Source organism: Nocardia barduliensis, from assembly GCF_013315795.1.
In the GTDB taxonomy this organism is placed as follows: Bacteria; Actinomycetota; Actinomycetes; order Mycobacteriales; family Mycobacteriaceae; genus Nocardia; species Nocardia barduliensis.
This window is the reverse complement of the sequence record NZ_JABLTE010000067.1, coordinates 1-44,936: the sequence shown is the minus strand read 5'-3', so window position 1 is coordinate 44,936 and position 44,936 is coordinate 1. Positions and strand designations below refer to the sequence as shown.

The window sequence follows — 44,936 nt, the reverse complement described above, 5'->3', positions numbered from 1 at the left end:
CCTACACCCAGATCATCGCCGAGGGCGGAGTCCCCGACAATTACCGCCCCACCCGCGGCCCGGCCATCTGCTTTTTCGTCGACCCGCCGGCCAGCTGCATGGCCCCGGTAGCGGACCGATAGCAGCCGCTTCGCCGCAGTGGGCCCGACCTGCACATCGCAGCGCGCGTCCTGGGATTTCCCGCGCGCTCATCGACCGTCTTTCCCACCGGCGCGCTGCCGGAACGACGAGAGATCGCCGCGTCCTAAGGTGTGCGCCATTTCTCGTCGGACAGCAGGGTGCTCGCCTGTGGGCCCATGAGGAGCATGCCGCCGTCCACGACATATGACGCCCCGGTGATATAACTCGCCGCCGGTGTAGCGAGGAACGCCACCACGGCGGCAACCTCCTTGGCGTGGCCGGTTCGTCCCAGTGGTACGCCGGGGCGGTGTTGCTCCCGCGGATCGGCGTCTTCCTGTCCGGTCATCGGCGTCGAGATCTCGCCAGGCGCCACGGAATTGACGGTGATGTCGTGCTCGGCGAGTTCCAGCGCCAGCACTTTGGTCAGCGCCCCGAGACCCGCCTTGGCGGCGCAGTACGGCGCGGCGCCGACTCGAGGGGCGTGTTCGTGCACGCTGGTGATGTTGACGATCCGGCCGCCCTCCCCCGCGGCGATCATGTGTTCGGCGGCGCGCTGCGCACAGACGAACGCGCCGTCGAGATCCACCGACAGCACCTGCCGCCAGGTGTCGAAGTCCATGTCCATGACCTTCTGCGCCGACCCGGTGCCCGCGCAGTTCACCAGGACGTCGAGGCCGCCCAGTTCGTCGGCCAGTTCATCGATGACCGCGGCGGCGGACGGCGGATCCGCCAAGTCGAGGCGGCGCACGGCGGCGGTTCTGCCCTGCTCGCGCACTTCTGCCGCGGTGTCGCGCGCGCCCTGCTCGTCACTGCGGAACGTCAGCCCGACATCGGTCCCGCCCGCGGCCAGTGCGACCGCGATCGCCGCACCGATGCCGGAGTCTCCCCCGGTCACCACGGCTCGCCGCGGAGCGCCTGCCCGATCTTCCGGAAGTGGAGCTGTAGTAGCCATGTTCCGCGACTACCCGGACGGGCACAGACCACACCCCGCGCAGGCCGCGGGCCACGGCGGGCGCGATGGACTCGAAACATCCGCCGACGATACGACCCGCGATTTCGGGTACCCGCCCCTGGAACGAGCCGAGAGGAGGGCGGAACATGACCGCGGATACTCCCTGGTGGTGCGACGCCGGAATCGATGCCGCGGCTCCACCGCGGGGCGTCGTGCCTGCGCCGGGACCACCTCATGTCGGGGTAAAGCGCTTGATCCTGGCTGCCGAGCGCTCCGGGAGTCCTCGCACTCCGTCGGTCTCCAGGCATTGCGTACGTAGCGGACATCTCGGGCACGCTCGCCGAACACGCTCCGATGCTCTGCCGAGCGCGCCGACGGACGGGTTGCCCGCAGACAGCGCGGTGCGGCTCGGCGTCGAGAACTACCAGGGGGCGTGATCATGCCCTCCAGCGCACCCCGGCCCGTGCGGCGTGGCACATGAAGGTGGTCGTCACGGGCGCCAGTGGCAACGTCGGGACGGCGTTGCTGCGCACGCTGCGTGACGACGGTGACGAGATCGTGGGAATCTCCCGCCGCGCACCGGATCTCGCTCACGAACCCTATTCGGTCGCCCGCTGGATCGCCCGCGACCTCGGTACCGACGATGCGGTCGAGCCGCTGCGCGCCGCCTGTGCGGGCGCCGACGTCCTGGTCCATCTGGCGTGGGCGATCCATCCGCGGCGCGGTGACCCGCCGATGCGCAGGACCAACCTGGTCGGCACGGAAAACGTGCTGCGCGCCGTCGCGGAGACGGCGGTGCCCCACCTCGTCGTCGCTTCCTCGTGTGCCGCCTACACCCCCGCCGAGCGGTGGCGCCGGGTATCCGAGGGATGGCAGACGTCCGGCGTGCCCGGCAGCGCCTACAGCATCGCCAAGGCGGAGTTGGAGACGCGACTGGACCGCTTCGAGGCCGACCACCCCGAGATCCGCACGGCGCGGATCCGGCCCTGCGGCATAGCCGGGATCGAGGCCGCCGCCGAACTGGGGGACTGGATCCTGCCGCCGTGGTTACCCCGGCGGCTGCTGGGCGAGCGCGTGCTGCCTGTACCGCTGTGGCGGGAGTTCCGGTTGCAATTGGTGCACAGCCGCGATGTCGCCGCGGCGATCCGGCAGATCGTGCGCCGTCGTGCGCAGGGAGCGTTCAACCTTTCCGCCGAACCGTGCCTGCGCGCGGACGCGCTCGCGACGATGTTCGGGGGCTTCCGCCTACCGGCCACACGGTGGATGGTGGATGCCGTCGCCTGGCCGGGATGGTGGAGCGGCCTGCAACCCTTGCATCCCGGGTGGCTCGCGCTCGCCGACCGCGTGTCCCTGATCGACTCCGCCAAGGCGCGGCGCGAACTCGGCTGGGTTCCCCGCGTCGGCGCGGGCGAGGTGTGCGCGGAACTGGTATCCGCGCTGCGCGCCGGGCAGAGCGGCCACAGCCCGCCCTTGGCGCCAGCCCGGCGGATCGAGGTCGGCCGCCCGTCGCACCAGAGCCAACGGCCCCACGGGAAGCATCGGCGCGATCGCCCCTGACCGAAACGGGGGAACTGTCCCCTTGCGGCACTTCGTGTCGTTGCGAACGACCGGCTGCCCGAGCCCGTATCGTCGCCACCGAATCAAGTAACGCATCTCTTTCTCGTCCTGCGCTGAGTAAGGCACGAAAGCCGCGCTGGGGCGCGGCGATGGCAGTCCGCACCGCAACCGCCATCGCCAGGCCGACCAGCGCTGTTCGGACGTCGTCGGCTCGGATGCCGAATCGCCGGTTGGGCAAGGCATTCGAACGGCCGACCATACTGGTAAGGAGAGCGATGTTCACACATAACAAGGATCTCCAGTTCGAAGTTCGCGTGGACCGTCCCGATCCGCGTTTCGCGACCCTGCTGCAAGAACAATTCGGCGGTGCCAACGGCGAATTGAAGGCCGCCATGCAGTATTTCAACCAGGCGTTTCTGCTGCGCGGCAAGCATCCGAAAACCTATGACCTGTTCATGGACATCGCCACCGAGGAATTGAGTCACCTCGAAATCGTCGGGGCCATGATCACCATGTTGCTCGACGGGCTCAACGACGATCTGAAGCAAGCCAACGAGCGGTGTGACTGGATGCCGCTCGTCGGGACATCCGAGGGACGTGACCAGGTGATCCATCAGGTCGCGGTGAATCCGCTGTACTTCGCGCTCAGCGGCGGCGGGCCCGTCGTGAAGAACGCCGCTGGCGTGCCGTGGTCGGGGTCCTACGTCGACGCCAACGGGGAGCCTTCGGTCGACCTGCGCAGTAACCTGGCAGCCGAGTCACGCGCCAAGATCGTCTACGAGTATCTCAAGCAGTTCACCGACGATCCCGGTGTGCAGGACACGCTCTCGTTCTTGATGACCCGTGAGATCGCGCATTTCCAGCAGTTCACCGCGGCGTTGAACGAATTGCCGGTCAACTTCCCGCCGGGCGCACTGCCCGGAGACGATAGGTTCCAGAACGTCGCGTTCAATATGTCCAACGGCGCGGCGAGCGCCCGCGGTCCCTGGAACGAAGGGCAGGGCCCATGGCCCGCGGGGACGGAATGGCGCTACATCGACGATCCGGTCACCGAATGGCTCGAGTCCGACGACCGCGTGAACCACGGTGCCGAGACCAATCCCGAAGGCGAGCCCGCGGTCCACGGCAGCAAACCGTTCACCCACGAATCGCACATACCGGACTGACCACGACGGCCTGAGGACAGGCCGAGCGGGCGATGCGCGGCGCGCGGCAGTTCCAGTCGCGCGCCGCGAGCATCGATGGCCTTCGCGGCGGGCCTGCGACACCGCGCCGCTGCGCTACCGCCAGTGATCGCACCGACCGCGCGACCGGCCCGTCAATTCCGGCCGGTGTCCGCGATGGGTGCGGGATATATCGAGGTCGGCACACTGTGGCGCCACGGACGATGGATTTCCTTACCCGGCAGGGAGGCCAGTTCCGGTATCCAGCGGCGTACGTAGTTCCCCTCGGGGTCGTAGCGTTCGGCCCGGCCCGCGGCTCGCGGATCGAGCCGCCCCACCTGCTGCCAGGTGAAACGGTCGCTCGCGGCGTCGGCGTCGAGCAGCCAGCGGCGGAAATGGTCGGCGCCGACGCGCCAATCCACCCGCAGCGTCGTGGTGAGGAAACTGGCGGCGATCACCCGGGCGCGTTCGGGCATCCATCCCTGTGCGGCCAGTTGCCGCATGCCCGCGTCGACGATCGGGTATCCGGTGCGGCCGTCGCGCCAGGCACGGACCACGATCGGATCGTGCGCCCGCCGCCCGCGGTGGCGATCGTCGGACCGCGCGAGGTCGGCGCGGGCGGCGAGGAACTGGAGATGGAAATCGCGCCGGGCGAGCAGGCGGACGAAGGCGCGTCCGTCCGCCGTCGCCATGTCGGCGCGGTACACCATTTCGGCCGCGGAAAGGCAGCCGAAATGCAGATACGGCGACAGCCGGGAGAATCCCTCCCGGGTGAGGTCGCCGCGGGCTCGGCCGAGAGCTTGTTTCTGGCCCGCGGTGCAGCCCCGCCACAGGGCGCGACCGGTGATCTCGCCGCCGACGGCCAGCTGCGGTGACACCGCGGCATCGCCGAGTTCGTCGAACCTCGGCACGGCATCGCTGTCGATGCGCGGGACGATCAACTCCTCGGGCTTGTCGAGCGGGAGCCGCTTGGGAGCCTCCAGCCACCGGCGGAAGTATGTCGCGAAGTCCGGAACCCGGTCGTCGCGGCCGGGCCGGGCGCAATTGGCGGCGTCCACGGCCGTGACGGTGGCGGGATGGGTGTGCACCAGGCAGCTGCGCCGGGCCAGCCGTTCGCGCAGTGCCCGCACCCGGCATCGGCCGTACCAGGTGGCGTCTTCGGCGATATGGACACTGTCGGCGTGCACCTGCGCCGCCACCTTGTCCACCGCGTCGACATAGTCTCCGTGCCGGATCACCAATTGCCCTCCCGCGCAGCGGAGTTCGGCATCGAGTTCGGCCAGCGCGGCGGACAGGAATCGGAGTTGGTTGCCGGCGGGACGGGCGCTGCCGACGATGCGGTCGTCGACCACGAAGAGCGGAACCACCGCGGCGCCCTCGCGCACGGCGGCCAACAGGACCGGATTGTCATTGACGCGCAGGTCACGGGTGAAGAGTGCGATTGTTACGGCCATTCGATGGTCATTTTCGACGACTGGCATCCGTCGAGCGGATCGCGACGGCGGTTATCGGACATTCGGACGTGGTGACCACGCTGCGGTCACCACGCCCGTGGGTATCGGAGTAATGAACTTTACGCCAATGCTGATGGACGGCAGCTGTCGTGTCAAGCGGGCGATGCGGCCGCGGACCGGGTCAGCGCTCGCGGAACAGATCGGTGAGCCACGGTTCCAGGTCGGCGCTCAGCGCGGTCAGATCCGGCTCCTCCGACTCGTCGAGCGCATCGGCGGTGAGTTGGCGCACCGCGTACACCACGCCCACGTAAGCCGTGACCGACAGCGCCGGTAGCCGGTTCCCGCTCGCGCCGCGCACCAGTTCGCGGATGTATTCGGCGAACAGCCGCAACGACTTCCGCCTGCGCCTGCGGACCGCAGGCCCCAGCGCGTCGATCTCCACCTGATAGGCGCGGGCGACCACCAAGTCGTTCTGCAACGTGCCCAGGTACTGGCCGAGCGCGTCACGGACGATGGACCCGCGGTCTCGGCCCGCCATCCGCGCCGCGGTCAGTTGGGTCAGCAGCACCTGGATGAAGCGGTCGTAGCCCGCGAAGACACACTCGTCCTTGTTCGCGAACGCGTCGTAGAAAGCCGCCAGCGAGACCCCGGCCCGCTTCGCGATGTCGGCGGGGCCGAACCCGGCGTATCCGCGAGCGGCCAGCAGTTCGGTCACGGCGGCGAGCAGTCGCTCCCGCTGCGCGGCCATCACCTGCTCCCGGGCCAGATTGTGCCTGCCACGGGGCAATGCCTCCGGAAGGGTGAAGAACACGCCGTTTCGCACCGGCACAATCGGTGCGCCGGCGTCGGCGGGCGCGGCGGACACCCTTGCAGACTACCGAGCGGCCGCGCCGCACCCTCGCGGCGAGGCCCGGATGAGTGGCCGACCGCTATGCGATGACCGAGCCGCCCGGCCTATCGCGATGTTCTGGTGGTGACCTTCGCGCCGGGCTGAGACCTGGAGTTCGAGCAGCCGTGTTCGAGCCGTGGACCGTGACGTGGCCCGGCCTCGTCGCCGGGTCCGGGCCACGCGCGGTGCTCAGCCGAGCGGCAACTCCAGACAGCAGGGCGCGCCCTGCGGCGAACTGATGGTGATTGTCGCGCCGACCGTGTTGGCGCTGGAATACAAGGGATCCATGCCGTCGATGACCAGCATCACTCGGTGGCCGTCCGGCACGTCGTAGGCAGCGGCCTGCAACTCCCAGGCCACGGTGGCGGGCATGCTCGACTCGACGGTCTTCGGCTCGTGGGTGATGATTCGCGCCGAGCCGTCCTCGTCGACGTCGAGCAGGTAGGCCACCACCGTCGCGCACTCGTCGGTGCTGTCGACGGTCAGCTGCAACCTCGGGATACCGCGGATCTGCCGGGCTACGCCACCGCGTACCGCGAGCAGCGGCCCCGTCGACCAGACCAGGGCATGGCCGCGGTCGATCTCGTTCGTCCGGTAGATCTTGGGATTACCGGCCCATTCCTCCTGGCCGGTCGTCATGAGCTTGTCCATGGCGACGACCTCGGGCAGCTCCCCCACCGTGAATTCCCGCTCCCAGCCGGAAGTGCCGTCGGCGATCAGCGCACCGTCGCCACCCTCGCGCGTATCGGTCAGAATCAACGACTCGGTGTCGGTGGTGACGTCTCCCCACGACGCCTTCTCCTCACGCCGCGCGGGTTCGATGATCACGTTCTGGCCGTCCCCGGACGCGGGCGTGGTCACGTAGGTGAACATCACTTGATTGCTGATCTCCGGCCACGCGTCGACGCCGTTGTCCTCGCCTTTCAGGTAGTGATCGAGCCAGGCGTACGCTTCCAGCAGCGGCACGTTCGGTCCGGCTCCCGGCGCGGGTGGCGCGATCAGGCCGGGCCCTTCCGGGGCCGCGTGGTCGCCGATCCACATGTTCAGCCGTTTGGGCCGGGGTAGCTTCTCGAAGGTCTCCAGCACCTCGTTCACCGGGAACAGCCCTTCGTGCCAGGTGTTGGAGAAGAAGGTCGGAACCCTGCGGGTGCCGATGTAACTTTCCGGCGAGCGCTCGGTGCCCCAGTCGACGACCGGACCCATGTCCGTGCCCTCGGCGAACTTCGCGAGGATTTCCTGCGCCGTCTGATCGAACTTGTCCTCCAGCTCACCGCCGGTCAGGCCGATCAGCGCCTGGACGGCCCGCAGATGGCGGGTGCCGTTGTCGTACAGGCTGCTCGCGAGGTTGCCCCAGGTGCTGAGCGCGACGACGACGTCGACGTCCTCGTCGTGCGCGGCCACCAGCTGGCTGATGCCCGAACCGTACGACTCCCCCATGAAGGCGACGCCGCTGGGGGCGAGCGCGTCTATCGCGTATTCGAGGACGGTCGAGCCGTCCTCCCGGTCCTTCGGACCGGCGACGTCGACGGTGCCTTCGGACGTGCCGAACCACGGCAGGTTCGTCCCCGGCAGCGCGGACCAGCCGATTCCGCGTGGCGTATAGGCCAGCACGTGATAGCCCCGCACCGCGAGGGTGAGGTAGGCGTACTCGAACAACGGCCAGCCCACAGGCGTCCACCCGGCGGGAAAGACCACCAGCGGGCACGGCTCGTCGGTGGTCTGCCGCAGCATGTGCGCCGACAGCCCGATCCCGTCGGATGCCTCGATGCGCGGAAACGTCGGGACGGCCACTTTCAGCGCTCGACTCACCAGGTCCGACACCTCGGTGGGCACCAGCCCCTCGCCACCGCGCTCGCGCACCGCGGTCACCAAGTTCGACGCGAACTGCACTGCTTCCGGGCGGACCTGCCCCTGCGCGTCCCAGGCCCCCTCGGCGGAAATCCGGGCGAGCTGTGCGGACGTGGTCCCGACGATCGAATCTCCTCGCGACATCGGCGTCATCGATCCTTCCTGCCAGTTACTCCGGAACTGCGGACGGGGGGCAGCTTGACACGACATGCAACAGCCTGTCCCCGGATCACCCGATGTGTTCTCCATTCGCAACAGGGCGATGACCAGCGCAAACGCTGCAGGATTCGACTATCCGGTCGCAGGCGTCGCGGCTTCACGGACCCCCCGCCGCACGCCGCGCCACTCCCCTTCCCGGCGAGAGGCGGGCGGTCCGGCGCATGGGTGGCGCGCGATAGCCGTCCCGGGGCGGGCGGATGTTCTCGCGCGCTGCTAGCTTCCCGGCCGTGGATCACTTCTCACGCTCTTGGGCAGCGCTGCGCTCGGCGGTGGCCGACCTTTCCGACGACGATTTCGCACAGCCGTCGGGCTGTACCGGCTGGCTCGTGCGAGACCTGGTGTGCCATCTGATCATCGATGCCCAGGACATCCTGATCACCCTCGTGACCCCCACCGAGGCCGCGCCGACGCGCGACGCGGTGACCTACTGGGAGGTCGCCGATACCGCGCCGACCGGCGACGAGCCGCTCGACGCGCTGATCGTGCGGCTCGCCGCCGCGTACCAGGAGCCACGGCTGCTGAAGATCCATTTCGACGATGTCGGCTCGGCCGCGGGGCGCGCGGCCCGCCTCGCCGACCCCGGCCGTCGCGTCGGCACCCGCGACGAGGTTCTCACCGTGGGCGAATACCTGCGCGCGTACGTCCTGGAGAGCACCCTGCACCATCTCGACCTGGTCGCGTATCTCCCGGTCGTGGACGAGCCCCCTGCGGAGGGACTCGCCCGGTCCCGCGAACTGCTGGAGAAGATCGCCGGGGCCGCCTTCCCCGCGTCGTTCTCCGACACCGACGCGCTGCTGGTCGGCACCGGACGACGCCGGCCGACCGGCACGGAGCAGGCCGAACTGGACGAGCTGGCCGCGCGGCTCCCGTTCGTCCTCGGCTGATCGAACCTACTGCTTGTCGCCACCCAGCTTGACCGGCACCGACAGCGGGCCGATAGTGAAGAACGACGGCGAGTACGGGATGCTCTCCGGGTCGATGGCGACTTCGAGATCCGGCAGCCGCCGATACAGGGAGGCCAGGGCGAGCCGCCCCTCCAGACGGGCCAGCCCGGCGCCGATGCAGTAGCGCGGGCCGTGGCCGAACCCGAGATGTCCGCCCTGGTGCTCGCGGGTGATGTCGAACTCGTTCGCGGTCTCGCCGTACTCCGCCGGGTCGATTCCGCACGCCTGGTAGGCCACGCCGACCGCGCTGCCCTCGGGCACGGTCACACCCGCCACGGTCACCTCGGTCAGCGTGAACCGCCAACTGGTCATCATCACCGAATGACGGTATCGGACAGTCTCTTCGACGACGTCTGCCCAGCGGTCCTCGGCCTTGGCCAGCGCGAGCTGTTCCGGATGCCGCGACAGCGCCAGAACGGCGTTTCCGAGCATGTGCACCGTGGTCTCGTGACCGGCGACCAGCATGATCCACAAAACGGCGACCAGTTCGTCGGCCGTGAGCTTGTCGCCTTCGTCGCGGGCCTGCACCAGGCCCGAGGTCAGATCGTCGCCCGGCTCGCGCTGCTTGCGGTCCGCCAGCTCGTACAGGTACTGCATCAGCGCGTTCTGCGTCGCGAATGCCTCTTCCGGCGGGGTGGTGTGCGCCAGCAGCGTCGCGGTCCACCGCCGCAGCCGATCCCGTTCCGGTCCGGGCACGCCGAACAATTCGCAGATCACCGCCATCGGCAACGCCTCGGTGAAGGTGGGCACCAGGTTCACACCGTCGCCCGCGGCCACGACCTCGTCCAGCAGCCCGTCGATGATCTCTTGGATGCGCGGCTCCAGCGCCTGTACCCGGCCCGGGGTGAACGCCTTGCCGATCAGGCCACGAAGCCGCCGATGGTCGGCGCCGTCCTTGGTGGACAGATGATCGCCCTGCACGATGGCGCGCAGGGGCCAATCCTCGGGAATGGAGCCGTCGTACAGGGCCGGCCAGTGCTTGGGGTCTCGGGCGAAGGTCTTGTTGTCCCCGGCGAGGATCTCGCGCACCGCCTCGTGCGTCAGCGCCAGGTAGGCGGGCACGCCGCCGGGAAACTCCACCTCGACCACCGGCGCGATCTCCCGGAGCCGGATGCAGGTATCCAGCAGATCCTCGTTCGGGGCGGGGAATGCGGGCAGGCTGGTTGTCATGGGAATTCCCTTCTGCGCGTGAGCCTTCCAGCCGTCGTGACGACGGTCGTGCTCGAGTATCGCGGCGCGATCGGCCGAGGGGCCGAGCAACGGACAGATCCTGCCTCCAAACCGAACTCGACTGTCGCAAAACAGAAATTCCGGACCCGTCGACCTGCGCTGCCCAGGGCGGGACCGCCGGAACGGGCCGATCGCCACCGTGACGGTTAGGGTGGCGGTGTTCGGATGTGCGCGTGATGGCCGGGAGGAAGTCGTGGAACTGAAGACTGCGCTGGGGCGCACCGTGCGGGCGGTCAACAGCGGGGTCGTCGCCCTGCTCGACGTGCCGCTGCTCGGGCGGCTGCTGGGCAAGGGATTCGTGGTGATCACATATGTGGGACGGCGGTCCGGGCGGACGTTCAGCACGCCGGTCAACTACTGGCGCAAGGGCGAGGAGTTCGTCATCGGCGTCGCCATGCCGGACAGGAAGACCTGGTGGCGCAACTTCCTGGACGAGGGCGGCCCGATCACGCTGCACCTCGGCGGCACCGATCGGCGCGGGCATGCGGTAGCGCGGCGCGACGAACGCGGCCGCGTCTTCGTGACGGTACGGCTCGACGACGTGAACTGATCGCCGCGGCTCCCCCGCTCGTATCTCGAGCGCCTGCCACCGAGCCGCCCACGGCCGAGTTGTCAACCCCTTCCTTCCGCCGGTGTTGCCCGTACGAGCGCGGCAATACGCTGTAGCGCGATGTCGATCGAGCTGAAGGACATACAGTGACTTACGATTTCGCCGCTTGGGAGGGCGAGCCGCCGGCCGACGACGCAGCGGCGTCCGAAGAATGCGGTCGTCTGTATCGGCACTACATCGAAGGTGACGACCTACCACCCGCAGAGCGGATGCGGTCGTTCGTGGCCGACCTCAACGCGCGGTGGCCCGACCTGGACGACCTCGACGAAGATTCCGTCGACGACAGCCCCTGGGGGGATTCGCCGCTGATCGAAAATGCCAGCGGCCCATACATCTATTTCACCACGATGTACAGCAAGGCAGCCGAGGTGGCCGCGTACGCCGCCGAGCGTGCCAAGGCGCACGGTCTGGTGTTCTTCGATGTCAACCAGGACCGGCTACTGACTTGATGGCGGCTGCGGTGATCCGCGCCGTGACGAGTCGCTAGACGCTCGCGGACGGCTTCAACTGGGCGATGATCGCGGCGCCCATCCAGCGCCGCAGATACCGCCGCAGGTCATCCTCACCGCGGGGTGGATTCCCCGGGGAGATGAAGAACGACTGCATCGTGCGCAGCACGTATTCGACCAGCTCGTGCAACGACTCGTCGTCGTACCCGTACCGCTCCCAATCGACGTCGAATCGTTTGATCATCGTCATTCCGAAGGCTTGCGCCTCTTCGGAGGTGAGGCTTTCGGGGTGGACGTTCGAGTAGGTGCTCGACAGCAGGATGCCCAGATGGGGTGTCCGGCGAACCTCGGCCAGGGTGTACACCACTCCCTCGGTCATCGCATCCACCGCGTCTTCGATACCGCTGACGTGCCGGGTCAGCCGATCGAGGAATCCGTCGACCGACGCCATGGCCGCGGCCGTCATCAGCGCGTCGGCGCTGGGGAAGTATCGGTAGACCGTCTGGCGGATGACGCCCAGCGACTCGGCGACGTCGGCGATGCTGATCTCCGAACCGGTCCGGCCGATCAGCTCGACGGCGGCGGCGACTATGCGACGAGACGCTTCCTCGTCGTCTTTCGGCGGACTACCGCCCCACCCGCGCCTTCCTGCCACTGCCCGCTTCCTCGACTCGAAGCCTGCCGCTTGCGAACCCCCTGATGGAAAGCCTGCCGACCATCTGGATCAAGGGCTCGACGGTATCACAGGGCGGCATCGTCGCCCGTTGCGCGGATCCGGCCTCGATTCTGATCATACACACAGACCATCATGTGTATGATCACGTCCAACGCGGCTCGGTGGCATCGGCGATGCCGGCGGACCGGTTCGATTCCGAAAGACGAGGTACAGCCCAGTGACCGAGCTTCAAGTCCGGAAGATGCGCTTCGCATTCGCCGACTACGACGTGCCCTTCTTGTGGAACGAGGAGAATCCGGCCTTCTCGTCCATGGCCAACGCGGTGTCCTTCCTGGCGATCGGCTTCGAGAAGATGATCGTCAACATGATCCGCGAGGCCATGCCCCTGATCACCGACCCGGCGGTCGCGGAGGAAGCCGACGCGTTCGTGCGGCAGGAAGGGCAGCACTCCACCGCCCATCGCCAACATGCCAACGGCCTGATCAGGCGATACCCGGGGTTGCAGGAGACGCTCAACGAAGTGATCGCGGAATTCGACCGCCTCACGGTGCAGACTCCGGTCGAATACCGGCTGGCCTACACCGCCGACCTGGAGGCGACCTTCACTCCGGTGTTCAAACTGATGCTCGACAACGACTCGACCCTGTTCCGGCCGGGAGACGACCGGGTCGCTTCGCTGTTCATCTGGCATTTCGTCGAAGAAGTGGAGCATCGGAGCTCCGCGCTCATCATCTTCGATTCCGTCGTGGGCAGCGACGTGTACCGGATGCGCATGGCCCCCTCGATCTTCCGGCACGTGATGAAGGTGATCAGGCTGGCCTGCGCGGGCTTCAACAAGCATGTCCCGCTGGAGGAGCGGCAGGTCGACGCGTTGTCGATGTTCGCGTCCTATCGGCGTATGCAGAAGCTACGCCGGCGGTTGCCGTTCCTGCACGCGCAGGACAACGGCCCGATGCCGCGCGCCTTCGACCATCTCCCCCTCCGTGAGCAGCTCGTCGCCCTGGTGGGCATCGTTCGCAGCCAGTTGCCGAAGCACAACCCGGACCACGAGAAGCTGCCCGCGCTCGCCGACGTGTGGTTCCAGCGCTACGACGCCGGGTACGACGTCTCGCACTGGTACACCGCCGGCACGGTCACACCCTAGGAGCCGGACCGATGGCAGATCATTGCGCACCGACTTTCGATCAGCTCGCGACAGAGCTCGGCTTCACGTGCGAGGAGGCAGGCGGACTCGTCGAGCTGCGCAACCCCTTCGCGTTGGAGAACTGGACGCTGCCTGTGCTCGAGGTCACGATCGTCCTGGGCGCGATACTCGCGCTGAGCTACGCGATCGTGCGGTTGCGCCGCCACGGAGACCCCACCAACCTGGTGCTCTGGTTCGGCGCGACCGCCTACCTGTTCATCATCGAACCACCGCTGTATTTTCCCGCGGCCTTCGGCATCGACGCACACGTCGACACGATGTTCGCCCACAACCTGTTCACCGTCGAATTCCTCTGGGGCCGGTTACCGCTCTACATCATCGCGATCTACCCGTTCATGGCCACGCTGGCCTTCGAGACGGTCAGAATTCTCGGCGTCTTCCGGCGGTACGGGGTGCTCGTCGGATCGGCTTGCGTGGGTTTCGTCCACCATGCCTTCTACGAGATCTTCGACCACCTCGGCCCGCAGTTGCGATGGTGGGAATGGTCGATCGACAATCCGATCAACCAACCGATGTTCGATTCGGTACCGCTTCCGAGCGTGGTGGTATTCGCCGCCCTGTGGCCGATGTCGCTCGCGTTCTGTGTCCAATGGTTCGTCGGCCGCCACGTCGACCAGGGGCAGACGTTCTCCGGTGCGCAATTGGCCTGGCGCACCATCGTGATCGGCGTGCTCGCATCGCTGGGTACCGCCGTGTTGCCGATCCCCGCAACGGTGTTCGGCATGGGTAGCACCACCGTGCGCGGCGTCCTCTACGCCGCCGAGCTGGTCGTCGTGACCGTTGTCGCCGTCCTGGTCCTCACCCGCCAATGGCTGCGGCTGCGGCGGGGCGACTCGGACACTGCGCCCTACACCAACGACTTCGTCCGCGTCTACAGCATGGTGTACCTGTGCGTGATGGCTTTCCTCTGGGTCACCGCGTTGCCCGATTTCCTCGGCGCCGTCGACGGCAGGACGAGCGAGGGGGACCCGGTCGGCAATCTCTGGTACACCCTCGCCTGCTTCGTCGTCGCGATCCTGTGCGTGATCGCCGTATCCACCGTGCCGCGGCGGAAGGCAGCAGAAGGCGCTGTTCCCGATGGCCAGGAAGCCGCCGCGAGTCCCACGACGTAGCTGGTGGCGAGTAGTCGCGCCGCCGGTGACGCAGTGGCGCGGCTACCGTGGGGCGCGGTCGGCCGGAGCGGACTGTGACGCCCGGCTCGGCCGGGATTTTCCGAGCCGTCGCACGGGTTGTACGTGGGGCCGATATGAGGAGGTCATGTGGCACGGGAGTACAACCGGAATCCCGCGGCGGTCGCCGCGCTGTCGCCTGAGCAGTACCACGTCACTCAGGAGAACGGCACCGAGCGGGCGTTCACGGGCGAGTACTGGGACAACCACGAGCCGGGTATCTACGTGGACGTGGTGTCGGGCGAGCCGTTGTTCGCCTCGGTCGACAAGTTCGACAGTGGCACGGGATGGCCGAGTTTCACCAAACCGATCGACGCCGCGCACGTGGTCGAGAAGCGGGACTTCAGCCATCTGATGGTCCGCACCGAGGTGCGTTCGGCGCACGGGGACAGCCATCTCGGGCATGTGTTCACCGACGGCCCTCGCGAGGCGGGCGGCCTGCGGTACTGCATCAATTCGAAAGCCCTGCGATTCATCCACCTCGACGACCTCGAGGCGGAAGGATACGGGCAGTACCGGACTCTCTTCGCGAAGGAGGAGGCGTGACCGACACGCGGAAGGCCGTTCTGGCCGGTGGGTGCTTCTGGGGCGTGCAGGACTTGATCCGCAAGCAGCCAGGGGTGGTGTCGACACGCGTCGGCTACACCGGTGGCCGCAACGACCACCCCACCTATCGCAATCACCCCGGGCATGCCGAGGCCGTGGAGATCGTCTACGACCCGGCCCGGACGGACTACCGGCAGCTGCTGGAATTCTTCTTCCAGATCCACGATCCCACGACGAAGGACCGGCAGGGCAACGACATCGGGACCAGCTATCGTTCGGCGATCTTCTACCTCGATGACGACCAGAAGCGTATCGCCCTGGACACCATCGCGGACGTCGATGCCTCGGGCCTGTGGCCGGGCAAGGTGGTCACCGAGGTGACCCCGGCGAGCGAGTTCTGGGAGGCCGAGCCCGAGCATCAGGACTACCTGCTGCGCTACCCGGACGGCTACACCTGCCACTTCCCCCGCCCGGGATGGAAGCTGCCGAAGCGGCAGGCCACCGCGCAGTAGGACACGGCGACCTCGGTGGGCATGTGCCCGCACCCCGCCGAGCCGTCCGAGCGACTGCGCCACCTTGCAAGGTGGCGCAGTCATCGCGTTCTGCCACCCTTCCGCGAAGCTCGAGCGCCGAGAGGCCGATGAGTTTCCGGCGCGGCAGCCGTCGACAGTGGTATGACGACTCACCTGCTCGAGACACCCGGCGTCGATATCGCCTACGACGTGCACGGACCGCGACCCACCGCCGTGGGACGCCCACCACTGCTGCTGGTCGGCCAGCCGATGGACGCCGGCGGCTTCCGTGCGCTGGCCGCGCACTTCCCCGATCGCACTGTGGTCACCTACGACCCGCGCGGCCTCGGCCGCAGCACTCGCAAAGACGGCCGCGTCGACCATCGTCCCGAGGTACAGGCGCAAGACGTGCACGCGGTGATCCAGGCACTCGGCGCCGGGCCGGTGGAGATGTTCGCCAGCAGTGGCGGCGCGGTCACCGCGCTCGCGCTCGTGGCCGCCCACCCGGGCGATCTCGTCACACTGGTGGCACACGAGCCGCCGCTCATCCCGGTGCTTCCCGACGCCGCGGCGGCCGAGCGCGCCCGCGCCGACGTTCGCGACGCGTACGAGGCCAAGGGCTTCGGTGCGGGCATGGCGGCCTTCGTCGCCATGACGTCGTGGCAAGGCGAATTCACCGACGACTATTTCGCCCAGCCCGCCGCGGACCCCGCGCTGTTCGGGATGCCGACCGAGGACGACGGTTCCCGCGACGACCCGCTGCTGTCCGACCGGTCCTGGGCGGTCAGCGGCTATCGGCCCGATGTGGCCGCGCTGACCGCTGCGCCGACTCGCGTGGTGATCGCCGTGGGCGAGGAGTCCGCGGGCACGTTCACCGGACGCACGGCCGTCGCGACCGCCGCCCTGCTCGGTCAGCGGGCGACCGTGTTCCCCAGCCACCACGGCGGCTTCCTCGACGGAGAGTTCGGGTACGCCGGCCGGCCGGAAGCTTTCGCGCACAAACTGCGCGAGGTGCTCGACGGAAACATCTGAAGCACGGACGCCTGGCGGCACCCAGGGCGCACGCTGGGCACGGAGTTCGCCTCCGGCCCCGTAACCCCTTTGCCATGGCGAACTTCTCGTTCGACCTCGGATCGGATTCAGCTCCCCGCTGCGGGGAGGAGACCTGATCGGTCACCTATATGATCGTCGGCGCCTGGATGTCCGGACATCCATGTCAGTCGACCCGAGGTAGGCAGATGATGCGCAGCGGCACAAAGGTTCTCGACGTGGTGGGTAGCCGGCGGATGGCGGTTGCGACGCTGGCCGCCATCACCGGCTTCTACTATCTGTTCGTCGCGTTCACCAACTGCGTGGACACCGACACCAACCGCAACGGTGTGGCCGCCGTGCTGTCGATGAAGGCGACGATTCACCATCCGGGCACCGACTGGCGCGCGATCACCAGTGACGATGTCGCGCTCGTCGCCTACGTCCTGGTGGTGATCTGGGAATTCCTGATCGCTTTCGTGCTGCTGGCCGCGGCGGGCGTGTGGGCCAGGGTGCTGACCGGACGGCCGCGCCGGCTCGGAGCCGGTCTCGATGTGGCCGTGAAACTGTCGAGCCTGGGCTGGACCATGGCGGTGCTGCTGTTCGCGGGCGGGTTCCTGACCGTCGGCGGCGAATGGTTCCGCATGTGGGCCAACGACGACGTGAACGCGTCGTCCGCCGCGTTGCAGAACTTCTTGATCGCCGGTGTCGGGTTGATTCTCGTTCACCTGCCGGACGCCCGGCCCCGCGCTGCCGCCGAAAGCGTCTCGGCGGCAACCGAATCGAAGTAGGCGCGAGCGCGAGGATCGACGACGCGCGTCACCGGCCGTTGCGATCGAGTTCGTTCAGCTGCTTCTGAAGACGTTCGAGGGCAGCGCGGATCTCATCGATCTGCGCGTTGAGTTCGGCGATCTTCGCTCGATCCTCCGGCGCGGCTTCCGCCGGAGGTGGCGCGGGCTGCGGCGCGGCCGGCTGCTGGCCCGGTGGCAGCGGAACGCCGGGGCCACCGCCGGGCGGCGTGGCGAGCCGGCCGGTCCCGGGTCCGAAGACCTGGTCGAGCGCTTCGGCGAGGGTCGGCGCGTAGCCGACGAGGACGCCGCCCGTACCGGGTTCGCGGTAGCTCACGAGCACCCGCGCCAGCTGCGGAAACGTGGAGGCGTTCGGTGTGGTCGAGATCCGCTCGGTGAAGAGTGGCTCGACGTAGAGCACGCCTCCGTCGGCGATCGGCAAGGTGAGCAGGTTGCCGTACTGGATGCGGTTCGACCGCTCCAGCAGGGTCCGCTCGGAGGCCACTCTGGTGTCGGAGATCATCGAGTTCTGAATCTGTTGCGGCCCCTGGGTGAGCGTGTCGGTGGGCAGCTGCAAGACGCTGATCTTGCCGTAGTCCTCGGGGTCGGAGTGGACGGACACGTAGGCGGAGAGGAATTCCCTGTTGTACCCGACCATCGCACTCGACAACCGGAACGACGGCTCGGCGTCGTCCTGGCCGCCGAGCAGGACATAGAACGGCGGCTGGTGCGGATTGGTCTCCACCGTTGGGTCGCTGGGCACCGACCAGAAGGCGTTGGTGGTGAAGAACTCTCGCGGTTCGTCCACGTGGTATTTGGCCAGCATCTCCCGCTGGATCGTGAACAGGTCCTCCGGGTAGCGGAAGTGGGCGCGCAGTTCCGGAGTGATCGACTCCTCGGGTTCGACCGTACCGGGGAAGACCTTCATCCACGCCGCCAATACCGGGTCCTGCCGGTCGAGTTGATAGAGGGTGACCGTGCCGTCGTACGCGTCGACCGTGGCCTTGACCGAATTCCGCACGTAGGACACCTGGTGCGGGGAGCCCCGGTGCGCATCGCCCGGTTCGAGTGCCTCGAGTGAGCTGCGCTTGGCATAGGGGTAGCCGTCGACGGCGGTGTAGGCGTCGACAATCCAGACGATCCGACCGTCCACGACCGCAGGGTAGGGATTGTTGTCGGTGGTCAACCATGGCGCGACCAGTTCGACGCGGTGGCGAGGATCGCGATTGAAGATGATCTTCGACTCGGGGCCGATCGCCTTGGAGAAGATGATGTTGCGTTCGGTGTAGGTCACCGCGAAGGCGAACCGGTTGAACCAGTTGCCGATGGAGACGCCACCGGCGCCGGTGTAGGTGTACTTGGTGGCGTCGGTGTCGTACTCGCGGGGTTCGGTGCCGCCGCCGACGATGGCGTAGTCCGGTTCGGCACCGGCGATCACCTCCCCGAAGTAGATGCGAGGCTGGTCCACCCGGATCACTTGGTTGCCGGATGCCTGGGAGGCGATGTCGCTGACCGCGTAGATCGGGTATCCGCTGTTGCTGCTGGCGGCATCACCCGCGGCCTCGCGGACGGCCGCGTTGACGCGGTTGGCGGGTGCGGCGACGAACCCGTTCCCGTGGGTGTAGACGGTGTGCCGGTTGACCCAGTGGCGCTGGTTGCCGCTCAGCGCGCTCGGGGTCAGCTCGCGCGCCGCTACCACGTAGTCGCGCAGTTGCCCACCCACGCGGTAGCGGTCCAGGTCCAGGTGTGGCGGGAAGCTGTAGAAGTTCTTCAGCTGTTGCTGCTGGGTGAACGTGCGCGAGAGCACGTTCGGATCCAGCAGACGCATGTTCGCGATGGTGGTGGCGTCCGCGGGTACCTCGGTCGGCGGCTTGGTACCCACCCCGGAATACGGCTGGTAATCGACCCGATCGCCGCCTATCCCGTATGCCTGCCGAGTCGCCGCGATATTGCGTTCGATATAGACGCGCTCCATGTCGGCGGCATTCGGGCGGACGGACAACTGCTCGACGGCCAAGGGCCAGACCGCTCCCACCAGGATCGACGACAGCAACAGAAGCGCGGCGGCCATCGCCGGAATGCGCAGGTCCCGCACGACGACGGCGGCGAACACCGCCACGGCGCAGATGACCGCGATGGCGAAGAGGATCAAGCGGGCGGGCAGCACGGCGTTGACGTCGGTATAGCCCGGGCCCGCGAACGTGGGTTCCTTGCTGCGGCTCGCGAGCAGCGAGTACCGGTCGAGCCAATAGGCGACGGCCTTCAAGACGATGAACGTGCCCGCCAGTACCGCGAGCTGGACGCGGGCCGCATGCGTCAGACCGCCCGCCTTCCGGGGCAGACGCAGCCCTCCGAACAGGTAGTGCGTCGCGAGGCAGGCCAGGAACGCGAGCACGACGGTCGCGAACAGCCAGTTGACGACGAGCCGGTAGAACGGCAGATCGAAGACGAAGAATCCGACGTCGTGCCCGAACTGGGGGTCGGATACACCGAAGGACCCGCCATGGAGGAACAGCTGGACTTTCATCCAGCTCGATTGCGCGATCAGGCCGCAGATGAGGCCGAGTGTGGCGGCGATGCCCACCGCGAACCGCCGCCGCCGTCGCAACACCATCGCTCGATACGGCCGGAGGCTGTCTTCTTCCCCGGCGACGGGGACGTACGGCGGTCGGAACGCGAAGGCGAGCCACATCGCCGCCAGGACGGCCGCTCCGACGAGCAGGCCGACGGCGAGGAACAGCGACAGCCGGGTGAGCAGCGCGGTGAGCCAGACGCCGCGGAATCCGACCTCACCGAACCAGAGCCAGCTGACATAAGCCCTGATCAGGCGGGGCACGATGAGCATGAGCACGACGAAAACCGTGGCGGCGATCACCAGCACCCGAGTGCTGCGATGCAACCGCCGCAGGCTGGGGCCGTCGCGTGCGCTCATTTCCCACTCCCGCGGCCGGCGCCTGGCCTAATACGGTACGGCCGACGCTCAACCGCTAAGCCCGATACTACCGGGGCGGGCGCGCTCGTTCGGGTCCGTCGCCGGAGCGTTCGATCAACTCCCACAGGTAGGCCACGTGCTCGGCCATGTCCACGGCCGGGTCGTACAACCACTGCGCCTGCAGGCCGTCGAGAAGGGCCACGGCGATGACGGCGAACCGGTCCGCGTCGAGGTCGGCGGGCAGGCGGCTGGAGTTGCGGAGGTCGGCGACGGCGCGGGCGAGGGCGTCGCGGGCGTCGCGGTAGCGGTCGCGGAAGTAATCGTGGGCGGGATGTTCCGGACGGGTGGCCTCAGCGGAGAAGCGGGCGTAGAGCTCGACCAAGCCCGGAACGTCCGCGTTGTGCCGGATCAGGCCGATCAGCGCCGCGGGCAGGTCGGGCGGCCCGGCGGCGGTGAAGGTATCGCGGTCGGCTTCGTCGCGCCGCGCGAGGATCGCGGCGAAGAGCTGTTCTTTGCTGCCGAAGTAGTGCAGCAGACCGGTCTGGCTCAGGCCGACGGCCTCGGCGAGTTCGCGCACGGTGGTCCGGCTGTAGCCGACGCGCGCCACGATCTCGAGCGCCGCCGCGAGGATCTCCTCTCGTTTGGCGATCCCTTTCGCATACGCGCCGCGCCGCACCACGCCGCGACTGTACTCGGATCTCCTCCGGCACCAAAACCGAATGGCATACTGTTTTCGGTATCGGTGTCCACCCGAGGAGCTGCCATGACCGACGACCCCGACCTCTCCGATCTGACGCCGCAGGACCGCGCGGCGCTCGGGAGCGGCGCCGACTTCTGGACCACGAAGGCGATCGGCCCGGTCGCCTCGATCACCATGACCGACGGACCGCACGGTGTGCGCAGGCAGGCGGGCGCGACCGATCACCTCGGCCTGGCCGAGAGCCTGCCTGCCACCTGCTTCCCGCCCGCGGTCGGGCTGGCGCAGAGCTGGGACGCCGAGTCGGTGCGGCGGGTGGGCGAAGCGCTCGGCCGGGAGGCCCGCGGGTTGGGCGTCGATGTGCTGCTGGGGCCGGGCGTCAATATCAAGCGGGATCCGCGCGGCGGGCGCAATTTCGAGTACTACTCGGAGGATCCGGTGCTCACCGGCCTGCTCGGCGCGGCATGGGTGACGGGTCTGCAGAGCGCCGGAGTGGGAGCCTCGCTGAAGCATTTCGCCGCCAACAACGCCGAACACGACCGGATGCGCATGAGTTCCGATATCGACCCGCGCCCGCTGCGTGAGATCTACCTGCGCGCATTCGCCCACATCGTGCGCACCGCGCGGCCGTGGACGGTGATGTGCTCCTACAACCGGATCAACGGTGTGCACGCCGCGCAGAATCGCTGGCTGCTCACCGACGTGCTGCGCGGCGAATGGGGATTCGACGGCGCGGTGGTCTCCGACTGGGGAGCGGTGGCCGACCGTACCGCCGCCGTGGCGGCCGGGCTGGATCTGGAGATGCCCGGCGGCAGCGGCGTCTCCGACGCCCAGGTGGTGGCGGCCATGGCCGCGGGCACGCTCGACCCGGCGGACGTCGACCGCGCCGCGCGGAACGTGGCGCGACTGGCGGCGAGGGTGGTGGCCGGACGCGAACTCGGCGCCGCCGTCGACACCACCGAGGATCACCATCGGCTTGCCCGCGAGGTAGCCGCGCGCTGTGTCGTCCTGTTGCGGAACGACCGCGACCTCCTGCCGCTGGCTCCGGGTCGCTCGCTCGCGGTGATCGGCGAATTCGCGGCGCAACCGCGATATCAGGGCGGCGGCAGCTCGCACGTCAACCCGACCCGGCTCGATGTGCCGCTCGAGGAGATTCGCGCGCTGGCCGGTGCCGGGACCGTTTCCTACAGCCGGGGTTTCACCACCAGCGCCACGGAGGCGGACGACGACGTGCTGCGCGCCGAAGCCGTCGCCGCCGCCCAGAACGCGGACGTCGCCGTCGTTTTCCTGGGCCTGGCCGCCACCCAGGAATCCGAGGGATTCGACCGCGAACACCTCGAACTGCCCGCCGATCAGCTGAATCTGCTGGAGGCGGTGTTGCGGGCCCAACCGGACACCGTGGTCGTGCTCGCGCACGGCGGAGTGGTACGGCTGGCACCCGTGGCCGCGTCGGCGCCCGCGATCCTGGACGGCGGCCTGCTCGGGCAGGCAGGCGGCGGCGCGCTCGCCGACGTGCTGTTCGGTGTGGTGAATCCGTCGGGGCGCCTGGCGGAAACGGTGCCGGTCCGCTTGCAGGACACCCCGGCCTATCTGAATTTCCCGGGCGAGAATTCGCATGTCCGGTACGGCGAGGGCTTGTACGTGGGCTACCGCTGGTACGACAGCCGGGACATGGAGGTGACCTACCCGTTCGGGCACGGCCTGTCCTACACCACGTTCGGCTACACCGATCTGGTGCTCACCGCGGACGCGGCGGGAGTCACCGTGCGCCTCGTGGTCACCAATACGGGTACCCGCGCGGGCCGCGAGGTGGTACAGGTCTACACGGCGGTGCCCGGCTCCGTCGTCGCTCGTCCGGCCCGCGAGCTGAAGGGGGTGGCGGTCACCACCGAACTGGAACCGGGTGCGAGCGAGGAAGTCTCGATCTTGCTGCCGCGCGACGATCTGGCCTACTGGGAGACGCGCGTCGACCGCTGGGTCGTCGAGGGCGGTGCCTATCAGGTATGGGCGGGCGCATCGAGCCGGGATCTGCGCGTCACCGGGCAGGTCGACATCGCCGCGGACGAGCTGCGGATCCCGATCACGGCGGAGTCGACCCTCGGTGAGGCACTGGCCGATCCGACGGCGGCGGCCGCGCTGGCCGAGGTGTTCGGCGGCATGTCCGAGAGCATGGGCGACGCCACGGCGCTCGGCGTGGACATGATGCGGATGATCGCCTCCATCCCGCTGAACCGCCTCACCGGTTTCGGCGTGGACCCCGGAAAGCTCGAGGCGCTACTGGCCGCCGCCGGGGACTGACCACCGATTTCCCGTCCGTCCCGGCAACGACCGGCATGAACGGGTCGGCGCTCACCGGGCGACGGCGGGCACACCGATGACCGGTGTCCCACCGGCGGGCGCTGAGGCCCGGTGCAGTCCGCGGCGGTCGTACGCGCAGGTGGCCGTGGCGCCCAGGAGCAGGCCGATTCCGAGGCCGAGCAACGTCATCCACAGCCCGTGACCGAACCCGGCTTCGACGCGCGCGTCGAAGAACAGGATGGCGCGCACGGCCAGGTAGATCTGGTGCATCGGTTCGAAAGCGGCCAAGTGCGCGATGTACGCGGGCGTCGCCTCCAACGGCACCGTGGCGGCCGACGACGGCAGGCCGAGTACCACGAACAGGATCAGGTTGATCAGCAATCCGGCGGTGCCGAAGGTGGCCAGGACGGCGAGCGCGGTCACGCCGACGGCGGCGATGGCCAGGGTTCCGTACAGCCACAACAGCAGCGGGCCGCCCAGCGGGACACCCACCGCCGCCGCCACGGCGAGGAATGTCCCGGACAGGATCGGCGCCGCGGTGATGACGACCGCCCACTTCAGCAGCAGGGTCCGGAAGCGGGAGATCCCGGTGGCCGGTGGATGGACGAACCACGGCCCGTACTCGGTAGGAGTGAAACCGAGGACCGAATCGATGAGGGTGTGAATGATCATCGCGCCGGTGAAACCGGCCAGCAACAGGATCAAGGTGTAGAAGAACGCGACGAGACCCTGCCCGGCGCCATCGTCCATCGGGCGGTACGGCGCGGTGACGATCCGCACGGGGTCGGCGAGCATCAGCCGGGCGGCGCCGCTGAGCTCGACCGGTGCGCCCGGCCCCGCGGCGAGGGCGGAGTTCACCTGGTCGGTCAGGCTCTTGCCCACGGTCTCGTCCACCTGCCGCAACGCGCGATCCGCGATGCGCTGCATGATGCCGGTGGTGTAGGGGCCGATGCGGGGATTGGTGTGGACGGTGATCACCGGCCGCTCGATGGCCCCGGGGACCACGGCGGCCGCGCCCAGAATCGCCAGCCGCTTGGTGAAGTCGGACGGTATGACGATGGCGCCGTAGACCTCGCCGTGCCGCAACTGCTTGCGCGCCTCGGCGATACCGACGACGCGCAGGTCGACCTGCTCCGCCGGGATGCCGGCGACCAGCGCGTCGGCGACCTGGGCGCCGATGTTCGCCGGCTTGCCGTCGAGCAGGTCGCCGACGTCCTGGTTCACCAGGGCCACCGGGAAGTCGTGCAGGTTCTTCTCGGTGTTGCCCGCGTAGCCGAGATACATGGTGGCGAGCAATGCCGCGAAGACCGTCAGCACCGCGATCGGGGCGGTGAAGGTCCGAACCGTCATGCGAGCTAATGTAGTCAGCGCCAACAAAGTAGGCAATGCCTACAACTTGTTATCCTGCGAACACCATGCCGATCACCCGAAGCCGGTCCTATCACCACGGCGACCTGCGCGCCGAGTTGTTGCAGCGGGCCGAGGCGACACTGCGCGAGTCCGGCGTCGACGGCTTGTCACTGCGTCGCCTGGCGCGTGACGTCGGAGTCAGCCACGCCGCCCCCACCCGGCACTTCAAGGACAAGCAGGCGCTGCTGGACGCCATCGCGGTCGCCGGATTCGAGCGACTGGCCGCCGCCCTGGAGCAGACCGCTGCCGCGGGCTCGCTCGACGGGCACATCCGCGCCGTGGCCCGGACCTATCTCCGCTTCGCGACCGACAACCCGGCGCTGGTCGCGCTGATGTTCGCGCGCAGGCACAGCCCAGCGGCCGGTGACGCGATGTCCCAGGCGGTGGACGCCGCATTCGCGACTCCCGTCGCGCTGATCGCCGAAGCCCAGCAGCTCGGGGAGGTGATCGAGGGCGACCCGCGCCGGATCGCGCTCTCCGCGGTCGCCACGCTGCAGGGCCTGGCCACGTTCGTCGGCTCCGGCGTGATCGCCGCCGAGACCGCCGAGGAACTTCTGGACGAGACCATCACGCACATGGTCGACGGCCTGCGCCCGAGGTGATCCTCGCGGCACCGCCCTGCGGGGTGCGGCGCTCGACATCGGTTCCGCGCGAGTGAGTGGGTCCCGCAGGTCGAGGGGACCGGGCCGAGTTCGTCCTGCCGGGTGCACGCGGAGTGCCCGGCGTTTCTGCGAGGGTGATCAAGGGACGAACGGAGCACGACGGATACGGATCGGGCTGTCGGGCGCCGACGGCGCGTTCGCGCACCGGCTTCCCTCCGGCGCTGACGAAGCCGACGCCGGCTCGCGCACCGAGGAGGAGACGTGGACGAGGAACGAGAAGTTCTCGCGCGGATCAACCGGCTCGCCGCCGAGGAGCACGCCTTCGAGCGATCCCTGGTCGGACGTGATGTCACGAACGAGGACCTGCGCGAGTTGCACCGGATCGAGAAGGAGCTCGACCGGCATTGGGATCTGCTCCGCCGCCTCCGAGCGCGCCGTCGAGCCAGGATGGGCATCGACTACGGCGAGATTCCGGTTCGTCGCGGCGGCCGGTCGCACGGGAACGGGCGGTGATTCGCGGCTTCGTGACGGCGAGTACCGGCCGCGGCGCGGATCGCCCGTAGCGTTGGTGAGCGCACCGGAGAATGCCGTGCCCGAGGCCGCCGCCTCGGACGCACCCATCCCGAACGAGCGGCGTGCACCGGTCCCCGGGAATCCGTCGGTCAGTACGCGATGAACAGGATCTCGTCGCGCGAGTAGTCGTGTCCGGGATGCTTCTCGGCCAGATGGGCCTGGGTCTTCGCCACGAGATCGTCCTCGTCGGTTCCGACGATCGATTCCCCGCAGGGGCAGTTCAGTCTGCGCTTCATCAGCGTCCTTCCTCCTCGAACCGACAGTCTAGGCGCAGCGACGGAATCGGGCTGGCGCAGACCGGTTCTCGGGCGAGCTTCGTGAGTCGGCGGACCCCCCGGCTACCCGGTCAGCCGCGCGACCATTCGTGGCCCCAGTAGCTGTCGGCGGTGATCTCCTCGGCACTGTAGGTGGACTCGTCGACCAACACGCCTTCGGTGCCGTATTCGAGATCCCAGCCACCGGGAGTGCGGACGTAGAAGGAGATCATCTTGTCGTTGGTGTGCCTGCCCAGGGTCGAGGACAACGGATAGCCCGCGCGCACGACGCGGTCCAGCGCCCGGCCCACGGCGTCGAGTTCGTCCACCTCGACCATGATGTGCACCAGGCCGGGACCGTCGGAGCGGGTGCCGGGAATCAGGGCGAGGCTGTGATGGCGCTGGTTGACACCCAGGAATCGAACGCGCACCGGTCCCACGCCGGGCGGGGTCGGCACCCGGAACGAACCGCGGGGCAGGAATCCCAGAACCTCGCAGTAGAAACGGTTCGCCTCCTCGAGGTCGGGCACCGGCAGCACCACGTGGCCGAGCCCGAGTCCCTCGGTGACGAAACGGTGCCCGTGCGCGGTGACGACCGGACTGTGGTCGAGCACGGGACCGTGGAAGACCTCCACGGTGAACCCGGCGGGGTCGGTGAAAGTGAAAGCTTCTTCCACGCGCAGCGCGTCGACCTGCTCCTGAGTGAGCGGTGTGACCGCGACACCCGCCTGTTCCAGCGTTTCGCGCACCCGCGCCAGCGCGCGATAGTCGCGCACCTCCCAGCCCACGGCCAGCACTCGATCCCGCTCCGCGGGCACGAGTTCCAAGCGGTAGGCGTGCTCGTCCATCCGCAGGTACACGCGGTCCGGATTCGGCCCGGTGGCCTGCGCGAAACCCAGAACGTCGAAGGCGAAGGCGCGCCAGGCGTCCACGTCGGCGATGGCGACTCGGACGTAGCCGAGCGAGGCGATGTCAGCCATGGTTCGTCGTACTCCTCAGGAATAGGTGACTCGCACCGTGTCGGTGACCGGGACCGCCTGGCAGGCCAGCACGTAACCCTCGGTCAGGTCGGCGTCGTCGAGAACTTCGTTGTGCCGCATCCTGACCCGTCCCGAGACGACCCGGCAGGTGCAGGCGCTGCACGCGCCCTCGCGGCAGGAATAGGGCGCCGCCAGCCCGTTGGCCAGCAGCACGTCGAGCAGCACCTGCCCGCGCGGCCAGGGCAGGACGCGCGTCTCGCCGTCGAGGTCGACTTCGACCGCCGCGCTGTCGGCGGAGTCGGTCACCTCGGAGGTATCGATCTCGAACGGGTTGCCGTTCAGCGAGACGAATTTCTCGACGTGCACGCGCTTGCGGTCGGCGCCGAGCCCGGTGAGGGCGGCGCAGACGGCGTCCATGAACGGACCCGGGCCACAGACGAACGCTTCGCGATCCGCCCACGGCCGGGCCAGCGCCGCCAACTGCGCGCTGGTCGGCAGCCCTTGCAGGGTCTCCAGCCAGTGCACAACGCGCAGGCGGTCGGGGTGCCGGGCCGAGAGATCGGCGAGTGCGGCCGCGAAGATGACCGACCGCTCGTCGCGGTTGGCGTAGATCAGCGTGCAATGGCCCGCACCGGCCGCCAGTACAGATTTCAGGATCGACAGCACCGGGGTGATCCCGCTGCCCGCCGCGAACAACAGCAGATCGTCGTCGAGCGAGGCCGGGGTGAAGACACCGGCGGGTGGCAGCGCGTCGACGACGGTCCCGGCGACGGCGTTGTCGCACAACCAGTTCGATCCGTAGCCATCGGGCGTCCGCTTGACCGTGACCTTCAGCGGCCCGCCCTCGTGCGGCGCACTGGACAGCGAGTAACAGCGGCTCACCGAGCCCGTCAGCTCGCTCGGTATGCGCAGGGTGAGGAACTGGCCGGGGCGATAGTCGATCGAAGTCGAGCGTTCCGCCGCGAGATCCAGTTCGAGCGACACCGCGTCGTCGGTTTCCCTGATCACCTGCCGCACGCGCAGGCTCAGGATTTCGCCGGGTCGGCCCTGCGCGGTCACGGCAGGTCCCCGTCCCGCGTGCTGACCTCGAGCGAGCCGTCCGCGACGGCGGCGTCGACGCTGTCGCGCAACGCGGCACAGGTCCGCATCCGCGCACTGTCCGTCCCGGCGAATTCGGCGCACGCCGCCACCGCGACGCCGCTCCATTGCACGCTGGTGTGCTGCGGGCTGAACTTCTGCACCAGCACGCGGGTGCCGCAGGTACGGCAGGTGATCGGTGCCATGACCGCTCAGGCTCCGGCGGCGGCGCGGCGCGCGGCGAGATTCTCGGCGACCTCCGCCTCCCACGCGGTGACCGCCCTGGTGGTGTCGACTTCGAACTCGAAGCGGTCAATCATCTTCGGGTCGATGTCGGCCACGTCGGTATAGAACTGCTCGTACCAGCGGCGCAGCTGGTAGACCGGTCCGTCCTCCTCACACAGCAGCGGATTGTCGATGCGGGTCTTGCGCTGCCAGATCGCGGCGTCCTGCTCGAAGCCGCGCCCCAGACCGCCCGCGAACTTCGCCGCGATCTCCTCGGCCCGCTCCGGCGGCACGCCGTGCGGCTTCTTCACGATCGCTCCGTACTGCAGGACGAATTTCGTGGGCGACACCGGATAGTGGCAGTTGATCAGGATGCCCTCGACGGTCAGGCCCGCGCTCTCGCTGCGGAGGTGATCGATCATGTAGGAGGGGCCGTAGTAGGAGGCGTCCGAGTGCAGCACGTTCTTGCCGCCCAGCGCCTTCGCGGTCTCCCCCAGCATGTCCTCACGGGAGATCGACGTCATGTACTGACTGGCGACGTGGCCTTCGAAGACGTTCTTGAAATAGGTGGGGAACCCGAAGTGCACGTAGAAGAAATGCGCCATGTCCACCACGTTGTCGACCACCTCGCGGCAGTTGGCGCCGTCGATCGCCATGGTGTTCCAGGTCCAGTCGGTCCACTCGTCGCTGAACGCGCCTTCGATGCGCGGGATGGTGACCTGCTCCGGCGGCGGATTGCCTTCCGGGTCGTTCCATACGAACAGTTGCTTGTTCTGCTCCAACGTCGGCCACGAGCGGGTCCGCGCCCGGGGCGGCACCCGGCGGCCGTACGGAATGCCGGTGCAGCGGCCGTTGCCGCCCCAGCGCCAGTCGTGGAACGGGCAGGCGATCGAGTCCCCTTCGATCCGGCCGTCGCCGAGATTTCCGCCCATGTGCCTGCAGTAGGCGTCCAGTACGAACAGCTCGCCGCCGGAGCCGGCGAAGACCACCAGCTCGGTGCCGAAGATCTCGACGGTGTGCGGTTTCCCGTCCCGGAAGTCCGCCGCGAGCCCAAGGCAGTGCCAGCCGCGCGCGTACCGGGCCGGCGGAGCGCCCGCATCGATCACTCGAATCTCGGGGTCGGTTGTCATCGGTTCCTCCACAATTCGCGCACGTATGTCGCCTCGATAGTTCGGTTCGTCGTGCCGGTGCGGAAATGCGCAGTCCCACTGGCCGGGAGACGCTCAGGCTTCATCGAGCCGCCCGAACGCGGAGCGGTAGAACAGCAGGGGCGGGGCCTCCCGAAGTTCCGACAGCGCGGTGACGCGCGCGATCACGATGGTGTGGTCACCGCCGTCGACCTCCCGCTCCAGGTCGCAGTCCAGCCACGCCATGGTTCCGGCCAGCCGGGGCGACCCGTTCGGGGAGGGCTCCCAGTCGACACCGGAGAACTTGTCCGCGCCGCTGCGCGCCAGCTGCCTGCAGATCTCCTGCTGGTCGTGGGCCAGGATGTTGACACAGAACCGGCCCACAGTCCGGATGCGCGGCCAGGAGGTGGACGTGCGCGCCGGACAGAAACAGACCGCGGGCGGCTCCAGCGACAGCGCCGAGAACGACTGGCAGCTGAAGCCGACCGGCCCGTCGCCGGATCGCGCCGTGATCACCGTGACGCCCGTGCAGAAGCGGCCGAGCACCGCTTTGAAGTCGCGCGTGTCCAGCGGTGATCCGTCCATCGCGAGCACCGGTTCCATCGGGCCTCCTATTTCGATCAGGCATATACCTGACAGCTATGACAGCAGGCACCGCCCGGCGAGCGTCAAGATCGATGTCCGGTCACCGAGACAGGGATCCGTAGAAGCTACGTAGTTCTCCCGATTCGAGCCGGTCACGAACCCGTCAGTGTGATGGGAGCCACAAACGACCGAGCACTCGATGCCTGGTCGACGTTGACCGAATCCGACCGACGGAGGTTCAGATGACCGTCACCCTGCTGCCCGACGCGCAGTCCAGCACCGGCCGCGTCCCACACCGCGGCCGCCCGAGGGCGGCCGATCCCGGCACCGCCGACGTGCCGGTGTCGATGATCGAGCGGATGACCCTCATCCTGGACGCGTTCGACGCCGCCACCCCGACCTTGACGCTGCTCGGCCTGGTGGAGCGCACCGGCCTGCCGCGCTCCACGGTCCATCGGATCCTCGACCAGATGATCCGGCTGCGCTGGCTGGCCCACACCTCCGGCGGCTACCGGCTCGGCATGCGCACCTTGGAACTGGGCGGGCTCACCGCCGATCACAACGAGATCCGCGACGCCGTCAGCCCGCTGCTGCACGAGCTGTGTCAGCGCACCGGCATGGTCGGGCATCTCGCGGTGCTCGACGGACGTGAGGTCGTCTACCTGGACAAGGCCGGTGGACGCTTGGCGGCGATGCTGCCGACCCGCCTCGGAGGCCGCATGCCCGCGCATTGCACCGCGCTCGGCAAGGCGATGCTGGCCGGTTTGGAGCCGAGCATCGCCGAGACCGCGTTCCGTACCCCGCTGCCGCGACTGACCGCGCACACCATCACCGAGCCCGGCACGCTGCATCGCACCTTGGCCAAGATCCGGCTGCGTCAGGGCGTGGCACTGGACCGTGAGGAGTCGATGGACGGAATCGCCTGCGTCGCGGCGCCCTTGCGCGGCCGCGGCACCGCACCCGCGGCCCTGTCGCTGTCCGGGCGGGCGGACGCGATGAGTTTCGACAAACTGGCGCGAGTACTGCTGGAGATCTCCCACGAAGCCGGGCGGACGCTGTTCCCGCGCCGGGCGCGCTGGCGCTAGTCCGGATCGGCGTATGTCCGGGCGGTACAGTCCGACGATGACCGATGGCGGCACACCCGCGGTGCCCGATCTGCCGACCACCGCGTGGGCCGTGCTCGGAATGCTCTCGCACGCCGACGAACTCTCCGGCTACGACCTGAAGAAGTGGGCCGACTGGAGTCTGCAGTTCTTCTACTGGAGCCCGTCGTTCAGCCAGATCTACGCCGAACTCAAACGGCTGGAGAAGCACGGCTACGCCACCTCGCGCGCGGTCGTGCAGGAGGACGGCGTGCGCGGCAAGCGGATGTACGCCATCACGCCGGAAGGCCGTGCCGCCGCCGCGAACTGGGTCAACCACGCGCCGGTCGAGGCGCCGGTGCTCAAGCACAGCGTGCTGCTGCGGGCGTGGCTCGGCAACCTCGCCGAGCCCGACCGGATGCGCGAGATCCTCACCGAGCACATCGCCTACGCGGAGAAGATGCGCAAGCGCGCCGAGGCCGACGCCCAGGGCGCCGAAGCCAATCCGGACTGGGCCTATCCGGAACTGGTGCTGCGCTGGTGTGTGCGGCACTACGAGGCCGAGCGCGACCTCGCCAGGGAACTGCTCGCGGACATCGATCGCCTCACTGAGTGAGACGCCGCCTGGTTGTTCCGGTCCCGTCATATTTCGATCAGGCATATGGAGGTGGCGGAACATGACCGGTGAACTGGACTCGGTGCCTGCCGCGGTGGCGGCGATCGCGAGCGGGGGCATGGCCCTCGTGGTAGACGACGAGGACCGCGAGAACGAAGGCGATCTGGTGCTCGCCGCGCAGAAGGCGACCGCGGCGAACATCGGGTTCCTGGTGCGTCACACCAGCGGTGTCCTGTGCGTTCCGATGGCGGGCAGCGACCTGGACCGGCTCGACCTGCCACCGATGACGGCGGTGAATCAGGACCCGAAGGGCACCGCGTACACGGTCTCCGTGGACGCCGCGGCGGGCATCGGCACCGGTATCTCGGCCGCCGACCGGGCGCACACCATGCGCATGCTCGCCGATCCCGCCACCACGGCCGGAGATCTCACCCGCCCCGGGCACGTGTTCCCGCTGCGGGCGCATCCGGCGGGCGTTCTGGGCCGGCCGGGCCATACCGAAGCCGCGGTCGACCTGGCGCGACTGGCGGGTCTGCGCCCGGCCGGTGTGATCGCCGAGGTGGTACGCGAGGACGGGTCGATGGCCCGGCTGCCCGAGCTGCTGACCATGGCCCGGGTACACGGCATCCCGATCATCTCCATCGCCGGCCTGATCGGCTATCGGCACCGGCTCGAATCAGGTGTCGAGCGGATCGTCGAGACCCGCCTGCCCACCCGGTTCGGCGAGTTCCGGGTGCTCGGCTACCGAGACGAGACCAACGACGCCGAGCATCTCGCGCTGGTGTTCGGTGCGCCCGGCGACCGGGACGTGCTCACCCGCGTCCATTCGGAATGCCTGACCGGCGACGCGTTCGGCTCACTGCGCTGCGACTGCGGCGAGCAGCTCGACGCCGCCATGCAGGCGGTGGCCGCCGAGGGCCGCGGGGTCGTGGTGTACCTGCGCGGGCAGGAGGGACGCGGCGTCGGCCTGCTGAACAAGCTGCGTGCCTACCAGCTGCAAGACGGGGGCGCCGACACGGTCGACGCCAACCTGCGACTCGGGCTGCCGGTCGACGCTCGCCGCTACGACGCCGCCGCGCGAATCCTGGCCGATCTGGGCGTGCGGTCGGTCCGGTTGCTCAGCAACAACCCGGCCAAGCAAGCCGGGCTGACCGATCACGGCATCGCCGTCGAGCGGCGAATACCGTTGCAGACCAGGCCGACCGAGCACAACGTGCGCTATCTGCGGGCCAAGCGGGATCGCATGCGCCATCAGTTGAGCGAGATCGACGCCGCGGTCGCCGCCCGATGACGACCGGCGGCTCGGTGTCGAATTTGTCCAGAACGCTCCTGCGCGCCACGCGCGGTACCTAGGGTTGACACCCATGGCGCGGCGTCCGATCGGCAATCTCCCTGCCGAGGTCACCAGCTTCGTCGGGCGCCGGGGCGAACTCGCCGCCGCGAAGCGGCTGCTGCCGACGACACGGGTGCTGACCTTGCTCGGGCCCGGCGGGGTCGGCAAGACGCGACTGTCCCGGCAGGTCGGCGTCGCGGTCGCGCGCGCGTTCCCGGACGGTGTGTGGCTGGTGGAGCTGGCCGACGTGCACGATCCCGATCTGGTGACGGTGACCGTCGCGGAGGTGCTGGCGCTGCGCGACGACACGGCGGCGCCGCTGCCGCGCCTGACCGAGTTCCTCGCGGACAAACGGTTGCTGTTGATCCTGGACAACTGCGAGCACCTGATCCATGCCTGCGCGGAGCTGGTCGGCGAGGTCGTTGCCGCCACCGCCGATGTGCGGGTGCTGGCGACCAGCCGGGAGGTGCTGGGGGTGCAGGGCGAACAGGTCATGCCCGTCGCACCCCTGCCGCTACCGGACGACGAGACCGCGGACAGCGACGCGATGCGACTGCTCGCCGAGCGGGCCGCGGCCGCCAACCCCAGCTTCGCGGCCACGACCGCGAACCGCGGTGCGCTGGCGGCGATCTGCCGTCGGCTCGACGGCATCCCGCTGGCATTGGAACTGGCCGCGTTGCGGTTTCGCATGTTCACCCCCGAACAGATCCTGGCCAGGCTCGACGACACCATGGGCCTGCTCAGCGCCGGACCGCGCCTCGCACCGGAACGACAGCAGACCATCGAAGGGGCGATCCGCTGGAGTTACGACCTGTGCACCCCCGCCGAACAGCGGTTGTGGGAACAGCTGTCGGTGTTCGCCGGCGGTTTCGACATCGACGCGGCGGAGGCGGTATGCGCCGAGGCCGGTCCGCGGACGCTGTTCGACGCGCTCACCGGCCTGGTCGACAAATCGGTGCTGAGCCTGCGCTACGACGGCGAGCGCGGCCGGTACGCGATGCTCGAGCCGATCCGGCAGTTCGCCCACGACCGGCTGGTCGAACGAGGCGGCGAACCCGCGGCCCGAGCGCGTCACCTCGACCACTACCGCGGGCTCGCGCTGCGCGGCCGGACCGCGTACTGGAGCTCCGACGACGTGGACTGGTTCCGCGAACTCGGCCGCGAGCACGCGAACCTGCGCGCGGCGCTGCAATGCGGCCTGGTGAGCACACCGGAGTGGGCGCTGGAGATGGCCGCGGCACTGCGGCCGTTCTGGGAGCACAACCGCTTCCTCACCGAGGGCTATCGCTGGCTGACCGACGCGCTGGCCAGATCCGCCGAACCGTCACAGCCGCGTGCCCGCGCGCTGTCCGCGGCCGCCTCGCTGGCGGCCCTGCTGTCCGATCGCGGGTCCGCCCGCCAGCTGGTGGACGAATGCGTCACGCTGGCAAGGAAACTGAACGCGCCGGACATTCTCGCCGAGGCGATGCTGGACGCGGCGCTGCTGGCCTTCAACGACGGCGACACCGCGCGCGCACTCGAATCCGCCGAGACGGCGAGCCACCTGGCCGCGGAGTGCGGCCACCACGCGATGGAGATGGACAGCCTCGCCTTCGCCTTCGTGTGCGCGCTGGTGCTCGGCGACGCGCGCGCGACCGCCTTCGCCGAGCGGCTGCTGGCGGTGGCCGCCGAACGGGGCCCGCACCTGCTGGGCGGGCTGGCGCAGTGGTCGATGGGCCTGGACCACTGGCGGCGCGGCGACCAGGATGCCGCGACCGAGTACCTCGCCCGGTCCATCGAGCTGTTCGGTCTGTTCGACCGCTGCGTCTGGCTGGCCTCGGCCTTCGAAGGGCTGGCGTGGACGGCGGTAGCGCGCGCCGACTTCGAGCGGGCCGCGCGCCTGCTCGGCGCCGCGGAGATCCTCGCGCGCAGCACGGTACGCCTCGCGCACGCCATCACCGGCGTCCTGGGTGACAAGATGCGAAACCAGGTGCGGGAAGCGCTGGGCGCGAAAACGTTCCAAGAGATATTCGACAGCGGCGCGGCGCTGCCGCTGGACGAGGCGATCGACTACGCGCTGGGCCGCGCCCGCGCCGCGGCGCGCCCGGCGCGGCCCGCTCCGGTCGTGTCCGAGGCCGCGGCCGATGTCCTCACGCGGCGGGAGAAGGACGTCGCCCGGCTGGTGGCGGCCGGCCACAGCAACAAGCGCATCGCCGCCGACCTGGTGATCTCGGTGCGCACGGCGGAGACCCACGTCGAGCACATCCTCACCAAGCTCGGCTTCACCTCCCGGACCCAGATCGCGGGCTGGGTCCGGGATCACGACGTGTGACGGGCGCGGCCCGCGCGGTCAGAGCCCGGCGGTGAGGAAATCGACGACCGCCCGTTCGAATGCCTGCTTGCGTTCGATCTGCACCCAGTGGCCGCAGCGGGCGAAGACGCGCAGATCGGCGCTCGGGATCTGCCGCGCGGGCAACAGCGCCGCCTCGACCGGTGTCACCCGATCGTCGCGGCCCCACAGGATGAGCGTCTCCGCACGCAGTCCGCGTAACCGTGCCCACAGCGGAACAGGTTCGGCGAGAGCCGGATCGGCGAAGGTCGCGTAGGCGTCGCGCAGCGCGGCGACGGCGGCCGGATCCGACGCGGCGACCAGCCGGGCGTCGATCAGCTCGTCGGTCAGGGTCGCGGGATTCGACACCATCGTGCGCAGCCACGGCAACAGGCGCTCCCGGGTGGGTTCGGCGTTGAACTCCAGCAACCGCGTGATGCCTTCGGACGGTTCCGGCCCGAGCACGTTCACCCCCACGCCGCCGGGCGCCATCAGCACCAGCCGATCGACCCGTGCGGGATGTTCCAGCGCCAGCAATGCGGCGACCGCGCCACCCATGGAATTGCCCAGTAGGTGCGCGCGTTCCAGGCCGAGGTCGTCGAGCAACCTCAGCACCGCTTCGGCGGAGATACGCAAATAGTTGCGTTCGTAGGCCTCCGGCCGGTCACTGGCGCCGAAGCCCGGTTGATCGATGATCAGGCAGCGGAAACGCTCGGCCAGCACCGGCAGGTTCGCGCCGAAGTTGGCCCAGCCCGAGACGCCCGGTCCGGAGCCGTGCAGCAGCACCAGCGGGGCCCCCGACCCCGCTTCGTGGTACCGCAGGGTCAGCCCGCCCGCCGTGCTCCGGCGCGTGGTGCTCTCGGCGGTGAGCGTCATCAGATCATCCGATCCGTGACCGGCAGTCCGAACGCGTCGCGGCCGTAGAGCACGAGCGCGCGCTCGACGTCGTTGATGACGTGCACGCTCCCGGCGTGCGCGTCGCGCCAGTGCCGTTCGATCGGATTCGGTCTGCGGATCGAGTGGCCGCCGGAGTTGTCGAACAGCAGGTCGATGGCCTCGATGGCGCGTTCGGTGCCGCGCACCTGGTCGCGGCGGCTGCGTACCCGCAGCTCGAAGGGAATCTCCTCCCCCGCTTCGGCGTAACGCAGTTGTTCGCCGATGTTGCGTTCCATCTGGAGCACGGCCGCGTCGATCTCGGAGGCGGCGCGAGCCACCCGGACGTGCGCGAACGGGTCCTCGGCGGCCTTCTGGCCGCCGTAGGAGATCCGCACCCGCTCGCGCATGCGCTCGAGATGCGCTTCGTAGGCGCCTTGCGCGGCGCCGATGATGGGAGCGGTGATGGTGTTGGAGAACACCGCGCCGAACGAGATGCGATACAGCGGTGCGGTATTGACCTCCTGGCCCGGCCCACGCAGCTCGGCCTGCTCACTGGCGCGGTAGGTCCGGTGGACAGGGACGAACGCGTTCTCGATGACGATGTCGTTACTGCCGGTCCCGGACAGTCCGGACACGTGCCAGACGTCCTCGATGCGGTAGTCGGTGCGCGGCACCAGCACGGTCAGGTACTCCGCTCCCCCGTCGCCGTCCGGCACCACCGCACCGAGGAAGGCCCACCGGGCGTGATCGCATCCGGAGGAGAAGCTCCAGCGACCGCTGATCTCGAAGCCGCCCTCGACCGGCGTCAGCTTGCCGGTCGGCGCGTACGACGACGAGACCAGGGTGTCCGGATCGGCGCTCCACACCTCTTCCTGCGCCCGCGGCGGGAACAGCGCCAGCTGCCACGGGTGGGCGCCCAGCACCGACGCCACCCATGCCGTGGACGGGCACGCGGTGGCGATGGCGCGGATCACCTCGTAGAACGCGACGGGCGAGGATTCGTCGCCGCCGAAGCGCGACGGTTGCAGCATGCGGAACACCCCCGCGTCGGTCAGCTCCCGGATGCTCTGCTCGGGCACTCTGCGTTGCAGCTCGGCGTCGGCGGCTCGCTCACGGATAGCGGGCAGCAGATCCCGTACCCGATCGAGCACCTTGTTGGTCATATCCGGTAGTCCTCCTCGTAGTCCCGTCTGGTCGACGCTAGGCCGGTGCGGCGGCGTCGGATCCGATCCATCCCGATCACCGGAACCGCTCGACCGAATCAGCCGGCGCGGGCCGCGGCGACGCCCGCTCGGCGGCCGAAGTAGGCGCCGTCACCGAGCGAGGTGCCGCTGACATACCCCTCGCCGTGCACGTTGCTCGCCGCCCGGCCCGCCGCGAAAAGTCCGGGAATCGGGGCGCCGTCGATGTCGAGCACGACGCCGTCGAGCGAGGTGTGCAGACCACCGAGGGTGAAGACGGAGGCGCCGGTGCCGCGGCGATCACCGGTCTCCGCCGGGGGCCGCACCCCCGCCCGCACATCGATCGCGGCGAACGGTGGCGTGAGCGGGCGCACCCAGCGTGCCGCTTTCCCGAATTCGGGATCCACACCCTCCCTGGCGAAGTCGTTGTAGCGGCGGACGGTGTCGGCCAGCGCGGCCGCCGGTACGCCCATCAGGTCGGCCAGTTCCTCGGCGGTCTCCGCCACATGGGTGGGCCGGGCACCCCAGCGCTGTCGTTCCGGCACCTCGTCGAAGGCCCGTTCGTCGAGCACCACCCAGGCGCGCATGTCGTGCCGGAACAGGGCCGCCTGGCCGATCCGGCCGGGATAGGTGTCCTCGTTGACGAACCGCTGCCCGTGCCCGTTCACCACCATGCCGCGCGCGGCCAGGCCGGGGATGAGCGAGATACCGACCTGGCCGGTGGCCATGTGCCGCACGCCCGCGCCGAGCGCCTGCGCCATCCGGATGCCGCTGCCGTCGTCGGTGCCCGCGCTGACCTTGGTGTGGCCCAGCAGCTTCGGCGCGTGCGCGGCCAGCATCGCGTCGTTGTCGACGAATCCGCCGGTGGTCAGCACCACGCCGCGGCGGGCCCGGATGGTCAGTTCGATGCCGTATCGCCGGGCCACCAGACCGGCGACCGTACCGTCGGACGCGACGATCAGGCAGGTCGCCTTGGTGTCGAAAAGCGCCGTGGCACCGGCGGATTCGGCGGCCCCGGCGAGACAGTCCATCAGGAGTTTGCCGCCGAAGCCTGCGGCGGCCGGGCGATGGCCGCGCGGGGCGGGCGCAGCGAGCCCGGAGAACGGCAGACTGTTCTCCCCCAGCCACATGAGCCCGTCGTCCGTGGGCGGCACCCAGGCCGGTTCGCCCCACAGGGTGGGCTTGAACGGTACGCCGCGCTCGGCGAGCCAGTGGAAATGCGCGACGCTGTCCGCGCTGTAGCGGGCGATCTTGTCCGCATCCGCGCCGGGACCGAGCGCCGCGCACAGGAACGCGGCCATGGCCGCGGGGTCGTCGTCGAATCCGCAGGCCCGCTGGATCGGCGTCCCGCCGCCGAGGTAGATCTCGCCGCCCGACAGCGCCGACGCGCCGCCGGGACCACCCATCCGGTCCAGCACCAGCACCTGCGCGCCCGCCCTCGCCGCCTCGAACGACGCGGCGGCCCCCGCGCATCCGTATCCGACCACCAGCACGTCGGTCTCGATGTCGTACGCGCGCACATCGGCGGCGTCCCGGGGCGCGACCGAACTCCGACCACTCATGCGACGACCTTCCCGCACCGCTCGCGGGAACCGGTCGCCCATCTTGGTGAGCGACCCTCCGGTCCCGGTGATCGGGACTGCGGGCCGTCACGGAGATGACCGCTCGCGATGGTGTGTGAACGGCGTCACGTCTGCGTGGGCGCCAGCGGAGGAGGAAGAGTTCATGCGGATCCTGGTCACCGGAGTGTCCGATCCGAGCGGTCGCGCCGTGGCGCGCATGATGCTGGCCGCCGGTTACGAAGTGGTCGGGCTGGACCGGGCGCGGCACCGGTACGTCGACCCTCGGGTCGAGGTGATCACCGGTGACCCGGCGGACCCGGCGCTCTGCGCGCAGGCCGTCGCCGGTTGCGCGACGGTCGTGCACCTGGGCGGCTCGCTCGCCGCGATCGCGGCCGCCGCCCGAGACGCCGGAGCGCGCCTCGTGGTGCCGGTGGTCGCCGGTTCGGACGCGGTCACCGTGGATGCCGTACTTACCAGTGGGGCGAAGGCACTGATCGTGCGCACCGCGCCGGTCGCAGGCCGGCGTATCGAGCGCGGGAGCCGGCGAATCCTGCTGCCGCTGCTCAGCTCCCGGCGGCCGGGCGGGTTCCAATTACTGCACACCGACGACTTCGAACGCTTCCTGGTGATGGCCGCGGGATCACCGCGCACCGGCAGCGTCGAACTGGCCGCGCCCGGTGTGGTGTCGGGCGAGGACGCACGCCGCATCCGCCAGGCGCTGGGAAACCGGGCGTCGCGGTGGGTCTCCCGTACCCGGCCGTCCGCCGCGCAGGTGGACCCGACCGCCGCGGCGCGGGAATGGGACTTTCGCTGCGGTTGGACCGCCTCCGAGGTGGCCGCCGACATCGTGCGCGGCCTCGACGGCCGCCGCTGGGACGGCGACGAGCTGGTCACCCGGCCCGGCGCGATCCCGCTGCCCGGCTACCTGATACCTACCCGGGCCGCCACGTCGGACGGCCACGCCCTGGTGTCGGTGGCTCCGGAGGGTCTGGAGGGCGAGTTCGACGATCGCGTCGACCCGGCCTACCCGGTGCACACGGCGACGAATACCTCCGAGGCGCTGCCCGGACCGCTCACACCGCTGACGGTGGATTTGCAGGCAGGCGCGATCCGGCTGGCCAACGCCGCGATGGGCCGGATGATCGCACTGGACGGTATCGCGCTGGAGCACTGGACCAGCCGGGTCACCACGGTGCTCGGTCACCACATCTACATCAACGCCTCCATCGGCGTGCTCGCCGCGGAGAACATGCCCGGCTGGGACGAGCAGAGCATCCGCCGCGACGTCTACGGCAACATTCCCGCCGAGATCTCGCTGACTCCGCACGGCAAGCCGCCCACCCCGACCGGCTTCGCCAGCACCCGCGCCACCTGGCGCGCGGCAGGCCGGGTGCTGCGCACCGCGTTGCGCTACCGCGAGACCACCGACGGGATCAACGCCGCGGCGCATCAGGAATCGCTCGGGGCCACCGCGATACGCGAACTCACCGACGAGCAGTTGCACGCCCGCGCGCTGCTGTGGCGGGACCGGCTGAATCAGTCCTGGGCGGCGGCGTCCATCGGCGTGATGATGACGGGCGCGGCCACGGCCATCCACGCCCGCGGCAAGAACGCGGCGGTCGTGCCCATCGATCCGGAACGGCTGGAGTCGGCCAGGACCATGCTCGCCGTGGAACGGCTGGCCGCACTGTGCCGCGCCGACACCGCGCTGCACCACGCGGCGCACGCGGGTGACGTCCCGGTGGCGCGAGCGGTCTCCCCGGCCTTCTCCACCGCGCTGGACGAGGAACTGCACCGGATCGGGCACCGCGGGCCCGGCGAGTGCGAGCTGCGGAACCCGACCTTCGGTGACCGGCCCGAACTGTTGGTGGTCGCCGCCGCGCGGGCCGCGGAGATGCCCGCGCCCGAGCGGGAACCGGTCGACGCCGCTGCGAGCCGCACCGCCCGCATGGCGGCCGGAGCGACGATGGCGCGCGAACGCGTCCGCGACGCCGTGGTCCGGTACACCCACTGCCTGCGCCTGGCCGTGCGGGAGCGGGCGGACCGGCTGATCCGGGCCGGGCTGCTGGAGCAGGCCGAGGACGCCTGCTTCCTCACGCTCGACGAGATTCTCTGGGCGCCCGCCGACCTGGCCGAACGCGTAGCACGACGACGGGCGGAGCTGGTCCGGTTGCAGGGTGTGCGGATGCCGGACGTGATCGCCGGTGATTGGGAGCCGCTGCCGGACGCGGGCGCTTTGGCGCCCGGAGAAAGCCTGGCCGGTACCGGCGTGTGCCCCGGCATCGTGGAGGGCACGGTGAAACGGGTGCTCTCGCTCGACGACGACATCGAGCCGGGCGACATCCTCGTCGCGTCGGTCACCGACACCGGGCATACCGCGATGTTCGCCTACGCCGCCGCGGTGGTCACCGACATCGGCGGCTCGGCTTCGCACGCTGCCATCGTGGCCCGGGAATTCGGCATCCCGTGCATTGTCGACACCAAGACCGCCAGCACCAGCCTCACCGATGGGCAGCGGGTGCGGGTGGACGGGTCGGCGGGCACGGTCACCCTGCTCGACGCCTGAATTGTGGCCGGGGTCGCGCACTCCGGCTGTCTGTCGGCTCGGCGTCGCCGGGCCGCGACCTTATGGAAGGAATGATCCAGTGACGATTTCGCGTGCAATTCGCGGTGCGATGACCGGTGTCGCCGCCGCATTGATCGCGGTGGTCCCGTCCACCACTGTCGCATTGGCAGGCCCTGGGCTCGTGCACACCGCGCACGACCGTTCGATGCACCTGTCGACAGCGCCCAATGCTCGGGATATCGGTGACTATCCCACCCAGGGCAACGGCAAACTGCGAACGGGCGTCGTCTTCCGCACCGACGCCTTGGACAAGCTCACCGCCGCCGACCAGCAGCAGCTGGTGGCCTCCGGCATCACCAAGGTGATCGATTTCCGCAGCCCGGCCGAGTCGGGGGCGAACCCCGACAAGCTTCCCGCGTCGATTCCCGCGGTCGCGCGTCCGATCTACGATCCGGCCGACGACTTCTACGTGATGGTGGGCAAGGCGGTGCAGGGCGGCCCGGCGGTGCAGCAGCAGATGCTCGGTGACGGCAAGGCCGCGGGCATCATGCGCGACTACTACCGCTGGCTGGTCACCGACGCCACGGCTCGCGCACAGTTCGGGGCCACCATCCGGGATATCGCGACCGCGAGCGGACCGGTGCTGTTCCATTGCACCGCGGGCAAAGACCGCACCGGCTGGATGACCGCGATCCTGATGACAGCCCTCGGCGTCCCGAAGGGCCAGGTGTACAAGGACTATCTGGAATCGAACGACAATCTGGCCGCGGGCAACAAGGCGCTGATGGACGGACTGGTGGCGAAGGGGTTGGTCACCGATCCCGCCCTGTTCGAACCGATCCTGGGGGTGAGCCGCGACTTCCTCGACGCCGCCTTCGACCAGGCCGACGCGTCGTTCGGATCGTTCGACCGGTTCGTCTCCGAGGGTCTCGGCATCGACGGCGCGACGCTCGAAGCGCTGAAATCCGAACTGCTGCCCTGACAGTCGCGAACGAGGGCGGGCCGGTGGATGGTGGTCCACCGGCCCGCTCGCTGGTCGCCGGGTCTGCGAAGCCGGCGGTGTTCGGTTCTGTCTCCCGATGACCTGCCATGACCAGGCCAGAGCGACTCCGGCGCACATCTGACGGAAAACCAGGAACGTCAGCAGTCGGTCGGGGCGGGCTCTCCGCGAACCCGGGCGTCGAGCCACAGCAGCGCCACGGGTGCACCCAGTACCGCAGGGGCCACGTGCTCGAGCGCGGGCTGTAGTCCGATCGCGGGCACCACCACCGTTTGCACCCGCACCCCAGCCGCGCACCAGCGGCGGACCGTGTTCTCGATGGCGCCGACCGGGATCTGCTGGTCGTCCTGCGAATGCCATTCGAAGATCGGTGTTTCCGGAACCTCGGCGGCGAGTTCCAGGCTGTTCTCCTCCACCACCGACCGCGCATCGCGGCTGTCGAAGATCGACGTGCTGGTGACGTAGTCCCGAGCGCTGCCGCCGACGCCCGCGGTGAGGATCTCGTTGCTGCAACTGTCGGCCATGGCCGCAGCTACCTCGCGGCCGCGCGGGTTGAGATACGAGCTGATCGGCAGCCGGTCCGGATACTCCCGCTCCAGCCCGATCGCCGCCGCCATGGCCAATCCGAACGAGGGGTGCGGGCCCAAGCCCAGCGCCTCGGCCATCGTCACCATGTTCATCGGGGCACCACCGATCGCCGCGCCCGCGAGCTCCAGCTCGGGGGCGTAGGTCGGCTGCAACGCGGCCGCCCAAGCGGTGGCCAGGCCGCCACCGGAGTAACCGGCCAGTACTGTGGCGCTGTCTTGCACGGCGAGTGCGGGCAGCCGCCGCACCGCCCGGATGCCGTCCAACACGATCTGCCCGCCCAAGCGCGCGGCCCCGAGGGCGAATTGCGGTCCGAGGTGATCCGGCAGCGCGACACTCCAGCCCTGCGCCAGCACCACGTTCAAGCTCGGCACGGTCGCCGTCAGGTTGAGATCGTCGCCGTACAGCTTGTGCGATATCGCGCAATCGGTGCCGAGCGCATTGATGAAATGCTGGTACGACAGCAGCGGCCCGCCGGGCCGCCGACCGGCGGGGGTGAGGACCGTGGTCGTCGCGGCGATCGGCGCCGCACGCGAGTTCGTGGACCGGAATTTGACCAGCGTGACGGTGGAGCCGGGGAAGATCGCCAGCGGCGGGAGTGCCCGCACACCGAGCACGTCCCCTGGTTGGTATGCGGCCAGATCCGCGGGGGCGGCATAGAACGGGTCCGGATCCGGCCGCGGATACAGGGGTTCGGCGGTTGCCGTGGCCGCCAGGAGCAGACCGAGCGCCACACCGCCGATCGCACTGCGAGCCAGTCCGGTGCGCCTGCCGCCCGGGAGAAGAGTAAACCGCCGGATCACGATCTGGACCTCCAGTAGTTCGCGGCGTTTGTCGACCAGTCAGCATGCATTCAAATCCGAGCTGATGGGCAAACCTTCAGCGACACGCCGGACGGAGCTGCCGGACCGCTCGAGCACGCGGCAGCCCCGACCGAAACGCCCCTCGGAACCGGAGCCCGCACGGTGCCACCCCTCCTGTGCCAGCCGCGTCACCCGAGCGCCGGCGCGATCACGCCTCCGGTGCGATCAGCACTGCACGCAAGCGTGCCAGCTCGTCCGCGCTCAGACCGCTGGCCAGCAACCATTCGGCGGCGCCGCCGTGTTCGGCGGACAGGTTGGTCAGGAAGCGCCGCATCACGTCGGCTTCCACACCGAGGATGCCGGTGCTCACCGGGGGCAGGCCCGCATAGGACGGGAGCGCGTCGAGCCGGTCGCGGACCCGCTGCATGCGTTCACCGGTGAGCGCGTAGTCGCCCGCGATCGCCTCGGGCCGTACGCCGACCGCGTCGAGCAACACCGCGGCGAGCACACCGGTGCGGTCCTTGCCCGCGGCGCAGTGGAACAGCACCGAGTGGCGGCCCGCGTCGATGACCAGCCGGACCGCCGCCAGAATGGATGAGACGCTGCCGGTCAGCAGCTTGTCGTAGAGGTCGACCAGATCGACGCGGCTGGCGTCCGGGACCAGATCCCGTGCCGCTAGCGAGGATCGCGGCGACTTCCGCACCGGCAGGCAGACCCGCCGCACGTCGGCGGTGGCCAGCAGTCCGTAGCCCTCACGCTCCACTTCGTCCGGCAACCGCAGGTCGATCAGCGTGCGCAGGGCGATGGGTCCGAGCAGTTTCGCCAGATCGGCTTCGGTGAGATGCTGCGGAGTGCTGGAACGGTAGACGACTCCGAAGCGGGTGGTCCCCCCGCCCTGCACGGGC

General features: G+C 69.2%; 40 protein-coding genes. 20 read left to right on the top strand and 20 right to left on the bottom strand.

What is annotated here, in order from left to right:
• Positions 1–244 precede the first annotated feature (244 nt).
• Positions 245–1,072 carry an SDR family oxidoreductase gene (locus HOV91_RS25490; RefSeq protein ID WP_174187934.1) on the bottom strand — a complete coding sequence of 276 codons (828 nt, stop codon included), beginning with the start codon at positions 1,070–1,072 and terminating at the stop codon, positions 245–247.
• Between the two features lie 477 nt (positions 1,073–1,549).
• On the opposite strand from HOV91_RS25490, the gene HOV91_RS25485 reads away from it, so the two are divergent.
• On the top strand, positions 1,550–2,629 hold the full coding sequence (locus HOV91_RS25485) for an NAD-dependent epimerase/dehydratase family protein (protein ID WP_174187933.1): 1,080 nt from the start codon (positions 1,550–1,552) through the stop codon (positions 2,627–2,629).
• A 275-nt stretch (positions 2,630–2,904) separates the two neighbouring features.
• Entirely contained in the window at positions 2,905–3,795 is an 891-nt protein-coding gene (locus tag HOV91_RS25480; RefSeq protein ID WP_174187932.1) for a manganese catalase family protein, read from the top strand.
• A 152-nt stretch (positions 3,796–3,947) separates the two neighbouring features.
• Here HOV91_RS25480 and HOV91_RS25475 read toward each other — a convergent pair whose 3' ends face one another.
• The 3 genes from HOV91_RS25475 to HOV91_RS25465 all read right to left on the bottom strand — a co-directional run bounded on the left by HOV91_RS25475 (position 3,948) and on the right by HOV91_RS25465 (position 8,127).
• A complete protein-coding gene (locus HOV91_RS25475; protein WP_174187931.1) occupies positions 3,948–5,246 on the bottom strand; it encodes an FAD-binding domain-containing protein in 1,299 nt (432 codons plus the stop codon).
• Between the two features lie 181 nt (positions 5,247–5,427).
• Positions 5,428–6,111 carry a TetR/AcrR family transcriptional regulator gene (locus HOV91_RS25470; RefSeq protein ID WP_174187930.1) on the bottom strand — a complete coding sequence of 228 codons (684 nt, stop codon included), beginning with the start codon at positions 6,109–6,111 and terminating at the stop codon, positions 5,428–5,430.
• Positions 6,112–6,324: 213 nt separating this feature from the next.
• Positions 6,325–8,127 (bottom strand): CocE/NonD family hydrolase, encoded by a 1,803-nt coding sequence (locus HOV91_RS25465; protein WP_217441133.1) that lies wholly within the window; start codon positions 8,125–8,127, stop codon positions 6,325–6,327.
• Between the two features lie 302 nt (positions 8,128–8,429).
• On the opposite strand from HOV91_RS25465, the gene HOV91_RS25460 reads away from it, so the two are divergent.
• Entirely contained in the window at positions 8,430–9,086 is a 657-nt protein-coding gene (locus HOV91_RS25460) for a maleylpyruvate isomerase N-terminal domain-containing protein (RefSeq protein ID WP_174187928.1), read from the top strand.
• A 6-nt stretch (positions 9,087–9,092) separates the two neighbouring features.
• On the opposite strand, the gene HOV91_RS25455 is transcribed toward HOV91_RS25460, so the two are convergent.
• The gene (locus tag HOV91_RS25455) at positions 9,093–10,316 is read right to left on the bottom strand and encodes a cytochrome P450 family protein (RefSeq protein WP_174187927.1); all 1,224 of its coding nucleotides are present in this window, start codon (positions 10,314–10,316) and stop codon (positions 9,093–9,095) included.
• A 259-nt stretch (positions 10,317–10,575) separates the two neighbouring features.
• Between HOV91_RS25455 and HOV91_RS25450 the strand changes: the two genes are divergently transcribed.
• Together HOV91_RS25450 and HOV91_RS25445 are read left to right on the top strand one after the other, a co-directional pair.
• The gene (locus HOV91_RS25450) at positions 10,576–10,926 is read left to right on the top strand and encodes a nitroreductase/quinone reductase family protein (RefSeq protein ID WP_174187938.1); all 351 of its coding nucleotides are present in this window, start codon (positions 10,576–10,578) and stop codon (positions 10,924–10,926) included.
• Between the two features lie 146 nt (positions 10,927–11,072).
• A complete protein-coding gene (locus HOV91_RS25445) occupies positions 11,073–11,435 on the top strand; it encodes a hypothetical protein (protein ID WP_174187926.1) in 363 nt (120 codons plus the stop codon).
• 34 nt (positions 11,436–11,469) lie between these two features.
• Here HOV91_RS25445 and HOV91_RS25440 read toward each other — a convergent pair whose 3' ends face one another.
• Complete coding sequence (locus HOV91_RS25440) at positions 11,470–12,090, bottom strand: TetR/AcrR family transcriptional regulator (RefSeq protein ID WP_174187925.1); 621 nt, start codon at positions 12,088–12,090, stop codon at positions 11,470–11,472.
• A gap of 238 nt (positions 12,091–12,328) precedes the next feature.
• Here HOV91_RS25440 and HOV91_RS25435 point away from each other — a divergent pair, with 238 nt between their 5' ends.
• The 6 genes from HOV91_RS25435 to HOV91_RS25410 all read left to right on the top strand — a co-directional run bounded on the left by HOV91_RS25435 (position 12,329) and on the right by HOV91_RS25410 (position 17,362).
• Complete coding sequence (locus tag HOV91_RS25435; RefSeq protein WP_174187924.1) at positions 12,329–13,255, top strand: metal-dependent hydrolase; 927 nt, start codon at positions 12,329–12,331, stop codon at positions 13,253–13,255.
• An 11-nt stretch (positions 13,256–13,266) separates the two neighbouring features.
• Positions 13,267–14,427, top strand: a complete 1,161-nt coding sequence (locus tag HOV91_RS25430; RefSeq protein ID WP_174187923.1) for a hypothetical protein — start codon at positions 13,267–13,269, stop codon at positions 14,425–14,427.
• A gap of 147 nt (positions 14,428–14,574) precedes the next feature.
• Positions 14,575–15,030, top strand: coding sequence for a peptide-methionine (R)-S-oxide reductase MsrB (msrB, locus tag HOV91_RS25425; protein WP_174187922.1), 456 nt, complete (start codon positions 14,575–14,577; stop codon positions 15,028–15,030).
• Positions 15,027–15,542 carry a peptide-methionine (S)-S-oxide reductase MsrA gene (gene msrA / locus HOV91_RS25420; RefSeq protein WP_174187921.1) on the top strand — a complete coding sequence of 172 codons (516 nt, stop codon included), beginning with the start codon at positions 15,027–15,029 and terminating at the stop codon, positions 15,540–15,542. The genes msrB and msrA overlap by 4 nt, the downstream gene beginning before the upstream one ends.
• A gap of 162 nt (positions 15,543–15,704) precedes the next feature.
• Complete coding sequence (locus HOV91_RS25415; protein WP_174187920.1) at positions 15,705–16,574, top strand: alpha/beta fold hydrolase; 870 nt, start codon at positions 15,705–15,707, stop codon at positions 16,572–16,574.
• Between the two features lie 236 nt (positions 16,575–16,810).
• A complete protein-coding gene (locus HOV91_RS25410; protein WP_217441131.1) occupies positions 16,811–17,362 on the top strand; it encodes a DUF2165 domain-containing protein in 552 nt (183 codons plus the stop codon).
• Positions 17,363–17,390: 28 nt separating this feature from the next.
• On the opposite strand, the gene HOV91_RS25405 is transcribed toward HOV91_RS25410, so the two are convergent.
• Together HOV91_RS25405 and HOV91_RS25400 are read right to left on the bottom strand one after the other, a co-directional pair.
• A complete protein-coding gene (locus tag HOV91_RS25405) occupies positions 17,391–20,291 on the bottom strand; it encodes a UPF0182 family protein (RefSeq protein WP_174187918.1) in 2,901 nt (966 codons plus the stop codon).
• Between the two features lie 67 nt (positions 20,292–20,358).
• Positions 20,359–20,970 carry a TetR/AcrR family transcriptional regulator gene (locus tag HOV91_RS25400; protein WP_174187917.1) on the bottom strand — a complete coding sequence of 204 codons (612 nt, stop codon included), beginning with the start codon at positions 20,968–20,970 and terminating at the stop codon, positions 20,359–20,361.
• An 84-nt stretch (positions 20,971–21,054) separates the two neighbouring features.
• Here HOV91_RS25400 and HOV91_RS25395 point away from each other — a divergent pair, with 84 nt between their 5' ends.
• Positions 21,055–23,286, top strand: a complete 2,232-nt coding sequence (locus tag HOV91_RS25395; protein WP_174187916.1) for a glycoside hydrolase family 3 C-terminal domain-containing protein — start codon at positions 21,055–21,057, stop codon at positions 23,284–23,286.
• A 51-nt stretch (positions 23,287–23,337) separates the two neighbouring features.
• On the opposite strand, the gene HOV91_RS25390 is transcribed toward HOV91_RS25395, so the two are convergent.
• Complete coding sequence (locus HOV91_RS25390; RefSeq protein WP_174187915.1) at positions 23,338–24,636, bottom strand: YhgE/Pip domain-containing protein; 1,299 nt, start codon at positions 24,634–24,636, stop codon at positions 23,338–23,340.
• Between the two features lie 65 nt (positions 24,637–24,701).
• Here HOV91_RS25390 and HOV91_RS25385 point away from each other — a divergent pair, with 65 nt between their 5' ends.
• Together HOV91_RS25385 and HOV91_RS25380 are read left to right on the top strand one after the other, a co-directional pair.
• Positions 24,702–25,298, top strand: coding sequence for a TetR/AcrR family transcriptional regulator (locus HOV91_RS25385; RefSeq protein ID WP_174187914.1), 597 nt, complete (start codon positions 24,702–24,704; stop codon positions 25,296–25,298).
• A gap of 261 nt (positions 25,299–25,559) precedes the next feature.
• Complete coding sequence (locus HOV91_RS25380; RefSeq protein WP_174187913.1) at positions 25,560–25,811, top strand: DUF2630 family protein; 252 nt, start codon at positions 25,560–25,562, stop codon at positions 25,809–25,811.
• 149 nt (positions 25,812–25,960) lie between these two features.
• Here the strand turns inward: HOV91_RS25380 and HOV91_RS25375 are convergent, their stop codons facing one another.
• The 6 genes from HOV91_RS25375 to HOV91_RS25350 form a co-directional block, all read right to left on the bottom strand.
• The gene (locus HOV91_RS25375) at positions 25,961–26,107 is read right to left on the bottom strand and encodes a DUF1059 domain-containing protein (protein ID WP_063711458.1); all 147 of its coding nucleotides are present in this window, start codon (positions 26,105–26,107) and stop codon (positions 25,961–25,963) included.
• Positions 26,108–26,217: 110 nt separating this feature from the next.
• Positions 26,218–27,105: a VOC family protein gene (locus tag HOV91_RS25370; RefSeq protein ID WP_174187912.1), complete on the bottom strand. Its 888-nt coding sequence runs from the start codon at positions 27,103–27,105 to the stop codon at positions 26,218–26,220.
• A gap of 15 nt (positions 27,106–27,120) precedes the next feature.
• Positions 27,121–28,164: a ferredoxin--NADP reductase gene (locus HOV91_RS25365; RefSeq protein ID WP_174187911.1), complete on the bottom strand. Its 1,044-nt coding sequence runs from the start codon at positions 28,162–28,164 to the stop codon at positions 27,121–27,123.
• Positions 28,161–28,388 carry a hypothetical protein gene (locus tag HOV91_RS25360; RefSeq protein ID WP_174187910.1) on the bottom strand — a complete coding sequence of 76 codons (228 nt, stop codon included), beginning with the start codon at positions 28,386–28,388 and terminating at the stop codon, positions 28,161–28,163. Before HOV91_RS25360 ends, HOV91_RS25365 begins: the two co-directional genes overlap by 4 nt.
• Positions 28,389–28,394: 6 nt before the next feature.
• Complete coding sequence (locus HOV91_RS25355; protein WP_174187909.1) at positions 28,395–29,537, bottom strand: 3-ketosteroid-9-alpha-monooxygenase, oxygenase component; 1,143 nt, start codon at positions 29,535–29,537, stop codon at positions 28,395–28,397.
• A gap of 93 nt (positions 29,538–29,630) precedes the next feature.
• On the bottom strand, positions 29,631–30,137 hold the full coding sequence (locus tag HOV91_RS25350) for a flavin reductase family protein (protein ID WP_246350786.1): 507 nt from the start codon (positions 30,135–30,137) through the stop codon (positions 29,631–29,633).
• Positions 30,138–30,361: 224 nt separating this feature from the next.
• Between HOV91_RS25350 and HOV91_RS25345 the strand changes: the two genes are divergently transcribed.
• From HOV91_RS25345 to HOV91_RS40545, 4 genes are all read left to right on the top strand, one after another.
• Positions 30,362–31,204 carry an IclR family transcriptional regulator gene (locus tag HOV91_RS25345; RefSeq protein WP_174187908.1) on the top strand — a complete coding sequence of 281 codons (843 nt, stop codon included), beginning with the start codon at positions 30,362–30,364 and terminating at the stop codon, positions 31,202–31,204.
• 37 nt (positions 31,205–31,241) lie between these two features.
• Entirely contained in the window at positions 31,242–31,817 is a 576-nt protein-coding gene (locus tag HOV91_RS25340; RefSeq protein ID WP_174187907.1) for a PadR family transcriptional regulator, read from the top strand.
• Positions 31,818–31,878: 61 nt separating this feature from the next.
• A complete protein-coding gene (locus tag HOV91_RS25335) occupies positions 31,879–33,108 on the top strand; it encodes a bifunctional 3,4-dihydroxy-2-butanone-4-phosphate synthase/GTP cyclohydrolase II (protein ID WP_174187906.1) in 1,230 nt (409 codons plus the stop codon).
• Positions 33,109–33,181: 73 nt separating this feature from the next.
• Entirely contained in the window at positions 33,182–35,461 is a 2,280-nt protein-coding gene (locus tag HOV91_RS40545) for an ATP-binding protein (RefSeq protein ID WP_174187905.1), read from the top strand.
• A gap of 18 nt (positions 35,462–35,479) precedes the next feature.
• Here HOV91_RS40545 and HOV91_RS25325 read toward each other — a convergent pair whose 3' ends face one another.
• The 3 genes from HOV91_RS25325 to HOV91_RS25315 form a co-directional block, all read right to left on the bottom strand.
• Positions 35,480–36,334 carry an alpha/beta fold hydrolase gene (locus tag HOV91_RS25325; protein WP_174187904.1) on the bottom strand — a complete coding sequence of 285 codons (855 nt, stop codon included), beginning with the start codon at positions 36,332–36,334 and terminating at the stop codon, positions 35,480–35,482.
• Positions 36,334–37,497, bottom strand: a complete 1,164-nt coding sequence (gene hsaA, locus HOV91_RS25320; protein ID WP_174187903.1) for a 3-hydroxy-9,10-secoandrosta-1,3,5(10)-triene-9,17-dione monooxygenase oxygenase subunit — start codon at positions 37,495–37,497, stop codon at positions 36,334–36,336. Before hsaA ends, HOV91_RS25325 begins: the two co-directional genes overlap by 1 nt.
• 98 nt (positions 37,498–37,595) lie before the next feature.
• A complete protein-coding gene (locus HOV91_RS25315; protein ID WP_174187902.1) occupies positions 37,596–39,077 on the bottom strand; it encodes an FAD-dependent oxidoreductase in 1,482 nt (493 codons plus the stop codon).
• Between the two features lie 163 nt (positions 39,078–39,240).
• On the opposite strand from HOV91_RS25315, the gene HOV91_RS25310 reads away from it, so the two are divergent.
• Both HOV91_RS25310 and HOV91_RS25305 read left to right on the top strand, forming a co-directional pair.
• Entirely contained in the window at positions 39,241–41,643 is a 2,403-nt protein-coding gene (locus HOV91_RS25310) for a PEP-utilizing enzyme (protein WP_174187901.1), read from the top strand.
• Between the two features lie 79 nt (positions 41,644–41,722).
• Positions 41,723–42,625, top strand: a complete 903-nt coding sequence (locus HOV91_RS25305; RefSeq protein ID WP_312884768.1) for a tyrosine-protein phosphatase — start codon at positions 41,723–41,725, stop codon at positions 42,623–42,625.
• Between the two features lie 158 nt (positions 42,626–42,783).
• Here the strand turns inward: HOV91_RS25305 and HOV91_RS25300 are convergent, their stop codons facing one another.
• Both HOV91_RS25300 and HOV91_RS25295 read right to left on the bottom strand, forming a co-directional pair.
• The gene (locus HOV91_RS25300) at positions 42,784–44,031 is read right to left on the bottom strand and encodes a lipase family protein (protein ID WP_312884767.1); all 1,248 of its coding nucleotides are present in this window, start codon (positions 44,029–44,031) and stop codon (positions 42,784–42,786) included.
• 208 nt (positions 44,032–44,239) lie between these two features.
• A partial coding sequence (locus tag HOV91_RS25295; RefSeq protein WP_174187900.1) for a tyrosine-protein phosphatase occupies positions 44,240–44,936 on the bottom strand: 697 nt, incomplete at its 5' end.

Excerpts from the sequence above, each read along its gene's own strand:
- HOV91_RS25490 (WP_174187934.1), bottom strand. The coding sequence starts at position 1,072 with ATGGCTACTACAGCTCCACTTCCGGAAGATCGGGCAGGCGCTCCGCGG.
- HOV91_RS25485 (WP_174187933.1), top strand. The coding sequence starts at position 1,550 with ATGAAGGTGGTCGTCACGGGCGCCAGTGGCAACGTCGGGACGGCGTTG.
- HOV91_RS25480 (WP_174187932.1), top strand. The coding sequence starts at position 2,905 with ATGTTCACACATAACAAGGATCTCCAGTTCGAAGTTCGCGTGGACCGT.
- HOV91_RS25475 (WP_174187931.1), bottom strand. The coding sequence starts at position 5,246 with ATGGCCGTAACAATCGCACTCTTCACCCGTGACCTGCGCGTCAATGAC.
- HOV91_RS25465 (WP_217441133.1), bottom strand. The coding sequence starts at position 8,127 with ATGTCGCGAGGAGATTCGATCGTCGGGACCACGTCCGCACAGCTCGCC.
- HOV91_RS25455 (WP_174187927.1), bottom strand. The coding sequence starts at position 10,316 with ATGACAACCAGCCTGCCCGCATTCCCCGCCCCGAACGAGGATCTGCTG.
- HOV91_RS25430 (WP_174187923.1), top strand. The coding sequence starts at position 13,267 with ATGGCAGATCATTGCGCACCGACTTTCGATCAGCTCGCGACAGAGCTC.
- HOV91_RS25415 (WP_174187920.1), top strand. The coding sequence starts at position 15,705 with ATGACGACTCACCTGCTCGAGACACCCGGCGTCGATATCGCCTACGAC.
- HOV91_RS25405 (WP_174187918.1), bottom strand. The coding sequence starts at position 20,291 with ATGAGCGCACGCGACGGCCCCAGCCTGCGGCGGTTGCATCGCAGCACT.
- HOV91_RS25395 (WP_174187916.1), top strand. The coding sequence starts at position 21,055 with ATGACCGACGACCCCGACCTCTCCGATCTGACGCCGCAGGACCGCGCG.
- HOV91_RS25390 (WP_174187915.1), bottom strand. The coding sequence starts at position 24,636 with ATGACGGTTCGGACCTTCACCGCCCCGATCGCGGTGCTGACGGTCTTC.
- HOV91_RS25385 (WP_174187914.1), top strand. The coding sequence starts at position 24,702 with ATGCCGATCACCCGAAGCCGGTCCTATCACCACGGCGACCTGCGCGCC.
- HOV91_RS25375 (WP_063711458.1), bottom strand. The coding sequence starts at position 26,107 with ATGAAGCGCAGACTGAACTGCCCCTGCGGGGAATCGATCGTCGGAACC.
- HOV91_RS25370 (WP_174187912.1), bottom strand. The coding sequence starts at position 27,105 with ATGGCTGACATCGCCTCGCTCGGCTACGTCCGAGTCGCCATCGCCGAC.
- HOV91_RS25360 (WP_174187910.1), bottom strand. The coding sequence starts at position 28,388 with ATGGCACCGATCACCTGCCGTACCTGCGGCACCCGCGTGCTGGTGCAG.
- HOV91_RS25355 (WP_174187909.1), bottom strand. The coding sequence starts at position 29,537 with ATGACAACCGACCCCGAGATTCGAGTGATCGATGCGGGCGCTCCGCCG.
- HOV91_RS25350 (WP_246350786.1), bottom strand. The coding sequence starts at position 30,137 with ATGGAACCGGTGCTCGCGATGGACGGATCACCGCTGGACACGCGCGAC.
- HOV91_RS25345 (WP_174187908.1), top strand. The coding sequence starts at position 30,362 with ATGACCGTCACCCTGCTGCCCGACGCGCAGTCCAGCACCGGCCGCGTC.
- HOV91_RS25340 (WP_174187907.1), top strand. The coding sequence starts at position 31,242 with ATGACCGATGGCGGCACACCCGCGGTGCCCGATCTGCCGACCACCGCG.
- HOV91_RS25335 (WP_174187906.1), top strand. The coding sequence starts at position 31,879 with ATGACCGGTGAACTGGACTCGGTGCCTGCCGCGGTGGCGGCGATCGCG.
- HOV91_RS40545 (WP_174187905.1), top strand. The coding sequence starts at position 33,182 with ATGGCGCGGCGTCCGATCGGCAATCTCCCTGCCGAGGTCACCAGCTTC.
- HOV91_RS25325 (WP_174187904.1), bottom strand. The coding sequence starts at position 36,334 with ATGACGCTCACCGCCGAGAGCACCACGCGCCGGAGCACGGCGGGCGGG.
- hsaA (WP_174187903.1), bottom strand. The coding sequence starts at position 37,497 with ATGACCAACAAGGTGCTCGATCGGGTACGGGATCTGCTGCCCGCTATC.
- HOV91_RS25315 (WP_174187902.1), bottom strand. The coding sequence starts at position 39,077 with ATGAGTGGTCGGAGTTCGGTCGCGCCCCGGGACGCCGCCGATGTGCGC.
- HOV91_RS25310 (WP_174187901.1), top strand. The coding sequence starts at position 39,241 with ATGCGGATCCTGGTCACCGGAGTGTCCGATCCGAGCGGTCGCGCCGTG.